The sequence below is a fragment of the Streptomyces sp. AM8-1-1 genome, assembly GCF_032229325.1.
GTDB classification, from domain to species: domain Bacteria; phylum Actinomycetota; class Actinomycetes; order Streptomycetales; family Streptomycetaceae; genus Streptomyces; species Streptomyces achmelvichensis.
This window is the reverse complement of sequence record NZ_CP135086.1, coordinates 4,732,040-4,788,986: the sequence shown is the minus strand read 5'-3', so window position 1 is coordinate 4,788,986 and position 56,947 is coordinate 4,732,040. Positions and strand designations below refer to the sequence as shown.

The 56,947-nt window shown below is 70.9% G+C and carries 50 protein-coding genes, 1 tRNA gene and 1 pseudogene (2 of these 52 cut by a window edge); 23 read left to right on the top strand and 29 right to left on the bottom strand.

Features of this window, described 5'->3' with window-relative positions; translation table 11 throughout:
• Nucleotides 1–728: the 3' portion of a dolichyl-phosphate-mannose--protein mannosyltransferase gene (locus RPQ07_RS21660; RefSeq protein WP_313945831.1), read on the top strand. The gene continues 994 nt to the left of window position 1, outside the view; the window shows 728 of its 1,722 coding nt (coding positions 995–1,722); its start codon lies off the left edge, out of view; it ends in the stop codon at nt 726–728.
• A 294-nt stretch (nt 729–1,022) separates the two neighbouring features.
• On the opposite strand, the gene RPQ07_RS21655 is transcribed toward RPQ07_RS21660, so the two are convergent.
• Complete coding sequence (locus RPQ07_RS21655; protein ID WP_313945830.1) at nt 1,023–1,535, bottom strand: hypothetical protein; 513 nt, start codon at nt 1,533–1,535, stop codon at nt 1,023–1,025.
• Between the two features lie 626 nt (nt 1,536–2,161).
• Between RPQ07_RS21655 and RPQ07_RS21650 the strand changes: the two genes are divergently transcribed.
• The 4 genes from RPQ07_RS21650 (at nt 2,162) to RPQ07_RS21635 (ending at nt 5,781) form a co-directional block, all read left to right on the top strand.
• A complete protein-coding gene (locus RPQ07_RS21650; RefSeq protein ID WP_313945829.1) occupies nt 2,162–3,802 on the top strand; it encodes a penicillin-binding transpeptidase domain-containing protein in 1,641 nt (546 codons plus the stop codon).
• 115 nt (nt 3,803–3,917) lie between these two features.
• On the top strand, nt 3,918–4,406 hold the full coding sequence (locus RPQ07_RS21645; protein ID WP_313945828.1) for a YbaK/EbsC family protein: 489 nt from the start codon (nt 3,918–3,920) through the stop codon (nt 4,404–4,406).
• A complete protein-coding gene (locus tag RPQ07_RS21640; protein ID WP_313945827.1) occupies nt 4,403–5,254 on the top strand; it encodes a DMT family transporter in 852 nt (283 codons plus the stop codon). The genes RPQ07_RS21645 and RPQ07_RS21640 overlap by 4 nt, the downstream gene beginning before the upstream one ends.
• Before the next feature lie 86 nt (nt 5,255–5,340).
• Nucleotides 5,341–5,781: a VOC family protein gene (locus RPQ07_RS21635; RefSeq protein WP_313945826.1), complete on the top strand. Its 441-nt coding sequence runs from the start codon at nt 5,341–5,343 to the stop codon at nt 5,779–5,781.
• 91 nt (nt 5,782–5,872) lie between these two features.
• Here the strand turns inward: RPQ07_RS21635 and RPQ07_RS21630 are convergent.
• The 5 genes and pseudogenes from RPQ07_RS21630 to RPQ07_RS21610 all read right to left on the bottom strand — a co-directional run bounded on the left by RPQ07_RS21630 (nt 5,873) and on the right by RPQ07_RS21610 (nt 10,696).
• Nucleotides 5,873–6,691, bottom strand: a pseudogene (locus RPQ07_RS21630) (SDR family NAD(P)-dependent oxidoreductase).
• Nucleotides 6,688–7,851, bottom strand: a complete 1,164-nt coding sequence (locus RPQ07_RS21625; RefSeq protein WP_313948972.1) for a serine hydrolase domain-containing protein — start codon at nt 7,849–7,851, stop codon at nt 6,688–6,690. The pseudogene RPQ07_RS21630 and the gene RPQ07_RS21625 overlap by 4 nt, the downstream one beginning before the upstream one ends.
• Nucleotides 7,852–8,050: 199 nt before the next feature.
• Complete coding sequence (locus tag RPQ07_RS21620) at nt 8,051–8,866, bottom strand: ABC transporter ATP-binding protein (RefSeq protein WP_313945825.1); 816 nt, start codon at nt 8,864–8,866, stop codon at nt 8,051–8,053.
• Complete coding sequence (cbiQ, locus tag RPQ07_RS21615) at nt 8,854–9,615, bottom strand: cobalt ECF transporter T component CbiQ (RefSeq protein WP_313945824.1); 762 nt, start codon at nt 9,613–9,615, stop codon at nt 8,854–8,856. Before cbiQ ends, RPQ07_RS21620 begins: the two co-directional genes overlap by 13 nt.
• 1 nt (nt 9,616) lies before the next feature.
• A complete protein-coding gene (locus RPQ07_RS21610; protein ID WP_313945823.1) occupies nt 9,617–10,696 on the bottom strand; it encodes an energy-coupling factor ABC transporter permease in 1,080 nt (359 codons plus the stop codon).
• Nucleotides 10,697–10,854: 158 nt separating this feature from the next.
• Between RPQ07_RS21610 and RPQ07_RS21605 the strand changes: the two genes are divergently transcribed.
• Nucleotides 10,855–11,202 (top strand): SsgA family sporulation/cell division regulator, encoded by a 348-nt coding sequence (locus RPQ07_RS21605; RefSeq protein ID WP_313945822.1) that lies wholly within the window; start codon nt 10,855–10,857, stop codon nt 11,200–11,202.
• Nucleotides 11,203–11,310: 108 nt separating this feature from the next.
• Here RPQ07_RS21605 and RPQ07_RS21600 read toward each other — a convergent pair whose 3' ends face one another.
• Complete coding sequence (locus tag RPQ07_RS21600; RefSeq protein WP_313945821.1) at nt 11,311–13,491, bottom strand: MMPL family transporter; 2,181 nt, start codon at nt 13,489–13,491, stop codon at nt 11,311–11,313.
• A 143-nt stretch (nt 13,492–13,634) separates the two neighbouring features.
• Complete coding sequence (locus tag RPQ07_RS21595; protein ID WP_313945820.1) at nt 13,635–14,210, bottom strand: TetR/AcrR family transcriptional regulator; 576 nt, start codon at nt 14,208–14,210, stop codon at nt 13,635–13,637.
• 184 nt (nt 14,211–14,394) lie between these two features.
• On the opposite strand from RPQ07_RS21595, the gene RPQ07_RS21590 reads away from it, so the two are divergent.
• Nucleotides 14,395–17,661, top strand: coding sequence for a S41 family peptidase (locus RPQ07_RS21590; RefSeq protein WP_313945819.1), 3,267 nt, complete (start codon nt 14,395–14,397; stop codon nt 17,659–17,661).
• Nucleotides 17,662–17,754: 93 nt separating this feature from the next.
• Here the strand turns inward: RPQ07_RS21590 and RPQ07_RS21585 are convergent, their stop codons facing one another.
• The 4 genes from RPQ07_RS21585 to RPQ07_RS21570 form a co-directional block, all read right to left on the bottom strand.
• Nucleotides 17,755–18,027 (bottom strand): hypothetical protein, encoded by a 273-nt coding sequence (locus RPQ07_RS21585; protein ID WP_313945818.1) that lies wholly within the window; start codon nt 18,025–18,027, stop codon nt 17,755–17,757.
• A gap of 98 nt (nt 18,028–18,125) precedes the next feature.
• The gene (locus RPQ07_RS21580) at nt 18,126–19,007 is read right to left on the bottom strand and encodes an SDR family oxidoreductase (protein ID WP_313945817.1); all 882 of its coding nucleotides are present in this window, start codon (nt 19,005–19,007) and stop codon (nt 18,126–18,128) included.
• Nucleotides 19,004–19,942: an alpha/beta hydrolase gene (locus RPQ07_RS21575; RefSeq protein WP_313945816.1), complete on the bottom strand. Its 939-nt coding sequence runs from the start codon at nt 19,940–19,942 to the stop codon at nt 19,004–19,006. The genes RPQ07_RS21580 and RPQ07_RS21575 overlap by 4 nt, the downstream gene beginning before the upstream one ends.
• Nucleotides 19,939–21,543, bottom strand: a complete 1,605-nt coding sequence (locus RPQ07_RS21570; protein ID WP_313945815.1) for an NAD(P)/FAD-dependent oxidoreductase — start codon at nt 21,541–21,543, stop codon at nt 19,939–19,941. The genes RPQ07_RS21575 and RPQ07_RS21570 overlap by 4 nt, the downstream gene beginning before the upstream one ends.
• A gap of 169 nt (nt 21,544–21,712) precedes the next feature.
• On the opposite strand from RPQ07_RS21570, the gene RPQ07_RS21565 reads away from it, so the two are divergent.
• Nucleotides 21,713–22,348, top strand: a complete 636-nt coding sequence (locus RPQ07_RS21565) for a MerR family transcriptional regulator (RefSeq protein ID WP_313948971.1) — start codon at nt 21,713–21,715, stop codon at nt 22,346–22,348.
• Between the two features lie 128 nt (nt 22,349–22,476).
• Here the strand turns inward: RPQ07_RS21565 and RPQ07_RS21560 are convergent, their stop codons facing one another.
• The gene (locus RPQ07_RS21560; protein ID WP_313945814.1) at nt 22,477–23,283 is read right to left on the bottom strand and encodes an exodeoxyribonuclease III; all 807 of its coding nucleotides are present in this window, start codon (nt 23,281–23,283) and stop codon (nt 22,477–22,479) included.
• Between the two features lie 50 nt (nt 23,284–23,333).
• Between RPQ07_RS21560 and RPQ07_RS21555 the strand changes: the two genes are divergently transcribed.
• Entirely contained in the window at nt 23,334–23,825 is a 492-nt protein-coding gene (locus RPQ07_RS21555) for a GNAT family N-acetyltransferase (RefSeq protein WP_313945813.1), read from the top strand.
• 109 nt (nt 23,826–23,934) lie between these two features.
• A complete protein-coding gene (locus RPQ07_RS21550; protein WP_313945812.1) occupies nt 23,935–24,906 on the top strand; it encodes a peptidase in 972 nt (323 codons plus the stop codon).
• Nucleotides 24,907–24,962: 56 nt separating this feature from the next.
• Here the strand turns inward: RPQ07_RS21550 and RPQ07_RS21545 are convergent, their stop codons facing one another.
• Complete coding sequence (locus RPQ07_RS21545) at nt 24,963–26,333, bottom strand: hypothetical protein (protein ID WP_313945811.1); 1,371 nt, start codon at nt 26,331–26,333, stop codon at nt 24,963–24,965.
• A 186-nt stretch (nt 26,334–26,519) separates the two neighbouring features.
• Nucleotides 26,520–28,733, bottom strand: a complete 2,214-nt coding sequence (locus RPQ07_RS21540; protein WP_313945810.1) for an MMPL family transporter — start codon at nt 28,731–28,733, stop codon at nt 26,520–26,522.
• A gap of 236 nt (nt 28,734–28,969) precedes the next feature.
• On the opposite strand from RPQ07_RS21540, the gene RPQ07_RS21535 reads away from it, so the two are divergent.
• The gene (locus RPQ07_RS21535; protein ID WP_313945809.1) at nt 28,970–29,539 is read left to right on the top strand and encodes a hypothetical protein; all 570 of its coding nucleotides are present in this window, start codon (nt 28,970–28,972) and stop codon (nt 29,537–29,539) included.
• Nucleotides 29,540–29,793: 254 nt separating this feature from the next.
• Nucleotides 29,794–30,126: a hypothetical protein gene (locus RPQ07_RS21530; protein ID WP_313945808.1), complete on the top strand. Its 333-nt coding sequence runs from the start codon at nt 29,794–29,796 to the stop codon at nt 30,124–30,126.
• A gap of 132 nt (nt 30,127–30,258) precedes the next feature.
• Here the strand turns inward: RPQ07_RS21530 and RPQ07_RS21525 are convergent.
• The 7 genes from RPQ07_RS21525 to galU all read right to left on the bottom strand — a co-directional run bounded on the left by RPQ07_RS21525 (nt 30,259) and on the right by galU (nt 35,576).
• Nucleotides 30,259–30,332, bottom strand: a tRNA-Ala gene (locus RPQ07_RS21525).
• 70 nt (nt 30,333–30,402) lie between these two features.
• Nucleotides 30,403–31,503, bottom strand: a complete 1,101-nt coding sequence (gene glpR, locus RPQ07_RS21520; RefSeq protein WP_313945807.1) for a gephyrin-like molybdotransferase receptor GlpR — start codon at nt 31,501–31,503, stop codon at nt 30,403–30,405.
• Between the two features lie 136 nt (nt 31,504–31,639).
• A complete protein-coding gene (locus RPQ07_RS21515) occupies nt 31,640–32,269 on the bottom strand; it encodes a GNAT family protein (RefSeq protein ID WP_313948970.1) in 630 nt (209 codons plus the stop codon).
• On the bottom strand, nt 32,266–32,793 hold the full coding sequence (locus RPQ07_RS21510; RefSeq protein WP_313948969.1) for a MogA/MoaB family molybdenum cofactor biosynthesis protein: 528 nt from the start codon (nt 32,791–32,793) through the stop codon (nt 32,266–32,268). Before RPQ07_RS21510 ends, RPQ07_RS21515 begins: the two co-directional genes overlap by 4 nt.
• Nucleotides 32,794–32,816: 23 nt before the next feature.
• Entirely contained in the window at nt 32,817–33,296 is a 480-nt protein-coding gene (moaC, locus tag RPQ07_RS21505) for a cyclic pyranopterin monophosphate synthase MoaC (RefSeq protein WP_313945806.1), read from the bottom strand.
• 71 nt (nt 33,297–33,367) lie between these two features.
• Nucleotides 33,368–34,669: a gephyrin-like molybdotransferase Glp gene (gene glp, locus RPQ07_RS21500; protein ID WP_313945805.1), complete on the bottom strand. Its 1,302-nt coding sequence runs from the start codon at nt 34,667–34,669 to the stop codon at nt 33,368–33,370.
• 4 nt (nt 34,670–34,673) lie between these two features.
• Nucleotides 34,674–35,576, bottom strand: coding sequence for a UTP--glucose-1-phosphate uridylyltransferase GalU (gene galU / locus RPQ07_RS21495; protein WP_313945804.1), 903 nt, complete (start codon nt 35,574–35,576; stop codon nt 34,674–34,676).
• Nucleotides 35,577–35,670: 94 nt separating this feature from the next.
• Here galU and RPQ07_RS21490 point away from each other — a divergent pair, with 94 nt between their 5' ends.
• On the top strand, nt 35,671–36,264 hold the full coding sequence (locus RPQ07_RS21490) for a 5-formyltetrahydrofolate cyclo-ligase (RefSeq protein WP_313945803.1): 594 nt from the start codon (nt 35,671–35,673) through the stop codon (nt 36,262–36,264).
• Here the strand turns inward: RPQ07_RS21490 and RPQ07_RS21485 are convergent.
• On the bottom strand, nt 36,245–39,079 hold the full coding sequence (locus tag RPQ07_RS21485) for a penicillin acylase family protein (RefSeq protein ID WP_313945802.1): 2,835 nt from the start codon (nt 39,077–39,079) through the stop codon (nt 36,245–36,247). The genes RPQ07_RS21490 and RPQ07_RS21485 overlap by 20 nt on opposite strands.
• Before the next feature lie 266 nt (nt 39,080–39,345).
• Between RPQ07_RS21485 and RPQ07_RS21480 the strand changes: the two genes are divergently transcribed.
• The 6 genes from RPQ07_RS21480 to mscL all read left to right on the top strand — a co-directional run bounded on the left by RPQ07_RS21480 (nt 39,346) and on the right by mscL (nt 45,410).
• On the top strand, nt 39,346–40,794 hold the full coding sequence (locus tag RPQ07_RS21480; protein WP_313948968.1) for a potassium/proton antiporter: 1,449 nt from the start codon (nt 39,346–39,348) through the stop codon (nt 40,792–40,794).
• Between the two features lie 614 nt (nt 40,795–41,408).
• Nucleotides 41,409–42,677, top strand: coding sequence for an MFS transporter (locus tag RPQ07_RS21475; RefSeq protein ID WP_313945801.1), 1,269 nt, complete (start codon nt 41,409–41,411; stop codon nt 42,675–42,677).
• 68 nt (nt 42,678–42,745) lie between these two features.
• Nucleotides 42,746–43,087: an FmdB family zinc ribbon protein gene (locus RPQ07_RS21470; RefSeq protein WP_313945800.1), complete on the top strand. Its 342-nt coding sequence runs from the start codon at nt 42,746–42,748 to the stop codon at nt 43,085–43,087.
• A 158-nt stretch (nt 43,088–43,245) separates the two neighbouring features.
• Nucleotides 43,246–44,085 (top strand): S-methyl-5'-thioadenosine phosphorylase, encoded by an 840-nt coding sequence (locus RPQ07_RS21465; protein ID WP_313945799.1) that lies wholly within the window; start codon nt 43,246–43,248, stop codon nt 44,083–44,085.
• Nucleotides 44,086–44,351: 266 nt separating this feature from the next.
• Nucleotides 44,352–44,774 carry an RcpC/CpaB family pilus assembly protein gene (locus tag RPQ07_RS21460; RefSeq protein WP_313945798.1) on the top strand — a complete coding sequence of 141 codons (423 nt, stop codon included), beginning with the start codon at nt 44,352–44,354 and terminating at the stop codon, nt 44,772–44,774.
• A 162-nt stretch (nt 44,775–44,936) separates the two neighbouring features.
• Nucleotides 44,937–45,410 (top strand): large conductance mechanosensitive channel protein MscL, encoded by a 474-nt coding sequence (gene mscL / locus RPQ07_RS21455; RefSeq protein ID WP_313945797.1) that lies wholly within the window; start codon nt 44,937–44,939, stop codon nt 45,408–45,410.
• 70 nt (nt 45,411–45,480) lie between these two features.
• On the opposite strand, the gene RPQ07_RS21450 is transcribed toward mscL, so the two are convergent.
• Nucleotides 45,481–45,687 (bottom strand): hypothetical protein, encoded by a 207-nt coding sequence (locus tag RPQ07_RS21450; protein WP_313945796.1) that lies wholly within the window; start codon nt 45,685–45,687, stop codon nt 45,481–45,483.
• A gap of 380 nt (nt 45,688–46,067) precedes the next feature.
• Here RPQ07_RS21450 and RPQ07_RS21445 point away from each other — a divergent pair, with 380 nt between their 5' ends.
• From RPQ07_RS21445 to RPQ07_RS21435, 3 genes are all read left to right on the top strand, one after another.
• Nucleotides 46,068–47,273: a low temperature requirement protein A gene (locus tag RPQ07_RS21445; RefSeq protein WP_313945795.1), complete on the top strand. Its 1,206-nt coding sequence runs from the start codon at nt 46,068–46,070 to the stop codon at nt 47,271–47,273.
• Nucleotides 47,270–48,325: a P1 family peptidase gene (locus RPQ07_RS21440; protein WP_313945794.1), complete on the top strand. Its 1,056-nt coding sequence runs from the start codon at nt 47,270–47,272 to the stop codon at nt 48,323–48,325. Before RPQ07_RS21445 ends, RPQ07_RS21440 begins: the two co-directional genes overlap by 4 nt.
• Before the next feature lie 134 nt (nt 48,326–48,459).
• Nucleotides 48,460–49,245, top strand: coding sequence for a DUF6227 family protein (locus RPQ07_RS21435; protein WP_313945793.1), 786 nt, complete (start codon nt 48,460–48,462; stop codon nt 49,243–49,245).
• A 34-nt stretch (nt 49,246–49,279) separates the two neighbouring features.
• Here the strand turns inward: RPQ07_RS21435 and RPQ07_RS21430 are convergent, their stop codons facing one another.
• The 4 genes from RPQ07_RS21430 to RPQ07_RS21415 all read right to left on the bottom strand — a co-directional run bounded on the left by RPQ07_RS21430 (nt 49,280) and on the right by RPQ07_RS21415 (nt 54,879).
• Complete coding sequence (locus tag RPQ07_RS21430; protein WP_313945792.1) at nt 49,280–51,406, bottom strand: fructose-specific PTS transporter subunit EIIC; 2,127 nt, start codon at nt 51,404–51,406, stop codon at nt 49,280–49,282.
• Complete coding sequence (gene pfkB, locus RPQ07_RS21425; protein WP_313945791.1) at nt 51,403–52,356, bottom strand: 1-phosphofructokinase; 954 nt, start codon at nt 52,354–52,356, stop codon at nt 51,403–51,405. The genes RPQ07_RS21430 and pfkB overlap by 4 nt, the downstream gene beginning before the upstream one ends.
• Entirely contained in the window at nt 52,353–53,114 is a 762-nt protein-coding gene (locus RPQ07_RS21420) for a DeoR/GlpR family DNA-binding transcription regulator (RefSeq protein ID WP_313945790.1), read from the bottom strand. Before RPQ07_RS21420 ends, pfkB begins: the two co-directional genes overlap by 4 nt.
• A gap of 256 nt (nt 53,115–53,370) precedes the next feature.
• Nucleotides 53,371–54,879, bottom strand: coding sequence for an MFS transporter (locus RPQ07_RS21415; RefSeq protein ID WP_313945789.1), 1,509 nt, complete (start codon nt 54,877–54,879; stop codon nt 53,371–53,373).
• A gap of 63 nt (nt 54,880–54,942) precedes the next feature.
• Between RPQ07_RS21415 and RPQ07_RS21410 the strand changes: the two genes are divergently transcribed.
• On the top strand, nt 54,943–55,899 hold the full coding sequence (locus tag RPQ07_RS21410) for a YafY family protein (RefSeq protein ID WP_313945788.1): 957 nt from the start codon (nt 54,943–54,945) through the stop codon (nt 55,897–55,899).
• A gap of 815 nt (nt 55,900–56,714) precedes the next feature.
• On the opposite strand, the gene RPQ07_RS21405 is transcribed toward RPQ07_RS21410, so the two are convergent.
• Nucleotides 56,715–56,947, bottom strand: the final stretch of a protein-coding gene (locus tag RPQ07_RS21405; protein ID WP_313945787.1) for an RNA polymerase sigma factor RpoD/SigA. The gene runs 763 nt beyond the window's last position; 233 of the gene's 996 nt are visible here — the last part of the coding sequence; the start codon falls outside the window, past its right edge; its stop codon occupies nt 56,715–56,717.

Sequence of the window (56,947 nt, the reverse complement as noted above, 5' to 3'; positions counted from 1 at the left end):
TCGTCTCGACGGTGCCGGTGGCGATCGCCACGTACATCGCCTCGTGGACCGGCTGGATCGTCACCGACAAGGGCTACTTCCGCGACTGGGCGGGGACGGCGGGCAAGGGCGGCAGCTTCACCTGGCTGCCGGACTGGCTGCGCAGTCTGTGGCACTACGAGACCGAGGTCTACCAGTTCCACGTCAACCTGACCTCGGGCCACACGTACCAGTCCAACCCCTGGAGCTGGATCGTGCTGGGCCGCCCGGTCTCGTACTACTACGAGTCCCCGTCCGCGGGCGTCGGCGGCTGCCCCTCGGACGCGGCCGACAAGTGCGCGTCCGAGGTCCTGGCCCTCGGCACCCCGCTGCTGTGGTGGGCGGCCTGCTTCGCGATCGCCTACATCCTGTGGCGCTGGCTGTTCCGCCGCGACTGGCGCGCGGGCGCGATCGCGTGCGGCATCGCGGCCGGGTGGGTGCCGTGGTTCTTCTACCAGGAGCGCACGATCTTCCTGTTCTACGCGGTGGTGTTCGTGCCGTTCCTGTGTCTGGCGGTCGCCATGATGCTCGGCGCGATCCTGGGCCCACCGGGCTCGGACGAACGCCGCCGTGCGATCGGCGCGATCGGCGCGGGTGTGCTGGTGCTGCTGATCATCTGGAACTTCATCTACTTCCACCCGCTGTACACGGGGACGCCGATCCCGGTGGAGGACTGGCGCAACAGGATGTGGCTGGACACCTGGGTCTAAGGGCTGTCCCGTAATCCCCGGTGGACCAGCGCGCGGCGTCAGATGCGGTGCATCGCAAGGCGATGGGGGCACCCCCGCCGGAGGCTGGGGGAGGTCGTCCTCATACTGGGCGTATTCGGGCGATCCGGCAACGCAGCGTGGGGGTCCCCCCTGCTCGAAGAGCTTGGGGGGGAGTGCCGTAGATGTCGTCGTGCGCCCGCCGGGGATTACGGGACAGCCCTTAGCGGGAGCCATGTCGCCGTTCCTCGCCGTCATACGACGGCGAGGAATGCCTTCGGACGGCCGTGGACGCTTCTACGACCGGGTCCGAGAAACGATCCAACGGCGTTGTGATTCCCGGGCCTTGGCCGGTGGGGTGCGTTTCACGAGAAGGTAGAGATTCTCGAAGTACACCTGCCAACGCTCAGGATCGACACCCGAAGGAGTCCTCGCCGCCCTCTCCGCTTTGATGAGCGGCTCCAGCTTCTCCCAGGTCAGCACTACCGAGACACCGAGATAGCCGGAAACAGGCTTGACATCCACGACCTTGTGCGTGACCAATGCACCGAGGTTGTCGTAGAACCAGGCGAGTTCACGCACCTGAGTGCGCCGTTCCTCCGGCAGTCCGGCCAGCCCCTGCGAGAGGTCGTACGTGCACATTTCCTTGTAGACGAAATCCCGGGCATCAGCAAGGCGATCACTTCGGTGCTGGCTGAAGAAGTCGACAAGCACCGGGAGGGTGTTGGCATGCCGGGCCAGCGTTTCCCGCCGGTAAGAGAAGAGAACAGAAACCACAAGCGCCGCGATCGACAGGACAAGCGCTGCCACGTTCACTCTTTTGCCTCCAGCCGCAGACCACTTCACGCTACGGCGTAAGTCGACGTCACCGCCAGGCCGCACCTCTTTGGCCGATGGCGCGGCACCCCTTTCACGCCGGTGCGGGCAGCCGAGGGACGTTCGCATTGATCGCCATGTCTTCTTCCAGCCCTTCGGATCAGCCCGCAGCGTCAGGCCGCATGAATGGTCAATGGGGGATTGCCATCGGAGCGGCGTTGGGCGCCAGTGGAGCGGTGGCCGGGGCGCTCGCCACCTGGGCCGACGCGAGACTGCAGGCTCGCGCGCAGCTCAATGTCGCGCGGCTGCAGCGAATCGCTCAACACGACGCTGAGACGATCGCGAAGAAGCGGCCGGCTTACTCCGCACTGGTCCCGTCGGTCGACGCAGCCCGGCGTCAGATGCGCATCGCGCGGCGGAACCGGGCGACTGCCGCGCCTGCAACACCTCGAAACCCCGTAGCAGCGGGGCGAATCCGTCGTAAGCCCCGCGGTTCCGGGCCGATCGTCGCGGTCTCGTAACAGCATCGAAGACGATCACCCCCGTCCCGTAGAGTGCACGCGATACATGCCCTTGAACACGTTCAAGGAAGTGTGCTCCTGGGGAGGGGACTGCAAGTCATGCGCAGTGGGGCGAAAGTCGCCGTGATCGGCTGTGTGTTCGCGGTGGTCGCCGGCGGTGTCGGCTATGGCGGCTACAACCTGTACAGCGGGTTGACCGACGGCAACGATGTCAGCACCAGGTCAGCCTCCGGGGAGCGGAAGTCCGGGCCGCCGAGTGCCGAGGAGATCGACGGGACCGCGAAGGACTTCCTCGCGGCGTGGGCCGGCGGTGACGCGCCGAAGGCCGCGCAGTTGACCAACAACGCCGTCGAGGCCGAGCCACTGCTCGCGGGCTACCGGCAGCAGGCCCATGTCTCCAAGGCCGTGATCACCCCCGGCAAGGCGGTCGGCGCGAGGGTGCCGTTCACGGTGAACGCGACGGTGTCGTACGAGGGGCAGAGCAAGCCCTGGACGTACAGCTCCGCGCTCACCGTGGTGCGCGGGCTGAGCACCGGCAAGGCGCTCGTCGACTGGGCGCCGGCCGTCGTGCACCCGAAGCTGACGAAGAACACCTCGCTCAGGACCGACCAGGCGTCCGCCCCGCCGATCAAGGCCGTGGACCGCAAGGGCCGGGAGCTGACGAAGGAGAAATACCCCTCACTGGGCGCCGTCCTGGACGCGTTGCGCAAGAAGTACGGCGAGGCCGCGGGCGGTACCGCGGGCATCGAACTCGTCGTCACCTCCACCGACCAGGCCGTCGCCGACCGGACGCTGCTGACGCTGAGCGAGGGCAAGGAGGGCAAGCTCACGACGACGCTGGACGCGGACGTCCAGGCCGCCGCCGAGCGGGCGGTGAAGAAGTACGGCCAGGCGTCGGCCGTCGCCGTCAAGCCCAGTACCGGTGAGATCCGGGCCGTCGCCAACAGCCCGGCCGACGGGTACAACACGGCGATGATGGGCGCCCAGGCCCCCGGTTCCACGATGAAGATCGTGACCGCGGCGATGATGATGGACCAGGGCGTCGTCAAGGGCCCGTCCGCGAAGGTGGAGTGCCCGGCGAACGTGCAGTGGATGGGCAGGACGTTCACCAACCTGGACGGCTTCTCCATCCCGAGCGGCACGTTCGAGGAGAGCTTCCGCCGCTCCTGCAACACCGCCTTCATCAAGGCCGTCAAGCCGCTCGACGACCGTGACGTGTCCGGTACGGCGCTCGGTGCCACCGCGAGCAAGTACTTCGGCATCGGCCTCGACTGGCAGACCGGCGCCGTCAGCGTCGACGGGAGTGTGCCCGAGTCGGCGGGCGCGGAGACCGCCGCCTCGTACATCGGCCAGGGCAGGATCACGATGAACGCCCTCAACATGGCGTCCGTCGCCGCGACCGTGAAGAACGGCGGTTTCCTCCAGCCGGTCATCGTGCCGCAGGGCCTCGACGACCGCCCGCTGGCCACCGCCCAGCGGTTGCCCGGCTCCATCGCGGGTGCGCTGCGCCAGATGATGGGCGCGACCGCGCGGTACGGCACCGGCCAGGCCGCGATGTCCGTGGTGCAGGGCGACAAGGGCGCCAAGACCGGCTCGGCGGAGGTCGACGGGCAGGGCACGTCGAACAGCTGGTTCACCGGATACGCCGGGGATCTGGCCGCCGCGGCCGTCGTCCAGTCCGGCGGTCACGGCGGCGACGCGGCGGGTCCGGTGGTCGCGCAGGTGCTCAACGCCCGCTAGCCGTAGGGGCCGTGAGGCCGGGCGCCGGAAGGCTCGTTCGGACGCCGGCCCGCCGTCGCTTCCACCATCCGGAATCTGTTCGCGTGGCCCGTACAACGACCGTTAGCGTGCGGTCATGAGCACTCACGAAACGGAAGCCCATCCCCGGTTCGCGGCCGCCCTGCGCGAGCTGGGGCTCGATGTGCCGGTCCGCCGGTTCCCCGACGCCACGCGGACGGCCGCCGAGGCCGCCGCCGCCATCGGCTGCGACGTCAGCGAGATCGTCAAGTCACTGATCTTCCAGGCGGACGGCGAGCCGGTGCTGGTGCTGATGGACGGCTCCTCGCGGGTCGACGTCGAGCGGGTGCGCGAGGAGCTCGGCGCGGCGAAGGTCGGACGGGCGAACGCCGACCTGGTCCGCGAGACCACCGGCTACGCGATCGGGGGCGTACCGCCCTTCGGGCATGTCACCAGGACCCGGGTGCTGGCCGACCGCGGTCTGCTCGCCCATGAGGTGGTGTGGGCGGCGGCCGGGACCCCGCACACCGTCTTTCCGCTCGACCCGAAGTCGCTGATCGCGCACGCGGGCGGCACCCTGGTGGACGTCCGCGAGCGCACGGCGTGACGGTACTGGTCGCCGTAGCGGTTCTCATCGCGGCGGTCACGCACGCCAGTTGGAACGCGATCGCACACACCGTCCACGATCAGCTCGTCGGCTTCACGCTCATCGGCGGCGGAGCCGCGGTCATCGGCGCCGTCCTGGCCTGTTTCACCCCGGTGCCCGCCGCCGGGGCGTGGCCGTACCTGGTCGTCTCCGCGCTGCTGCACATCGGCTACCAGGCCCTGCTGATGCGGTCGTTCTCGCTGGGCGACTTCGGCCAGATGTATCCGATCGCCCGGGGCACCGCCCCGCTGGTGGTGACCGTCCTGGCCACGGTGTTCGTCGGCGAGCGGCTCAACGGCTGGCAGCTGGCCGGTGTGGTGCTGGCCTCCGCGGGTCTGGTCGGAGTGGCGCTGTGGGGCTTTCGCGGGAAGGGCGCCCGGCCGCACTGGCCCGCCCTGCTGGCCGCGCTGGCGACCGGCCTGTCGATCGCCGCGTACACGGTCGTGGACGGCGTCGGCGTGCGCGCCTCGGGATCGGCGGTCGGCTACATCGCCTGGCTGATGATCCTGGAGGGCCTGCTGATCCCGGCGTACGCCGTGCATGTGTACCGGGGCTCGCTGGTGGCCCGGATGAAGCCGTACGCGGTACGCGGCCTGCTCGGCGCGGCGCTGTCGATGGCGGCGTACGGGCTGGTGCTGTGGGCGCAGACACGGGCGCCGCTGGCGCCGGTCGCGGCGCTGCGGGAGTCGTCGATCATCGTGGGCGCGGCGATAGGCGCGGTCTTCTTCAAGGAGCGGTTCGGCGCCCCGCGTATCGCGGCGGCGGGTCTGATGGTCGTCGGCATCGGTCTGATGCTGCGGGCGGGCTGAGCGGCCGTCGTCGTAGCAGGGCGTTGTCGTGGGCCCGCCGTTGTCGTCGGTGGGCGTTGTCACAGGCGGGCGTTACGGTCGGCCTCATGACAGCCAGAATCGATCTCACCCTCGACTGCACGGACGCGCAACGGCTGGCGGAGTTCTGGAAGCTGGCGCTCGGGTACATCGACGAGCCTCCGCCGCCGCCGTTCGCCACCCGCGAGGAGTGGCTCGCGCAGTTCGACCTGCCGGAGGACGACGAGGACGACGCGGCATGGCTCTGCGATCCGCAGGGTGCGGGACCGCGGCTCTCGATCCTCAAGGTGCCCGAGCCGAAGACCGCGAAGAACCGGCTGCACATCGACATCCGGGTGCCGGGGCACGGCAGCGACGAGGAGCGGTGGAGCAGGATCCGGGCGGAGGCGGACCGGCTGGTCGCGGCGGGCGCCACCGTCCAGCATGTCTACGACGGCCATCACATCACCATGGCCGACCCGGAGGGCAACGAGTTCTGCGTCGCCGCCGGCCCGGCAGATCGGACCTGACGGGCCCGGGGCTCGCCGGACGGGCCCGACGCGCCCCGGCAGTGCAGGCGGGACCGCCCGTCAGTCCTGCCCGCCGTCAGCCCTGCCGACGTCAGTCCTGCTGCGCCCATGTCACCCGGTGCGGCGCGATCACCTCGTCGAACCCCGTGTTCACCGCGAGCAGGCCGCCGTCCACCCGCAGGGTGATGCCGGTGATCCAGGCCGCGTCCCGCGAGGCCAGGAAGGCGACGGCCGCCGCGATGTCCTCCGGCTCACCGACGCGGCCGAGGGGGTAGACCCGGCCGAGTGCCTCGAGGCTCTCCTCGCGGCCCGCCCACGACGGCGTACGGACGGTCCCCGGGTTGACCTGGTTCACGCGCACGCCGCGAGGTGCCGCGTCGCCCGCCAGCGTGCGGGTGAGCGAGGCGAGGCCCGCCTTGGCCGCGCTGTAGGCGTGGTTGCCGAAGTCCTGTTCGGCGTTGACGGAGCCGATGTTGACGATCGCGCCGGCGCCGGAGGCCTCCAGATGCGGCAGGGCCGCGCGGGCGCAGCGGAAGGCCCCGGTGAGCGAGATGTCGAGGTCGCGTGCCCAGGTGTCGTCGGGCTAGTCCTCCAGCCTCGGGGTGTCGGGGGCGCAGGAGTAGGCGTTGTTGACCAGGACGTGCAGGGCGCCGAACCGTTCGACGGCGTGCGCCACGGCCGCCTCGACCTGGGCGCGGTCTGCGACGTCGCAGCCGAGGGAGCCGGCTCCGGGGATATCCTCGGCGGTCCGCGCCGCGGCCTCCGCGTCCAGGTCGGTGACCAGGACGCGGGCGCCTTCGGAGGCGAGCCGTCGTGCGATCGCCTCGCCGATCCCCCGCGCCGCGCCGGTGATCAGTACGCCCTGTCCCTCGAACCGCCCGGGTCCGCCGCTGCCGCTTCCGCTGCTCATAGCGCCGAACGTACCGCCCGGATCAGCGCCTGGGCACGGGGGTCCGCGGTGACGCCCTTGCGCATCCCGTTGGTCACATAGCCGAGCGCGATGCCCGACTCGGGGTCGGCGAAGCCGAGGGAGCCGCCGCGGCCGGGGTGGCCGAACGATCCCGGGCCGAGCATCGGGGCGGCCGGGCCGTGGAGCATGAAACCGAGGCCGTAGCGGGTGTTGACGATCAGGACGCGGTCGGGGCCGGCCGACTCCTCGGTGCGGGCGAGGGTGAGGGTGGCCGGGGCGAACAGCCGCGGGCCGCCGTCGACCGTGCCGATCGTGGCGGCGTAGAAGCGGGCGAGGGCGCGGGCGGTGGAGATGCCGCCGGAGGCCGGGAGTTCGGCGGCGCGGTAGACCGGGTCGTTCTCGTCGGGCAGGGGGTCGATGGCCCCGAACGCACGGCGGGTGAGGGAGTCGGGATTGTGGTAGGCCTCCACGACGGCCGGCTTGGGCCGCAGTTTGAGCCCGCCGCCGTCGGCCGTCTCCGGCTCGGGCACCGGCCCGATGCGGCCCACACGGTGGGCTTCGTCCTGCGGCAGTCCGATCCAGAAGTCGAGGCCGAGCGGGCGGGCGATCTCCTCGGCGACCCAGCGGCCGATGGTCCGGCCGGTGACCCGGCGGACGAGTTCCCCGATCAGCCAGCTGTAGGTCTGCGCGTGGTAGCCGTGAGCGGTTCCGGGGTCCCAGGCGGGGTGCTGCGCGGCCAGAGCGGCGGGCCCGCTGACACCGTCGCAGGCTTCCGCCGTGGTCAGCGGCCGGTCGAGCACGGGCACTCCGGCGCGGTGGGAGAGCAACTGCCGTACGACGACGCGGTCCTTGCCGGCCGCCTTGAACTCGGGCCAGTACGTGCCGACGGGGGCGTCCAGGTCGATCTGGCCGCGCTGGTGGAGCAGGAGGACGACGGCCGCCGCGACACCCTTGGTGGCGGAGCGGACGATCTGTGCGGTGTCCACGGCCCACGGTTCGGTGCCGTCCACGTCACGTGTGCCGGCCCAGAGGTCGACGACCTTCTTCCCGTCCCGGTAGACGGCGACGGCCGCGCCCCGGTCACCGCGCTGTTCGAAGTTGCGTAGGAAGGCGTCCTGGACCGGCTCGAAGCCTGCCGCCACCGTGCCCCGGACATCCACTGCTGCTGATCTCCCGCTCCCGCTCATCCCTCCATGGTGCATCGGACGCCACCGCTCGTGACTCGCGGGTCAGCTCGGAACGATCGAGAGGTCGATCCTGCCGCGGGTGGCGTGGGAGTACGGGCACCCCTGGTGGGCTGCGGAGACCGGTTCGTCGGCGAGCTCCTGGTCGAGCGGGGCATCGGGACGCCTACCTCGTTCACGCGCCCATGGTCACGGACTTCGGATCGAAGCCGAAGGGCAGTTCGAGGCGGTGTTTGCGCATCAGGGCGTCGTCGCCCAGGAGATCCTGCGTACGCCCGTCGGCGGCGATGACTCCCTCGCTGAGGATCACCGCCCGCGGACAGAGTTCCAGGGCGTACGGCAGATCGTGCGTGACCATCAGGACGGTGACGTCCAACGACCGGAGGATGTCGGCGAGTTCTCGCCTCGAGGCCGGGTCGAGGTTGGACGACGGTTCGTCCAGCACGAGGATCTCCGGCTCCATCGCGAGCACGGTGGCGACCGCGACCCGGCGGCGCTGGCCGAAGGAGAGATGGTGCGGGGGCCGGCCGGCGAACTCCGCCATGCCCACCTGCGTCAGCGCCGCCACGACGCGCGCTTCGAGCTCCGGGCCGCGCAGGCCCGAGGCCGCGGGTCCGAAGGCCACGTCCTCGCGGACCGTGGGCATGAACAGCTGATCGTCCGGGTCCTGGAAGACGATGCCGACGCGGCGGCGGATCTCCGCGAGATGCCGCTTGGCGACCGGGAGTCCGGCGACGGACACGGTCCCCGCGCCGCCGGCCAGGATGCCGTTGAGATGGAGGACGAGGGTGGTCTTGCCCGCGCCGTTGGGGCCGAGCAGGGCGACCCGCTCACCGCGCCCGACCGTCAGGTCGACGCCGAAGAGCGCCTGATGCCCGTCCGGATAGGCGTAGGCGAGCCCCTTCACTTCGAGGGACGGGGGCGTCGCGTCGGCCGGGGCGTTCGTCACCGGGTCGTGCGGGTCGTTCGGGTCGTTTGTCACAGCGTCCATCCCAGCAGACAGACCGCGAGCGCGGTCACGGGGAGGGCCGCCGCGTACGACCACTGCGTCCGGGACGCGGTGACCTCGTCGATCACGGGCATCGTCCCGGTGTATCCGCGGCTCACCATCGCCAGGTGCACCCTCTCGCCGCGCTCGTAGGAGCGGATGAACAGCGCGCCCGCGGATTTGGCGAGCACGCCCCAGTGCCGCATCCCTTTCGCCTCGAAGCCGCGCGAACGGCGGGCGATCGACATACGGCGCATCTCGTCCGCGATGACATCGCCGTAGCGGATCATGAAGGAGGCGATCTGGACCAGCAGGGGCGGCAGCCTGAGCCGCTGGAGCCCGAGCAGCAGCGAGCGCAGCTCGGTCGTCGAGGCGAGGATCACGGACGCGGCGACGCCGAGCGTGCCCTTGGCGAGGATGTTCCACGCGCCCCACAGGCCCGGGACGCTCAGCGAGAGGCCGAGGAAGGAGACCTGCTCGCCGGGCACGACGAAGGGCATCAGGAGCGCGAAGGCGACGAACGGGATCTCGATGAGCAGCCGGCGCAGCAGATACCCGGCGGGCACCCGGGCCACGGCCGCGACCGTGGCCAGCAGCACCGCGTACAGCCCGAAGGCCCACACCGCCTCGCGCGGTGTGGAGACCACGACCAGCACGAAGCAGAAGACGGCGACGAGCTTGCAGTGCGCCGGGAGCTCGTGCACGGGCGAGTGCCCGTGCCGGTAGAGCTTGTGGCTGTGGCCGGCGCCCATGTCAGACGGAGTCGGGGACGCGGGTGGCCTCGGACTCGGAGGCCCGGCGGCGGCGCACGACGACGTAGAAGATGCCGCTGCCCACCACGACGGTCGAGCCGACGCCGATGACGCCCGCGAGACCGCCGGAGATCCGGGCGTTCGAGACGTCGGCGACCCCGTAGTCGGCGAGCGGGGAGTCGGCGGCCGCGTGCTCCTCGACCTTCTTGTCGATGCCCTTGTCGGCGGCGACCTTCTCCAGGCCGTCGGGGCTGGCGGAGGCGTAGAAGGACACGAAGCCGGCGAGGACGACGGCGGTGGCGAGGCCGGCCAGCCAGACCGTGCGCGGCGACCGCGCGGCGACCGGCTCGGGGGCGACGGGCTGGGCGTCGACCAGCTCGCCGCCGACGCGGAGCTTCAGCGGGGTGGTCAGACCGCGGGCGCCGTGGACGAGGTCGGGCCGGACGGCGATCACGGCGCCGACGGTGAGCATGGTGATCACGGCCTCGCCGATGCCGATGAGGACATGGACGCCGACCATCGCGGTGAGGACCTTGCCGATCGGGACGTCGGTGGTCCCGCCGATCGCGTAGAGCAGGGTGAAGGCAGCGGCGGCGGCCGGTACGGAGACCAGCGCGGCGACGAAGGAGGCGACGGTGATCGAGCGGCGCTTGCGGGGCAGGACCGCCAGCAGTCCGCGGAACAGCCCGTAGGCGACGAGGACCGTGACGACGCCCATGACGGTGATGTTCACGCCGAGCGCGGTGAGGCCGCCGTCCGCGAAGAGCACTCCCTGCATCAGTAGAACGACGGCGATGCAGAGCACGCCGGTGTAAGGACCGACGAGGATCGCGGCGAGCGCGCCGCCCAGCAGATGTCCGCTGGTGCCGGCCGCGACGGGAAAGTTGAGCATCTGTACGGCAAAGATGAAGGCGGCGACGAGGCCCGCCAGCGGCGCGGTGCGCTCGGCGCCGATCAGTGCGACGGGGGATCCGCCCAGCTCACGGCGGGCGCCGCGGAGACTGACGGCGACCGCGCCGGCGGCGGCGACACCGGCGGCCACCGATACCGGGGCGTTGATGAATCCGTCGGGGACATGCATAGCGGGCTCCGCTCCGGACAGGTGAATAACTGTTCAATGATAGTGCCCTGTTGCGAACGACTTGCAAGAGCGGGTGGGTCACAACTGGTGATCGAGTCCCTCACCCGAGAAATATGGGACATTGGAGGGCATAGAGGATAAATCGTGAGGAGCGGCAGATGTCCACGGTCATCGAAGAACACGCATGGGCACGCATCGTCACGGACGCTCCTCAGCACAGGCCGGTCCGCGTCGCCCTCTGGTACGAACCGACGGATGCGCCGCAGTCCGTCCGCTTCACGTTCCCCGACGGACGTGAGTGGACCTTCCCCCGCGAGCTGCTGGAGAAGGGACTGCGCGTCCCCGTGCGCCGCGGCGATGTCGAGGTCTGGCCGTGCGGCCGGGTCCAGACGGTCGTGGAGTTCCACACCTCGGACGGCGTAGCGGTGGTGCAGTTCGACTCCAAGGCGCTGATGCGCTTCCTGCGGCACACGTACGCGGTGGCCGCACCCGCCCCCCAGGGGTGACGAGCACGACCACCGTGTCCCCGCGACGGCCCCCGTCCCCACGGGTCCGTCGCGCAACCGGGGGCGCGCACAGCCGCTCGCAGCGGCGCCCCCGGGCTCGTGCCGGAGTCAGACGCGCACCAGGTTGCGCTCCTCGTCCGGGTCTTCGGGGCTGACGCCGTCGTCCTTCGAAGTCAGCTGCTTGTGCAGCTTCTCGCCCTCGACGTCGACGTTCGGCAGCAGCCGGTCCAGCCAGCGCGGCAGCCACCAGGCCTTGTGGCCGAGCAGGGCGAGGACCGCCGGCACGACGGCCATCCGGACCACGAAGGCGTCGAAGAACACCGCGATCGCGAGGCCGAAGCCGATCATCTTGATCATCTGCTCGCTGGACCCGATGAATCCGGAGAAGACGGCGATCATGATCACCGCGGCGGCACTGACGACGCGGGCACCGTGCTGGAAGCCGGTGACGATCGCCGCACCCGGCCGCTCCCCGTGGACGTACGCCTCCCGCATGCGGGTGACGAGGAAGACCTCGTAGTCCATCGCCAGGCCGAAGACGACACCCACCATGAAGATCGGCATCATCGACATGATCGGCCCGGTCTGCTCGACCCCGAACAGCGATCCCAGCCAGCCCCACTGGAAGACGGCGACGACCGCGCCCAGTGCGGCGACGACGGAGAGCAGGAAGCCGAGGGCCGCCTTCAGCGGTACGAGCAGCGACCTGAAGACCACCATCAGCAGCAGGAACGCGAGTCCGACGACCAGGGCGAGGTAGGGCAGCAGGGCGTCGTTCATGCGCTGCGAGAAGTCGATGTTCATCGCGGTGGCACCACTGACGAGCACGTCGTCGCCGCTGGAGTCACGGATGGAGTGGACCAGGTCCTCGGTGGCGACCGAGGACGGACGGTCCTTCGGGATGACCGTGATCATCGCGGTGTCGCCGGCCTTGTTGAGCGTCGCGGGGGTGACCGCCGCGGCGCCTTCCAGGCCCTTGATCGCCTCGACCGTGCGGTCCGCGGCGCTCTTGTCGCCGTCGACGACCACCAGCAGCGGCCCGTTGAAACCGGGGCCGAAGCCGTCGGACAGCATGTCGTAGGCCTTGCGCTGCGTGGTGCTGACCGGCTGCGAGCCGTCGTCGGGCAGTCCCATCTCCAGCGACGCCGCCGGGATGGCGATGGCGCCGAGGCCCACCACACCGGCGAGCAGCACCATGACCGGCCGGCGCAGCACGAAGCGGGACCAGCGGGTGCCCATGTTCGGCTTGTCGGTGACCGGCTTGCCCTTGCGGACCTTGCGGCCGAGCACCCGCTTGCCGGCGAAGCCGAGCAGGGCGGGGATGAGGGTGAGCGCGATGAGAACGGCGATCACGACGGTGCCCGCCGCGGCGAAGCCCATCTTGCTGAGCATCGGAATGTTGACGACGGCGAGGCCGACGAGGGCGATGACCACGGTCAGGCCCGCGAAGACGACGGCGGAGCCTGCGGTGCCGACGGCCCGGCCGGCCGCGTCCTCCTGCTCACGCCCCTCGGCGAGTTCGGCCCGGTAGCGCGAGACGATGAAGAGGGCGTAGTCGATGCCGACCGCGAGGCCGATCATCATCGCCAGCGTGGAGGTGGTGGACCCGAGGTCGAGGACGTTCGCCAGTGCCGTGATCGTGGAGATGCCGATGCCGACACCGATGATCGCGGTGAGCAGCGGCAGCCCGGCCGCGACGAGCGAGCCGAAGGTGATGACCAGGACGACCGCGGCGATCGCGACACCGATGATCTCGCCCGCTCCGGTCTCCGGGACGGTCTGCAGCGCGTCGCCGCCGATCTCGACGGTCAGTCCGGTGCCCTGCGCCTGGTGGCCCGTCTTCTCCAGCGCCTCCCGGGTCTCGTCGGTCAGCTCCATGCCGTTGACCTTGTAGGTGACCGCGACGTAGGCCGTCGAACCGTCCTTGGAGACCGCGTTCGCGGTGTACGGGTCGGTGACGGAGGCGATCTGGTCGGAGCCGGCCTTGAGGTCGGCGACCGCCTTGTTCACCTCGGCCTTGTTGTCCGCCTGGGTCATCTTCTCGCCGCTCGGGGCCTTGAAGACGACACGTGCGGTCGCACCGTCGGGGCTGGCCCCGGGGAACCGTTCTTCCAGCAGGTCGAAGGCCTTCTGCGCCTCGGTGCCGGGTATCGAGAAGGACGACGAGGTGGCGGTGGACGCGGAGGCCGCACCGACCCCGGCGAGCGCGAGCAGAGCGACCCACAGCAGCAGGACGAGTTTGCGGCGCCGGAAGGCGGACCGCCCGAGTTTGTAGAGGAACGTGGCCACGAGGGCGTACTCCCGTGTGTGAGGTGAACAGGGCATGGGGAGCCGGCCCGACGACGAGAGCGGCGCGCGTCAGGTGGTGCGGGTCGTGCTGCGGGGAGAGGTGACGTGGGGAACGTCGGTCGCCGTGGGGCGGCGACGGGGCATCAGACTCCGAGGGCCGGCAGGACCACGGCATCGATGTATCGGTTGAGAAAGTCCCGGTCGGGGAGCCGGTCCTCGATCATCTGCCGGGCGACGAACGCGCCGACCAGCATGTGCGGCACGAAGTCCAGCGCGGGGCTGTCCGCACTGACCTCCCCGCGCTCCACCGCCCGCCGCAGCAGTGTGTCCAGCCCGGTGATCTCGGGCTCGATCAGCAGCTCCCGCAGGGCCTCATGGAGGTCGGGATTGCCGTGGATGGCCTGGGCGAGACCCCGCATCAGCGCGGAGTCCCTCTCCATCTGGCAGTCGTCGGTCTGGTCCAGCATCGCGTGGAAGTCACCACGCAGGCTGCCGGTATCGATGTCGCCGACGTTCACCGGCTTGCTGTGCCGCAGGGCGGTGGCCACCAGCTCGGGCTTCCCGCGCCACTGACGGTAGAGGGTCGCTTTGCTCGATCGGGTCCGGGTGGCCACGGCGTCCATGGTCAGGGCGTCGTATCCGACTTCGCGCAACAGGTCCAGTACGGCCTCGTACAGCTCTGCCTCGCGCTCGGGGGTGAGCCGACTGCGTGTGGTCATGATCGGCCTCCCTCCATCCGAACGAAACGGTTTCGTACACCTCGAAGGTACCCCACCCCTCAGCGAAACGACAACGTTTCGCTTGTGTCGTGGATCACGGACCGGTTCCGGCCACACCGGATCCGGCCGGATTCACCCTGCCCCACGAGTTGCCGCGCCCCCTGCACACGGAAAGCATTGGAAGGTGAGCGACGACGTGGCGTACCTCCGTTTCCCGCATCTGCACGACGACTTGCTGTGCTTCGCCGCCGAGGACGATCTGTGGATCGCCCCTCTGGTGCCGCAGGGGCACCGGCCGGGACGGGCCTGGCGGCTCACCGTCGACCGGACCCGGGTCGGCCATCCCCGCTTCTCCCCCGACGGCCGGCACATCGCCTACACGACCTGGCGCAGCCTCGATCCCGAGATCCATCTCGCGCCCGTCGAGGGCGGACCGGCCCGCAGACTCAGCTACTGGGGCTCCACCGACACCCGGGTGTGCGGCTGGACCCCGGACGGCCAGATCCTCGCCGTCTCCTCGCACGCCCAGCCCTTCTCGTACTTCTCCTGGGCCTACAACGTCCCGACCGACGGAGCTCCCGGCGCGAAGCTGCCGTGGGGGCCCGTCGCGCACATCGCCGTGACCGACGTGGAGGCGGAGCGGCGCACCCTGCTGCTCACCGGCAAGCCGCCGCACGAGCCGGCGGCGTGGAAGCGCTACCGCGGTGGCGCCACCGGCCGGCTGTGGCTGCACGGCCGGCGACTCCTCGCCGACCTGGACGGGCATCTGGACTGCCCGATGTTCGTCTCCGGGCGGATCGCGTTCCTCTCCGACCACGAGGGCATCGGCAATCTCTACTCCTGCCTTCCCGACGGGAGCGATCTGCGGCGCCACACGGACCACGACGCGTTCTACGCCCGGCACGCCTCCAGCGACGGCCACCGGGTCGTGTACCAGTGCGCCGGGGACCTGTGGATCGTCGACGACCTCAGCCCGGAGGGGATGCCCCGCAAGCTGGACGTGCGGCTCGGCGGACCGCGCGCAGGACGCCGCCCCTACCAGGTACCGGCCTCCAGCCACGTCGACTCGATCTCGGTCGACACGACGGGCCGCGCCAGCGCCGTCACCGTCCGCGGCAGTCTGTACTGGCTCACCCACCGGGACGGGCCGGCCCGGACGATCGCCGACACCCCGGGCGTACGCGTGCGGCTGCCCGAGATGCTCGGCACCGGCGGCCAGGTCGCCTACGTCACCGACGCGGAGGGCGACGACGCCGTCGAGATCGCCTACCTCCCGCGGGCGAGCGGCGAGCGCGAGCCGCGGCGGCTGGCGTCCGGCCGGCTCGGCCGGGTGCTGGAGATGGTGTCGGACCCGGACGGGGAGCGGCTCGCCGTCGCCGCGCACGACGGCCGGCTGCTGCTGCTCGACGCGGCGGAGGACTCCGCCGGCGAGACCACCGAGCTGATCCGGTCCCTCAACGGGCCGGTGCGCGATCTGGCCTTCTCCCCCGACGGGACGTGGCTGACCTGGTCGCACCCGGGCATCGGCCGTTCCCTGCGCCAGATCAAGATGGCCCGGATCGCGGACCGCACGATCGTCGATGTCACCAACGGCCGTTTCGAGGACGAGAATCCGGTCTTCACCAGCGACGGCCGCTATCTCGCGTTCCTGTCCTGGCGCGGCTTCGACCCGGTGTACGACGTGCACACCGGCGACCTGTCCTTCCCGCTGGGCTGCCGGCCCTACCTCGTACCGCTGTCCTCGGCCACGCCCTCGCCCTTCGCGCTGTCCCCGGACGGACGGCCGGCGGCCGGCGGCCTCGACCCCATCGACGAGTCCCTGCTGCCGACCGAGGAGGGAGCCGGTTCCAGCACGGTCATGGTGGAGATCGAGGGTCTGGAGAGCCGGGTGACGCCGTTCCCGGTCTCGGCCTCCAAGTACTCGGCGCTGTACCCGGTCAGCGGCGGCGGGCTCGTCTGGCTGCGCTGGCCGATCTCCGGAGCCCTGGGCGAGACCTTCGTGAATCCCGCCGACACCTCCGGGCGCCCCACGCTGGAGCACTTCGACATCGCCAAGGCCCGCAAGGCCGAACTGGTCGGCCACCTCGACTGGTTCGCGGTCAGCGGTGACGGCAGCAGACTGGTGGTCGTCGACGACGGCGATCTGCGGGCGGTGCCCGCCACCGAGTCGGGCGACAGCGACTCGACGGTCTACCTCGATCTGCGCCGGATCCTGCACGACGTGGACCCGGCGTCCGAATGGCGCCAGGCGTACGCCGAGGCCGGCCGGCTCATCCGCGCCTACTTCTGGGAACCGGGGATGTGCGGGATCGACTGGGACGCGGTGCTCGACCAGTACCGCCCGCTGGTCGAACGGGTCGCCTCACCCGACGAGTTCGCCGACCTGCTGCGTGAGGTGCTGGGCGAGCTGGGCACTTCGCACGCGTACGTCACCCCCGCGCGCCGCAACGAAGGTCCGCCGCACTACCAGCGGGCGATGGGCCTGCTGGGCACGGACCTGGTCTGCCGCGACGGGCAGTGGATGGTCAAGCGGATCCTGCCCGGCGACTCGTCCGACTCCAAGGCCCGTTCCCCGCTCGCCGGTACGGGCGTCCACCCGGGCGAGATCCTCACGCATGTGGACGGCCGGCCGGTGGACCCGGTCACCGGGCCTTTCCCCATGCTGGCGGCCGCGGGCGGGACGACGGTGGAGCTGACGTTCTGCCCGGCCGAGAACGAGGAGCGCTCGCGCCGGGTGGCGATCGTGCCGCTGATCGACGAACGCCCGCTGCGGTACCAGTACTGGGTGGCCAAACGCCGCGAAGTCGTACGGGAGTTGAGCGGCGACAAGTGCGGTTACCTCCACATCCCCGACATGGGTGGCTCCGGCTGGGCGCAGTTCAACCGCGATCTGCGGCTGGAGGTCTCCCGGCCGGCGCTGATCGTCGACGTCCGCGGCAACGCGGGTGGACACATCAGCGAGCTGGTGGTGGAGACACTGACCCGGAAGATCATCGGCTGGGACCTGACGCGGGACGCGCAGCCGGTCTCGTACGCCTCCAACGCGCCGCGCGGCCCGGTGGTCGCGCTGGCCGACGAGGCGACGTCCTCGGACGGCGACATGATCACGGCGGCGTTCAAACTGCTCAACCTCGGCCCCGTGGTGGGCAGTCGCACCTGGGGCGGGGTGGTCGGCATGACCGGCCGCCATCGGCTGGGAGACGGCACGGTGATCACGGTGCCGATGAACGCGGCCTGGTTCGACGCCTACGGCTGGTCGGTCGAGAACCACGGCGTGGAACCGGACCTGGACGCGCTGCGCTCGCCGCTCGACTGGGCGGAAGGCCGCCATGTCCAGCTGGACGACGCGGTACAGCTCGCCCTGGAGATGCTGACCCGGCAGCCGGCGGCGGAGCCTCCCGGCTATGACACCGCGCCGGACCTCCGCCGCCCCAAGCTCCCGCCGCGCTGAGGCAGTTGGACGCCGGGGCGCCGGTGAGGGCCGGCGCCGCAGGCAAGAGGCGCATCCGCTCGCGCGGATGCGCCTCTTCAGTCACACGCAGCGTCAGGCGTTGCGGTCCTGACCGAACTGCTCACGCATGGGCTCTTCGCGGGGCGTCCGCTCACGCATCGGCTCCTCACGGGAGGTCCGCTCGCGCGGCTCCTCGTGGCCCTGCGGCCGACGACGCTCCTGCGGCTGCTGCTGACCCTGCGGGCGCCGGCGCTCCTGACCCTGCTGACCGCGCTGGGACGTCTCGCCCTTCGCGCCGGCCGGGGCCTGCTTGGCCTGGTTCTTGAGCTCCTGCGCCTTGTCCTTGAACTGGTCCTGAATGCCCATGCTTGTTCACTCCTAGAGGGGTGTGAGGGAGAGCGGGGACTGGTGTGCCCCCTGGGCCTCGACCAGCGTGGCACGCACGGACACGCTGCGCATTTCGATCAACTACGCTGCGTACGCGCCGCCTCGTCGGCCGCCCCTCCGGCACCCACAAGGCCCTTGGCAACACTGGCCAGACGCGGTTCGAAGCGCTTCATCTCGCGCTGTCCCACGACCCCGATCACGGGCGGGAGATACCCGCGCAGCGACTGCATCCCGCGCAGCCACCACTGTCCGTAGACATGCGCCGAGCGCCGTTCGATCCCGGCCACGATGCGGTCGACCGCGGGGCCGAGCGGATATGTGCGGTTGGAGGGCCACGGCAGCCGCTGCCGCAGTTCGCGCATCACGTCGTCCTGGTCCGCACCGCGTACGAGGTCGGTGTCCGTCCAGGACAGATAGGCGACGCCGACCCGCACCCCGCGGTAGCCGACCTCGGCCCGCAGGCTGTGCGCGAAGGCCTCCACGCCGGACTTCGACGCGCAGTACGCCGTCATCATCGGCGCGGGTGTGATGGCGGCCAGCGAAGCAATCTGGAGGAGATAGCCCCGGCTCTCCACGAGGACGGGCAGAAATGCCCGCGCGGTGACGGCACTTCCGATCAGATTGACCTCGATGACCCGGCGCCAGGCGACGGGGTCGGAGTCCATGAACGGCCCGCCCGCGGCGACCCCGGCATTGGCGACCACGATGTCGACCTTGCCGAAGCGCTCCTTGACCTCCTGCGCGACCCGCGCCATCGCCTCGTGGTCGGTGACATCCGCGTACCAGTGGTCGCTCTCGCTGTGGAGACGTGCCGAGACCTTCTTCAACTCGTCGGGCTCCAGGCCCACCAGGGCGACCTTCGCACCGCGCGCCGACAGCTTGCGGGCCAGCAGCTCGCCCACGCCGCGGGCGGCGCCGGTGACGACGGCGACCTGTCCCTCCAGGCTCGTCCTGCTCATGCGGCCTCCTCCTTCACGCTCTTGATGTCCCCGTGGGTCACGCTCTCGGCGTCCCCGGAGGAGTCGGTGACCCCATGGGCACCGGCCAGCTCGCGGATCTTCGCGGTGACGGCCGCCGGGGCCTCCACCGGTGTCATGTGGCCCGTGCCGTCGAGCTCCACCAGCTCACGGCAGTCGGGCAGGTTGGCGGCGATCCGCCGGGCGTGCACCATCGGCGTGAGCCGGTCGGCGGTGCCCGCCAGCACCACGGTGGGGACGTTCAACTGCCGTACGCCGTCGTCGAGATCGAGACCGGCCAGCACCTGCGACCAAGCCACCCGGGCCGCCCGCGCACAGGCGTGGACGATCCTGGCGCACTCCTTCACCTGCCCGGGCGTGGCATCGGGCCCCATGGTCCCGTACTTGAGGAGCCGCCGGGACAGGGGCGTGACCGGCCCGAGCGGGGCGCGTGCCCCGAGCACCATGCCGGTGAGCCGGGTCCGCAGCGGACCGCGGCGCATCGGCAGCACCAGCGACTCCTCGACCAGCCGGGAACTGCCCGTGCTGCACAGCAGGACCGCGGCGGCGTGCTCCGCGAAGGCGGCCCGTCCCGCCGCCGCCATCAGGGTCATCCCGCCCATCGAGTGCCCGACGAGGACAGCTTTCTCACCGGGAGCCAGCGCGGCCGCGAGCACCGCCTCCAGATCGTCGGCGAGCACGTCCGTGCTCACGGCGGCGGCAGCGGTGCGGCCGTGGCCGCGCTGGTCGTAGACGACGACCCGGAAGTCACCTGCCAGGTCCTGGATCTGCGCGGACCAGAACTCGGTCGAACAGGTCCAGCCGTGGGCGAGGACGACGGCGGGCGCGCCGTCGGGGCCGTACACCTCGGCGTGGATGCGCGATCCGTCGGCCGAGACGGCGGTCAGTATGCGGTTCTCGGTCGGTGTACGGCTCATCGCACGGCCTCCGGCTGCTCGGTCGCGATGTCATCGGCGGACCCGGCGGACCCGGCGGACCCGGACGCGCCGGTCGCCGCGGCTTCACCGGCGGGTGCCGGCGCACCGGCCGGCACGGGCGCCCGCAGGATCTCGTACTCCGCGAGGTCCACCTCCCGCGTCGCCCGGCGGAACTCACCTGTCGTCCCGGGCCAGATGGTGGTGTTGCGCCCGCTCGCGTCGAGGTACCAGCTGGTGCAGCCGCCGGTGTTCCACACGGTGCGCTTCATCCGGTCCTGCACCCGGCGGTTCCAGGCGCCGACCGCGGACACCCTCGGGGTGAGCGCCTTGCGCCCGCCGAGGATGTTCAACTGCCGCAGATAGTCGGCCATGTAGGAGAGCTGGGACTCGATCATCAGAATCATCGAGGAGTTCCCGAGGCCCGTGTTGGGGCCGATGATCGTCATCCAGTTGGGGAAGCCGGCGGCGGTGGCGCCGCGCAGCGACTGCATGCCGTCCTTCCACGCCTCCGCGAGGGTGATGCCGTCCGCCCCGACGACCCGGTCGGCGATCGGCAGGTCGGTGACATGGAATCCGGTACCGAAGATGATCACGTCGGCCTCGGTCTCGGTACCGTCGGCCGCCACCAGCGTGGAGCCGCGCACCTCCGCGAGCCCGGACGCCACGACGTCCACATTGGGGCGGGCCAGGGCCGGGTAGTACGTGCTCGACAGCAGGATCCGCTTGCAGCCGATGCGGTACGACGGGGTCAGCCTCGCCCGCAGCTCCGGGTCCTTGATGGACTTGGCGATGTTCGCCTTGGCCAGGGACTCGACGAGCCCGAGTTCGTTCGGCCGCTTGGTGAACGCCTGGACCTGCAACTCCCGGATGCCCCACAGCAGTCCGCGCCGCGCTGCCCCGGTGAACGGCAGCTGCCGGTGCAGCCAGCGCTCGGCCCCGGTGATCTTCCGGTCCACACGCGGCATCACCCACGGCGGGGTCCGCTGGAAGAGCGTCAGCTTCCCGGCCTCCGGCTGGATGGCGGGGACGATCTGGATGGCGGACGCTCCGGTCCCGATCATCGCCACGCGCTTGCCGCGCAGGTCGTAGTCGTGGTCCCAGCGGGCGGAGTGGAAGACCTGGCCGGGGAAGCCGGCGAGCCCCGGGATGTCGGGGACCTTCGGGTCGGACAGCGGCCCGGTCGCGGAGACGACGACGTCCGCCGTGAACGTGCCCTGGGACGTCTCGATCGTCCAGTGCAGCTTCTCGTTGTCCCAGGTCATCATCCGCACTTCGTGGCCGAGGCGGAGGTGGGGACGCAGATGGAAGGTGTCCGCGACGTGTTCGAGGTAGGCGCGGATGTGCTCCTGACCGGAGAAGGTGCGCGGCCAGTCGGGGTTGGGCGCGAAGGAGAACGAGTACAGATGCGAGGGCACGTCACAGGCGCAGCCCGGATAGCTGTTGTCCCGCCAGGTCCCGCCGACGGAGTCCGCCCGCTCCAGGACGACGAAGTCGGTGATCCCCTCGCGGCGCAGCCGGACCGCGGCCCCCAGGCCGCCGAACCCGGACCCGATCACCGCCACCCGCACATGTTCGTGCGCTGCCTGCTTCCCCTGGCCCATGCCGCCGCCTCTCGCTGAACGTCACAACCCGATCCGAAAACCATGCCAGCAATCACTGGCACAGTTGGGAGAGTAGAGCAGCGGCATACCGAGCGGTAGGGGTACGGCGCGACAAGTTACCGGCGGTACAACATAGGCTTCCCCCGTGGCTGAAGTACGCGAGTACCGCATGGAGGAGCTGGCCTCGAAGGCCGGCATCACGGTGCGCACCCTGCGCTTCTACCGCGAGCGCGGGCTGATCCAGCCGCCTCGCCGGGAGGGCCGTATCGCCTGGTACGACGAACACCACCTGGCCAGACTGCGCACGATCGCCGCGCTCCTGGAGCGCGGGCACACCCTGAACGGGATAGCCGACCTCGCCACCGCCTTCGAGAGCGGACGGGACGTCGGGGAGGTGCTCGGCCTCGGCGAACCCACCGAGGAGACACCGGTGCGGCTGAGTCCCGAGGAACTCGCCGACTACTTCGAGGGCGAGGTCACCCCGGAGAACCTCGCGGCGGCCCTGGACCTCGGCTATCTCGCCACGGACGGCGACGAGATCGTCCACATCAGCCGCCGCCTGCTCGACGTGTCGGCGGCGCTCGTACGGGAGGGCGTTCCGCTGGCGGCGGTGCTGGACGCGGGCCGCCGCGTGCGGACGCACGCCGAGGCGCTGGCGGACCTGTTCGTCGAGGTCCTCAGCGCGCACACGGCCGCGTCGGACGTGGAGAAACTGCGGCCGCTGGCCAAGAGCGTGGTGGAAGCGGAACTGTCGATGGCGCTGGACCGGCGACTGCGGGAGAACACGGGTCCGGCGGCGGACTGAGGCGAGGCGACGACGACCGGCCGCGCCGAGCACTAGAGCCGAGCCGGGCCGAGCCGGGCCGGGCCGCCTGATCGCTCGGCCCCGATCCACCCGCCCGGCCGACCGCACGCCGAGGGCCCCGCCCCTCGCTACCCGAGCGCCGACTCGTACGCCACACTCACCGGCGCGTGGTCGCTCCACCGCTCCCCGTGCGACGACGCCCGCTCCACCCACGCCTTCACCGCACGCCCCGCCAGCCCCGGCGTCGCCACCTGGTAGTCGATGCGCCAGCCGGAGTCGTTGTCGAACGCCCGCCCGCGGTAGGACCACCAGGTGTACGGCCCCTCCTGGTCGGGGTGCAGCGCCCGCATCACGTCCACGTACTCCACCTCGTCGAAGACGCGGGACATCCAGGCCCGCTCCTCGGGCAGGAAGCCGGAGTTCTTGCGGTTGCCGCGCCAGTTCTTGAGGTCGGCCTCGCGGTGCGCGATGTTCCAGTCGCCGCACACGACGACCTCGCGCCCGTCGGCCGCGGCCCGTTCCTTCAGTCCGGCCAGATACGGCAGGAATTCGTCCATGAAGCGGGTCTTCTCGTCCTGCTTCGCCGTCCCCACCTCGCCGGACGGCAGATAGAGGCTGGCGACCGTGACACCGGGCAGATCGGCCTCGACGTAGCGCCCGCTGCCGTCGAACTCCTGCGACCCGAATCCGGTCCGCACCCGGTCCGGCTCCCGGCGCGTGTAGAGGGAGACTCCGGCGCGGCCCTTCGCGGCGGCGGGGGCGTGCACCGTGTACCAGCCGTCCGGCTGCCGCACCTCTTCCGGGAGCTGCTCCGGCTCGGCCCGCACCTCCTGGAGACAGATCACGTCGGCGGCGGTGCCGGCCAGCCACTCCACGAAGCCTTTCCTGGCGGCGGCGCGGAGCCCATTCACATTCACGGAGGTCACGGTGAGCATCCGGGCACCTTACCCACGACCGCGAAAGTGCTGCACGTACGCTCGATGCCATGCATGTGCGCCCGGTTGCCTTCGACCACCCCGATGCCGCCAAACTCAACGACCAGGTCCAGCTCGAGTACGCCGAGCGGTACGGGGACGAGGGTGATGTGACACCCCTCGACGCATCCATGTTCACCCCGCCGCGCGGCCTGTATCTGATGGCGTACGACGACCGGGACAGCCCGGTCGCCACCGGCGGCTGGCGGTCCCAGGACGCCGCGGGAGGTGAGGGGTACGAGGACGGCGACGCCGAGCTCAAGCGGATGTTCGTGATCCGCGAGGCGCGCGGCCTGGGCCTCGCCCGCAGGATCCTCGCGGCCCTGGAGGCGGACGCGCTGGCCGCCGGCCGGACCAGGATGGTGCTGGAGACGGGCACCGCCCAGCCCGAGGCGATCGCGCTCTACCTCTCCAGCGGGTACACCCCGGCGCCGCAGAAATTCGGCCACTACCGCGAGTACGACAGCAGCCGCTGCTTCGCCAAGGTCTTGTCGCGCTCCTGACAACCCACGCTTCCCGTGGCACTCTGCCTCACGCACGCCGATCCGCACCGGCTCATCCCCCACCCTGCCCGCGCGGCCTCACGCGCGGGCGCGGCAGAAGGAGACATGCGTGAGACGCCATCGCACCGCCGCCGGGATCCTGTTGACCGTCGGCACCCTGCTCGCAGGCGCCCTCTCGGCCGCCACCGCGCACGCCGCCCCCGCCCCCACACCCACCGCCTTCACCCAGCAGCACACGAAGGGCTTCTGGACCGCGGACCGGATGCGCGGCGCCACACCGCTAGACCTGCTGCCGCGTGAGCGACGCGGCACGCTCACGGCCCCGGCGCGGGCGGGTACACCGACCGTGATCCCGCCGACCCTGCCGTCCGGCACGGCATCCGGCACCTCCGTCCTGGCCTTCCCGCAGCCCGGCGGCCCCTGGACGGGCGGCGGCGCCGTGGTCAAGACGTCCGGCCGCGTCTTCTTCACCCTCCAGGGCCGGACGGCATCGTGCTCCGGCAACTCGGTCACCAGCCAGAACGGCAGCACGGTGATCACCGCGGGCCACTGCGTGAAGTACCAGGGCACCTGGCACACCAACTGGGTCTTCGTCCCCGGCTACGACAACGGCCAGGCGCCGTACGGCCAGTGGTCCGCCACCCAGACGTTCTCGACACCGCAGTGGGTGGCGCGCGAGGACATCAACTACGACGTGGGCGCCGCGGTCGTCGCCCCGCTGAACGGAAAGACACTCGCGGCGACGGTCGGCGCGCAGGGCCTGAACTTCAACGGCGGCTACAACAAGGCGATGTACGCCTTCGGATTCCCGGCGGCGGCCCCCTACGACGGCAGCAAGCTGATCCACTGCAGTGGCAACTCCTCCCGCGACTTCCTCTTCTCGCAGGACCACAGCCTCGGCTGCAACATGACCGGCGGCTCCAGCGGCGGCCCCTGGTTCACGTCCTTCGACGAGGCCACCGGCACCGGCCTGCAGGCGTCGGTGAACAGCTTCGGCTATGTCTTCCTGCCGAACCGGATGTTCGGCCCGTACTTCGGCAACGACGCCAAGGCCGTCTACGACAAGGCGCAGGTGGCCTGACGCGCACGAGCCCCTGCCGGAACTCCCGGCAGGGGCTCATTACGTGGTGCGCCGCGTCAGGCGAGGGCGGCCTCGCCCGACGCCAGCGGCCACTCCCGGTTGAGGGTGCCGAGCGGGATGCGGTGCTGGAAGACGGGTGTGCCGAAGACGGACAGCTGGAGCTGGAGCCAGCCGCTCAGATCGACGCCGCCGTACAGCTTCCACGATCCGACGGCGGACCCGGGCGTCGCGGACGCGGCGGCCTCACCGCGCAGATAGGGCGCGAGATCGGCGCTCACGCCGACCGCGCCGTACAGACCGATCGAGGCCTCGGCGCCGAGCGCGGCCTTGACCTTGCCCGCCGCGGTGACCTTCGCCCGCACCGGGGTGCCGGTCATGTCGGAGGTGCTGACCGGCTGCCAGCCCTCCGCCTTGGTGTAACCCCCGCCGACGCGGAAGCCGCCTTCGAGGTCCTGCGCGACCTCCACGCTGACGCTGCCGTCGGCGGCGACCTGGACGTAGACGGTGAGGTCGAGGTTGACCACGACCGGCACCGGACCGACCTGGATCACCGGGTCGGCGTGCAGCTTGGCGAAGGGGATCCGGACCGGCTTGTTGCCGGCCGTCAGCTTGCCCTTCAGCTCCCAGCCCGAGCTCCACCGCCCACTCAGCCCGAGGAACGCGGAGTCCGGCGAGAGCGCCGAGGACCCGTCATAGGAGAATTCGACCTCGGGCGCCAGCTGCACATGGCCGGCGACCGAGGCCGCACCGGCGACCGGCGCGCCTTCGGTGACCGGGAGCGGGACCGAGGCCCCGACGTCGATACGCAGGCTGCCGAGCGGCACCTTCGCGCCCTGCGGGCCGACGTGGACGTTGCCCTTCTTCGCCCACGAGACCTTGACGCCCTCGACGAGCGGCTCGACCTCGACGGCGGCGGGGTCGACCGGAACCGTGCCCCGCGCGGTGTCGTCCCCGAGCAGGGCGCCCAGCGTGGCCGGCTCCGTGGCGACCTCGGTCCCCCTGGAGGTCTTCCCGGCCACGTCGGTGACTTTGGCCAGCAGCCCGTCGGGGGCTCCCGGGGCGGGCCCGCTGGCGATGATGTCCCCGACCGCGGGGGCCTTCTCCGCGGGCTTCTGCGGCGATGTCCCGGTGCCCTCCGTGGAGATGACGGCCCGCCGCTTGGTGCGGTCGTACGAGGCGACCTTCAGCGGGGACTTGCGGGCCTGCCCGTCCCTGCCGGAGCGGGCAGCGGTGGTGGGCCTGCCCTCCGGCGCCCCGGCGACGGCGAGCTGCCGCGACGGGCCGGCCTCGGGCGTGGGAGCGGTGGTGCTCGGTAGGTCGGCGGCGGCCGGTGCGGTCGCCGTGGCGGCTCCCGAACAGCCGGTGGTCAGCAGGGATATGGAGGCCAGAGTCGCCAACAGGGCATGTCTGACGGACAGCTTGGGCACGTGGGAATCCTCGGAGCGTGTGGTGGGGGGTACGCGCAACAGGAAGGGACTCGCGAATACCGACGAGTAACAACCGGCCGTACGATCCCACACGCCGCGCAGCCGCCGAGGACGTTCCCGCGAACCCCGTGAATGACCTGTGTCACACCGTCACCACGGGGGCTCACACGCCTTTGTGATGCCGCGTCAGTGAGACGCCTTGCTCTCGTTCTCGTGCTCCCCCTCGGTGTCCACGTGCGGCAGGATCCGGTCCAGCCAGCGCGGCGTCCACCAGGCCGCGCTGCCCAGGAGCGTCATCACCGCGGGCACCAGCAGCAGCCGCACCACGGTCGCGTCGATGAGCACGCTCACCGCCAGGCCGAGGCCCATCATCTTGATCACGATGTTGTCGCTGACGATGAAGGCGGCGAAGACGCTCACCATGATCAGCGCCGCACAGGTGATCACCCGGGCCGTGATCTCCAGCGCGTGCGCGACGCTGGCCTTCGGGTCGCCCGTGCGCACCCAGGCCTCGTGGACGCGCGAGAGCAGGAAGATCTCGTAGTCCATGCTCAGACCGAAGACGATCGCGAACATCATCATCGGCACATAGCTCTCGATGGGCACCGTGCCCGACACCCCGAGCGCCGGGCCGCCCCAGCCCCACTGGAAGACCGCCACGACCACGCCGTACGAGGCGGCGATGGACAGGACGTTCAGCACGGCAGCCTTGACCGCGACCAGCACTCCGCGGAAGACGATCAGGATGATGAGGAACGCGAGGGCGACCACCACGGCGATGATCACCGGCAGCCGGCTGGAGACGATGTCGAGGAAGTCGACCTGGGCGGCCGTCGTGCCGGCGACATAGCCCTTGGCGGGAGTGCCCGCGACCGCCTGGGGCAGGGCGTCGTCCACGAGGTGATTGGTCAGCTCGGTGGTTCGCTCGTCCTGCGGCGCCTGCGTCGAGTAGGCCGTGCCGACGAGGACGTCGCCGTCCTGCGTCGGCTTCAGCGGAGTGATCAGCGCGGCGTTCGGGACATCCGTGAGCGCCTTCTGCGCCTGGCTCGCGAGCGCCGGCCGGTCGGCCGCGGCAACCGAGGTCTGGTCGATCACGATGGTCAGCGGCCCGTTGGAGCCCGGCCCGAAGGCGTCCGACATCAGGTCGAACGCCCGCCGGTCCGTGAACGACTTCGGATCCGCGCCGTCCCCGATGTGCCCGAGCTGGATGGAGAAGACCGGGATGGCGAGGACGGCGATGGTGATCACTCCGCCGATGAGGAACCACCAGGGCCGCCGCTCCACACGCATCGCATACCGGTGCCAGGTGCCGTGCGCCTCCTGGCCGGGTTCCGTGTCCGTCTCCGCGATGGGCTTGCGCACGTGGTACTTGTCGATCGCCCGCCCGATGAGTCCCAGCAGCGCGGGCACCAGGGTGAGCGCGCCCAGGACGGCCGAGACGACGGTGACGGCGGCGGCCACCCCGAGCAGCGCGATGAAGCTGATCCCGGAGACCGACAGACCCGTCAGGGCGATGATGACCGTGCAGCCGGAGACGAGCACCGCTCGTCCACTGGTCGCGACCGCCCTGCCGGCCGAGTCGACCGGATCGGCGCCGTCCATGAGGTTCTGCCGGTGCCGCGTGATCAGGAAGAGCGCGTAGTCGATCCCGACACCGATACCGATCATGGTGGCGAGCGTCGGCGAGACCGTGGCGAAGGTGAACGCGGCGGCGAGCAGTCCCAGCCCCGCGAGCCCGAAGATCACGCTGACCAGGGCCGTGACCAGCGGCAGTACGGCGGCGAGCACGCTGCCGAACCCGATCAGCAGCACCACGATCGCGACCCCGAAGCCGATGAGCTCACTGGTGTGGTCGTTGGCCTCCGGCCGTGCCAGCTCGCCGAGCTGCCCGCCGTACTCCACCTCCACCCCGGCGGCCCGCAGCGGCTCCACGGCCTCGTCGACACCGTCGAGGTACGACTCCTGCAGCGTCGAGGGCTGCACGGCGAAGCGGACGGTGATGTAGGCGGTCTCCCCGTCGGTGGACAGCGGGCCGACGTTCGGCCCGGGCGGCGGGGGCGGGGGCGTGCTGCCCGGCGGCGGCAACGGGTTCTGGGCGGAGAGCACGTCCGGCAGCTTCTGCAGATTGCCGATCACCGTGGACATCTGCGAGCTGTAGGCGGTGAGCGGCTTCGCGGTGTCGTGCAGCACGATCTGACTGCCGTACCCGCCGGCCGCGGGGTCGTGCGCCTTCAGTACGTCCAGCCCCTCCGTCGACTGGACACCCGGCAGCGCGAAGTTGTCGGAGTAGTCCCCGCCGTAGGCGTGGTTGAGCACCTGAAGCCCCGCCAGGCCGACCAGCCAGATCACGATCACCCAGATACAGCGCCGAGCGCACCATTCACCGAGCCGACGCAGCATGGCTTCTCCCGACCGAGCGAGACCAAAGGGACATCAGGCATTAAATAGCCGATTCCGCCGAGAGTGTGGGCGCAACGGCGTGGCCCCGCCGGATCGTGACCACCGGACGCGGGCGGTTCGGCGGGCCGCGCGACCGGGCGATTCACGAGCAATGGACAGACTTGTGCATTTTGTGCCGAGAACGTGGAACCCGATGAGTGAAGCGGTCCCCTGGCTGCTCATGAGCGGAGAGTGCCATGGATACGGTGTGGTTGATCGTCATCATCGTGGTTGCTGTGATCGTCGTCGCGCTGCTCGCCATGACCGCGCAGCAGACCACGCGGCGCCGACGCCTCCAGGAGCGTTTCGGCCCCGAGTACGACCGCGCGGTGCAGCACGGCGAGAGCCGTCGAGAGGCCGAGCGCGACCTCGCCGCACGGGAACAGCGGCATGAGGATCTGCAGATCAGAGCGCTGCCGCCGGCGACCCGGGACCGGTACGCGCGGGACTGGAACGCGGTGCAGGAACGGTTCGTGGACAGCCCCGACCAGGCGGTGGGCGAGGCGGACCGGCTGGTGATCCTGCTGATGGGCGAACGCGGATACCCGACCGAGGGCTACGAGCAGCAGACGCGCGACCTGTCGGTCGATCACGCCCGGACGCTGGAGCACTACCGGACCGCCCATGAGATCAACAGCCGGGTCGGCGTCGGGAACACCTCCACCGAAGAGCTACGGAGCGCCATGGTCCACTACCGCGCGTTGTTCGACGAGCTGTTGAGGGACGAGACCGACAGCTCACCCGACACCGGCCGACGACAGCCGTGAGCAAGGGAGAGTGACATGCAGCGAGAAGGCGGACTCGGGCGAGAGAACCCCGGTCGTTTCGCACCGGGCGAGGAGAAGCTGTCCACCGAGGACATCGCCAGGACGGACACGGAAGCGGCGGAGCCGCCCCGGCTCGCGGCGCCCTCCGCACCGGTGAGTCCCCCGGCGAAGCCGGCGATGCCGGACCGGCCCAAGGAGATGACGACACCCCGCCCGCGGAACCCGGCAAGCGCGCCGCCCCGGCCACGGATGACATGGGGCCGTCGGCGACCGAGAAGACCTCGCGGAAGACGGACACCCCGAGCCACGACGAAGAGGCCGTGCCGCTTCTGGACTCCGGCACGGAAGGCGACATGCGCTCCCGCTGGAGCGACATCCAGCAGGGCTTCGTCGACGACCCGCAAGCGGCCGTACGATCCGCGGACGCTCTGGTCGCCGAGGTCATGCAACTGCTCGCCACGACCTTCGCCGAGCACAAGGACGGCCTGGAGAAGCAGTGGCATCAGGGCAACGAGGTCGCCACCGAGGACCTGCGGATCGCGCTGCGCCAGTACCGGTCCTTCTTCGACCGGCTGCTGACGACCTGATCCGGCTCATGTGCGGACTGGGGGTCCATCGCGCCCTGGGCGGACATCAGTTGGGGCCGGTGGGACGGTTCGCGGCCGGACAACAAGAGAGAGCCTCTGTCGGATCACTCCGACAGAGGCTCTCAGCTGCGGTGGACCTGTGGGGATTTGAACCCCAGACCCCCTCGATGCGAACGAGGTGCGCTACCAGACTGCGCCACAGGCCCTTGCAACGAGTGAAACTCTAGCATCCCCATCGGGGTGCTTGGAAATCCGTTCCTTCGCTGGTCACGAGGGTCACTCGTTGGCGGCGCGGGGCCGGTCCTGGTCCGCGTACTGGTCGAACAGCGGGGTGCGGCCGCGGTCGCGCGAGGAGCGGCGGGGCTGCGGTGCGCGGCGACTCGGGGCCGGTTCCGCCTCCTCGGCCTGGTCGGCCGCGGGCTCCGCCGTCGAGGAGCGGGCGGAGCTCCAGGTCTCCGGGTCGCTCATGTCCACACCGCTCGTCGCCCGCGGGGCGACGGGTGCCGTGACATACGTCGGCAGGGGCACCGGGACCGGGTCCCAGCTGTCACCCGTCGCCGGGCCGCGGTCGCGCTGCTGGTCCACCCACTCCGCGTGGTCGGTCTGCTCGACCAACGCCCGGCGGCCCGCCTCCTGCGGCGAGAGCCTGGCGGCGTCGGGCTCCGGGCGGGCTTCGGGCTCCTCGTCCGGCTCGGCGGAGGAGGCGGCCGCGGCCTGGTGCCGGCGGGGCCGGTTCTCCCGAAGCCGCTGCGCGGCGATCTCCGCACGGCGCCGGTCCATGACCACCACGAAGCGCCGTCGCTCCTGCGCGCGCAGATGCATGATGTACGCGCTGAGAAGGACGGCGGGAACACCGGGCGCCCACAGGAAGCCGAGTCCGCCGACCGCCGCCACCACCGCGCCCACCGTGAAGGCCAGGAACAGCATCACGGTGGTGCGTCTGCGACGGGCGAGCACCTTGCTCCGCCGTGCGCGCTCGGCGGCCGGGCCGCTCTGGCGCGGACGGCGGGAACGGGGGGCGGGGACCGGGATCCGGGCTTCGGTGCGGGGCGCGGCGAAGGCCCGGACGTCCACGGAACTCATCGGGTCCGTGGCGACATCCGGGTCCGCGTCGGGTTCGTTGCGCCCTTCGCCCGGCCGCCTTGCCTCGTCGGCGTCGCCGTGTGACGGCTCCGCCGATTCGGCGGTGCGTTCCCGCAGCTCCCTGGCGTACCGGCGCTCCATCGCCCCGCGTCCGGACAGCAGCCGGATGGCGGTGGAGAAGCGTTCCGTCGGACGGGCTTCGTTCAGCTCGTCCTGCCTGCGGAGCCACATCGGCACCAAGTAGGCGGCCCAGGCCCCGACGATGACTGCGTAGATGAGGCCGCTGCTGCTCACGCATCACACCGTAGAGGGATTCGCGCAAGGGCATCCGCCAATTGGCCCGGTGTGTCGCACGATCCGGCTGATATCACTGACTTTTTTTGCGATTGTTCAGATCAACGCATGGTCGGTGCCGATCAATTTCGAACGTTTATTTTATTTCTCGTGGTGTTCCCGGTCGCGCCCGGTGCCAGCGGCGGAGCAGTCCGTCGGGGACCTCCTCGGCCGTGAGCGCGAAGACCAGGTGGTCCCGCCACGCACCGTCGATGTGCAGATACCGGGGGCGCAGACCCTCTTCCCGGAAACCGAGTTTCTCCACGACGCGGCGGCTCGGCACGTTCTCCGGCCGAATGCAGACTTCCATCCGGTGCAGTCCGACCGAGCGGAAGCAGTGATCCACGGCGAGCGCCACCGCGGTCGGCATCACCCCGCGGCCGGCCACCTCGCGGTCGACCCAGTACCCGACATGGCCCGAGCACATCGAACCCCAGGTGATGCCGGCGACCGTCAACTGGCCGACCAGCCTGCCCTGGTACTCGATGACGAACGGCAGCATCCGGCCCGCGTTGGCCTCCGCCCGCAGATGCCGGACCATCTGCCGGTACGTGGGGCGCTGCGTGAGCGGTGCGCCGGGCCCGGGCGGCGGGATCGTCGCCTCCCAGGGCCGCAGCCAGTCACGGTTGCGCCGGTTGACCTCGCGCCAGCTCCGCTGGTCGCGCAGCTTTATCGGGCGGAGGACGATGTCGCCGTCCGCCAGGATGACCGGCCAGGGCGCGTTCAGGTCGGGCTCCCCGGACTCGGATGGTCCCCGCCGCGGAGCTGGTCGACGGCGTGCGGCAGCAGCGGTTCCAGCACCGCCATCCCGTCACGCACCCCGCCGGTCGAGCCGGGCAGATTGACGATCAGAGTGCGGCCGGCGACACCGGCGAGGCCGCGGGACAGCACGGCCGTCGGCACCTTCTCGCGCCCGTACGCGCGGATCGCCTCCGGGATGCCGGGGACCTCGTGATCGATGACGGACCGGGTGACGTCGGGGGTGCGGTCGGTCGGCGAGATGCCGGTGCCGCCGGTGGTGAGGATGACGTCGTAGCCGGCCGCGACACCCTCGCGCAGGGCCCGCTCGACCGGCTCGCCGTCCGGGACCACGCGCGGGCCGTCGACCCGGAAGCCGAGCGCGGTCAGCCCCTCGACGAGCACGGGGCCGCCCCTGTCCTCGTAGATCCCGGCGGAGGCGCGGTTGGACGCGGTGATCACCAGGGCCCGGCGGACCGCGTCGGGGCCGGGGCCGTGACTGTGGCTGCGCACCTCTCCGGCGCGTGCCGCCCGGATCACTGCCGGCTCCAGTCGCCGGACTTGCCGCCGGTCTTCTCCTCCACCCGGACGTCCGTGATCACGGCTGCCTTGTCCACGGCCTTGACCATGTCGACGACCGTGAGAGCGGCGACCGAGACGGCGGTCAGCGCCTCCATCTCGACGCCCGTGCGGTCGGTGGTCCTGACCGTCGCGAGGATCTCGACGGCGTCGTCGGCGACGGCCAGGTCGAGCGTGACGCCGGAGAGGGCGAGCGGGTGGCAGAGCGGAATCAGGTCGGGGGTGCGCTTGGCGCCCATGATCCCGGCGATACGGGCCGTCGCCAGCGCGTCCCCCTTGGGGACGCCCTCACCCCGGAGCAGTTCCACGACGCGTGGGGAGACCAGGACCCGGCCGCTGGCCCGGGCGGTGCGTGCGGTGACGTCCTTCTCGGAGACGTCGACCATACGGGCCGCCCCCGCCTCGTCGATGTGCGTCAGCCTGCCTTGGGTACTCATGTCGGTGCGCTGCTCCCGTCCGGGCCCTCGGGGCCTGTGTGGGCAGACACGGTACCGCCACGGTAAGCAGGTCAGCCGAGGAGGACCACCTCGACATCCGCGCCGGGCTGGACCGAGGTGTCCTGCTCCGGGACCACGATCAGGCAGTCGGCGTGGGCGAGGGCGGCGATCAGATGGGAACCGGAACCGCCCACGGGAGTGACGGCGCCCGAGCCGGAGTCGTACGCACCCCGCAGGAACTGGCGCTTGCCGGACGGTGAGGTGAGTGCCTTGTCGGCCTTCAGGGTCGCGCGCGCCGTCGGCCGCCGGACGTCCGCCAGGCCCATCAGACGCCGGATCGCCGGGCGGACGAACAGCTCGAACGAGACGTACGAGGAGACCGGGTTACCCGGCAGCGCGAGCAGCGGGGTGTGCTCCGGACCGATCGTGCCGAAGCCCTGCGGCTTTCCGGGCTGCATGGCGAGCTTGCGGAAGTCGATGCCACTGCCCGGGACGTCCTCGTCGCCGACCGAGGACAGGGCTTCCTTGACCACGTCGTACGCGCCGACGCTGACGCCGCCCGTCGTGACCAGCAGGTCCGCGCGGATCAGCTGGTCCTCGATGGTCGCGCGCAGAGTGTCGGCGTCGTCCGTGACCGCGCCCACCCGGTAGGAGATGGCGCCCGCGTCCCGCGCGGCCGCGGCGAGCGCGAAGCTGTTGGAGTCGTAGATCTGGCCCTCGCCCAACTCCTCGCCGGGCTGGACCAGTTCGCTGCCGGTGGAGAGCACGACGACGCGCGCACGGGGCCGGACCCGCACGGTGCCGCGGCCGATCGCGGCGAGCAGGCCGATCTGCGGCGGGCCGAGCACCGTGCCCGCCGCGAGGGCGAGGTCACCGGCCTTGACGTCGCTGCCGCGGGAGCGGACATGGGCGCCGGCCTCGGCGGACCGGTGGACCCGGACCTCACCGCTCGCGCCCTCGGGGGACTCGCCCGCCGGGCGCATCGTGGTGGCCGCTCCCCCGCCGGTGCCGCCGTCGGTCCACTCGACCGGGACGACGGCCTCCGCACCCGGAGGCAGCGGGGCGCCCGTCATGATCCGCGCGGCCTGGCCGGGGCCGACCGTCGGCAGCCCGCCGCTGCCGGCCGCCACATCGCCGATCACGGTGAGGACGGCGGGGAACTCCTCGGTGGCGCCCCGCACATCGGCCGTCCGGACGGCGTACCCGTCCATGGAGCTGTTGTCGAACGGCGGCAGGGCGACCGGGACCGTGACGTCCTCGACGAGGACACAGCCCTGGGCGTCCGGCAGTTGCAGCTCGATCGGGTCGAGCGGGCGGATCGCTGCGAGGATGTCCTCGAGGTGGTCGTCCACCGACCAGGTCGTGCTGCTCACCGTGTTACATCTCCTCAATCACAAAACTGCGGAGCCAGGTCCGGAACTCGGGTCCCAGGTCATCACGTTCGCACGCCAGTCTGACAATGGCCCGCAGATAGTCGCCTCGATCGCCGGTGTCGTAACGGCGGCCCTGGAAAACGACGCCGTGCACCGGGCCGCCGATCGTCTCGTCCTCGGCGAGCTTCTCCAGGGCGTCGGTCAGCTGGATCTCGTTGGAGCGGCCGGGCGCGGTCTCCCGCAGTATGTCGAAGACGGCCGGGTCCAGGACGTACCGGCCGATGATGGCGAGGTTCGACGGGGCCTCGGACGCCTCCGGCTTCTCGACCAGCTGGGTCACCTTGACCACGTCGCTCTCGCCGGTGGCCACGACGGCCGCACAGCCGTACATGTGGATCTGGGCGGGGTCGACCTCCATGAGGGCGATGACGCTGCCGCCCTCCCGCTCCTGGATCTCGACCATGCGGGCGAGCAGCGGGTCGCGCGGGTCGATGAGGTCGTCGCCGAGGAGGACGGCGAAGGGCTGGTCGCCGACGTGCGGTGCCGCGCACAGGACGGCGTGACCGAGGCCGCGCGGATCGCCCTGGCGCACATAGTGCATGGTGGCCAGGTCGCTGGACTCCTGGACCTTCTTCAGCCGGCTCTCGTCGCCCTTGCGGGTGAGCGCCTGCTCCAGCTCGTAGTTCCGGTCGAAGTGGTCCTCCAGCGGCCGCTTGTTCCGGCCCGTGATCATCAGCACGTCGGAGAGACCGGCGGAGACCGCCTCCTCGACGACGTACTGGATCGCGGGCTTGTCGACGACAGGCAGCATCTCCTTGGGAGTGGCCTTCGTGGCGGGCAGGAACCGCGTGCCGAGACCGGCGGCCGGGATGACAGCCTTGCTGATCCTGGGCTTCGGAGGAGTCATGCGCTGCACAATAACCGGTGAGTATGGGCTGAAGATGAGCCTCCGGTTAACTTCCTTCTCATAAAGACGTATACGAGAGGTTTGTGAAGTCACCATGTGCAGTGACTTGTCCGGAAAGAGTGCGGTTCGCCGTGAACTCCTGGACGCACGCGGCCTCCTGTCCCCCGAGGACGTCCGCGCCGCCGCCGCGGTCCTCGCGCGACAGGCGCTCGCCCTGCCCGAACTGGCCGAGGCGGCCACGGTCGCCGCGTATGTCTCGGTCGGCCGCGAACCGGGCACCCGCGCGCTGCTCGACGCGCTGCGCGCCCGCGGCGTACGCGTGCTGCTGCCCGTCCTGCTGCCGGACAACGACCTGGACTGGGCCGTGTACGAGGGCGCCGAGCAACTGGTGCGCGCGGGGCGCGGGCTGCTGGAGCCGGACGGGGCGCGGCTCGGGCCGGATGCTGTGCTGGAGGCCGATGCCGTGCTCCTTCCCGGGCTCGCCGTGGACGGACAGGGGATGCGGCTCGGCCGCGGGGGCGGCTCCTACGACCGGGTGCTCGCCCGGCTCGCGGCGGCCGGCGCCGATCCCGCGCTGGTGGTGCTGCTGTACGCGGACGAGGTGGTCGCGCACGTTCCGCGGGAACCGCACGACCACCCCGTCCATGCCGTCGTCACACCCGATGCCGTCAGGCGTTTCGGGGAATGAGCTTCAGGGTGTCCACCGTCTTCGCGGACACCGCCTGCTCGCTGAAGGACCAGTCGAGCAGTTCGCCGTCGGCCCACTTGTCCGTCTGATCGGTGTAGTGCGCGCTGTAGGCGTGCCCGGAGGCACCGGTCAGGTTGATCCAGCCCGACTTGTCCCAGTCCCCGACGGTGACGACCATCCGCATCGACGGCACCCAGACGACGTCGTAGCCGCCCGCCGCGTTCCAGCCGGTGGCGTTGACCGCGGCCTCGCCGCCGCCCAGGTTCCACGGGCCACGGTTGAGCACGAACTGGAGGAAGCCGGGGCCCTCGGTGCCGAGCGTCTGGTTCTTCAGCGTCAGCTGGTGCAGACGGCCCCAGCTCCAGCGGGAGGCGTCCTTGCCCAGCTCGGCGGTCAGCTCCCAGCGGGCGTCGTCCATCGCCCGGGCGAGCAGCTCGTCACGGGTGTCGGTCGGCTTCTCCGTACGGTTGCCCGGCGAGTGCCACCACGGGTTCTTCTCGTCCTTGAGTATCCGGCGCACCACCTCGAACCAGCGGTCCCCGCCGTCGGGCTGAGCCGTGTCCGTATCGCGCTGGCCGCACTCGCGCACCCGCTCGGTGAGCTCGTCCTCGGGCGCCGTGCTGTCGGCGGGCAGGACGTTCAGGCACTGCCCCTCGACGCGCAGCTCCTTGGGCAGCTTGTTGCCGAAGGCGAGCTTGAGGACGTTGCGCCAGACCGCGTTGAAGTAGGCGGCGGCACCGGAGTCCGGCTCCTGGGTGTAGCGCCAGCCCTCCAGCAGCTTCTGCGCCTCACGGACGTACGGGTCCGAGATGTCGATCTTCAGCAGATACGGCGTCAGCAGCTCGGCGATCTCGCTGCTGTTGTCCATCTGCATGGTGCGCATGTCTTCGGTGGAGATCTTGCCGCCACCCTGGATCTTCGTCTCGATGAGGTCGTTGATCCGCTGGCTCCGGGCGCCGTAGCCGTAGTCCTCGGTCAGCAGGTAGGGGTACTTCTCGGCGTCGATCACCGCCTGGTTCGCGGTGACGATGTAGCCGCGGTCCGGGTTCTCCTCGAACGGCAGCTCGTCGTAGGGGATGTACCCCTTCCACTTGTACGCCGGGTCCCAGCCGGGAGCGGGCACCGAGCCGTCGCCCTTGGCGCGGACCGGGATCTTGCCGGGCGCCTGGTAGCCGATGGTGCCGGCGGAGTCCGCGTAGACGAGGTTCTGCGAGGGGACCTCGAAGTTCTTGGCCGCCGCACGGAAGGTCTTGAAGTCCTTGGCGCGGTTCAGCTCGAACACCGCGTCCATCGACTTGCCCGGCTGGAGCGCGGTCCACTGGAGTGCCACGCCGTAGCCGGTGGCGCGGTCGGGAGCGTTGGTGACCGGCGCCTGCTGGCCGACCTTCTCCAGTTCGGTGCTGCGGTCGGAGACCAGCGGGCCGTGACCGGTGGAGCGGACGGTGATCGTCTTGCTCTTGCCCCCGGCGACCTTGATGACCTCCTTGCGGGTGGTCAGCTTCTTCTGCTGGTTGCCGACCTGGTAACTGTCGCCGCTGATCTTCTCGAGGTAGAGGTCGGTGACGTCCGCGCCGAGGTTGGTGAAGCCCCAGGCAATGTTCTGGTTGTGACCGATGATCACGCCCGGCGTCCCGGAGAAGGTGTATCCCGCGGTGTCGTACTGGCAGGAGGCCGAGACCTTCCGGCAGTGCAGGCCCATCTGGTACCAGAGCGAGGGCAGCTGGGGCGCCAGGTGCGGATCGTTGGCCAGCATCGGCTTGCCGGTCGTCGTGTACTTGGACGAGACGACCCAGGAGTTGGAACCGATGCCGTTGCCGTTCGGGCCGAGCAGCTCCGGGATGGTCTCGAGGGTCTTCGAGAGCGCCGAGAGCTGGGAGTTCAGGCCCTGCGCGGCGTCGGCCGCACTGCCACCGCCGCCGTTGTTCAGACCGCTGCCGGTGCCCTGGCCGGAGCCGTTGTCGCCCGAACCGCTGCCGGTGCCGTCACCCGTGCCGTTGTCGCCGTCGCCGCCGGAGGACCCGTCCGACTCGCCGGAGGGCTCGGCCTCGGGGTCGAACTTGCCCGTGACCGGGTCGATGCCGCCCTTGTCCACGATCGGCTTGTTCCGGTCGTACGGATAGTCCGGATACAGGTCCTTGATCTGCTTCTGGTCGAGCCGGCTCGTCAGCAGCGAGCGGTCGATCTCCTCCTGCATGTTGCCGCGCAGGTCCCACGCCATCGCCTTGAGCCAGGCCACCGAGTCGACAGGCGTCCAGGGCTCGGGCTTGTAGTCGTTGGTGAAGGACAGGGCGGCGTACTCGACGGAGAGTTCCTTGCCGTCCTTGCCCTTCAGATAGGAGTTGACGCCGTCGGCGTAAGCCTGGAGGAACTTCTTCGTCTGCGGCGACAGGATCTTGTCGTACTCCTGCTGCGCGACCTCGCGCCAGCCGAGCGTGCGCAGGAAGGCGTCCGTGTCGACCTGGCCGGAGCCGAACATCTCCGAGAGCCGGCCGGCCGTCATGTGGCGGCGGACGTCCATCTCCCAGAAGCGGTCCTGTGCCTGGACGAAGCCCTGGGCGCGGAAGAGGTCCTCGTCGGTGTCCGCATAGATCTGCGGGATGCCGAAGTCGTCGCGTTTGACGTCGACCTGGCCGCTGAGTCCGTCGATTTCTATCGACCCGGTCGTCTGCGGGAACGAGGCGCGCACCGTACTGATGCTCCAGTACGTGCCGAACCCGATACCCGCCAGAAGCGCCAGCACCAGGACGATCACGAGCAGGCGGGCGCGTCGCCCCTTCTTCTTCTTGGGGGAAGAGGCGGTTGTGTTGGCGGGCATCGCTGTCCTTCGAGGCGCAGGCTGATCCTGGGAGTGCTGGAGCAACCATAGGCGCAGCGTCGAGGCGGTCCGGACGCGGTATCCGTAAGCAGGCCAACGGACCGATCCATCGAACAGGTGATCCAGGGCGTCAAGAAAACGTTAAAGATTAGGTAAGGTAACGAAGTGTCGCCTGCTGGAGGAGCGCTCCGGCACGTAGGCGCGAGGGGAAGGATCGGCCACTGACTGTCCACCAGCTCAACGAACTCCTGCTCATCTGCTCGCTGATCCTGCTCTTCGCCGTGGCTGCGGTCCGCGTCTCCTCGCGCAGCGGGCTTCCCAGCCTGCTGCTGTATCTCGGGATCGGCGTCGCCATCGGGCAGGACGGCATCTTCGACGTCACCTTCAACGACGCCGAACTGACGCAGGTGATCGGCTATGCCGCGCTCGTGGTGATCCTGGCCGAGGGCGGTCTGGGCACCAAGTGGCAGGAGGTCAAACCCGCGTTGCCCGCGGCGGTCGCGCTGTCGACCGTCGGCGTCGCGGTGAGCGTGGGCGTCACCGCCGCCGGTGCCCACTATCTCGTCGGCCTGGAATGGCGGCAGGCGCTCATCATCGGCGCGGTGGTCTCCTCGACCGATGCTGCGGCCGTCTTCTCCGTCCTGCGCAAGGTCCCGCTGCCATCCCGGGTGACGGGTGTGCTGGAGGCCGAATCCGGCTTCAACGACGCCCCCGTGGTGATCCTGGTGGTCGCGTTCTCCGCGGCCGGTCCGGTGGACGAGTGGTACGTCCTCGTCGGCAAGATCGCGCTGGAGCTGGCGATCGGCGCGGGCATCGGACTGGCGGCGGGCTGGCTGGGAGCCTTCGGACTGCGGCATGTGGCGCTGCCCGCGTCGGGTCTGTACCCGATCGCGGTGATGGCGATCGCGGTGGTGGCGTACGCGGCCGGCGCCATGGCCCACGGCAGTGGATTCCTCGCCGTCTACCTGGCCTCGATGGTCCTCGGCAACGCGAAACTGCCGCACGCGCCGGCCAACCGCGGATTCGCCGAGGGTCTCGGCTGGATCGCCCAGATCGGCATGTTCGTCCTGCTGGGCCTGCTGGTCACCCCGCACGAACTGATCGACGACTTCTGGCCAGCCGTCGTGGTCGGCCTGGTGCTGACCATGGTGGCGCGTCCGGTGTCGGTCATGATCAGCCTGCTGCCGTTCCGCATCCCGCGCCAGGAACAGGTGCTGATGTCCTGGGCGGGCCTGCGCGGCGCCGTGCCCATCATCATCGCCACCATCCCGATGGTGGCGGCCGTGGAGGGCAGCGACCGGATCTTCAACATCGTCTTCGTGCTGGTCGTCGTCTACACCCTGATCCAGGGGCCGACGCTGCCGTGGCTCGCGAAGTGGCTGAAACTCGGCTCCACGGACGCCGCCGACCTGGGCGTCGAGTCGGCGCCCCTGGAGCGGCTGCGCGGACATCTGCTCTCGGTGTCCATCCCGGAAGAGTCGAAGATGCACGGCGTGGAGGTCGCGGAGCTGCGGCTGCCGGCGGGCTCCGCGGTGACCCTGGTCGTGCGGGAGGGCAAGAGTTTCGTACCGCTGCCCTCGACCGTGCTGAGGCGGCGCGACGAGCTGCTGGTCGTGGCGACGGATCCGGTCCGGGACGCGGCCGAGCGACGCCTGCGGGCGGTGGGGCAGGGCGGCAAGCTCGCGGGGTGGCTGGGGACGGGGGGACTCAGCTGACGGGGGCGGGGGCTTGTGCGGCGTCGGGTTCTTGTGCGGCGTGGGTCCGGGGGGCGGGTGCTTGGGGGCGCGGGCTTTTGTACGGCGTCGGGTCCCTGGGGCGGGGCCAGGCGCTTGGGGCGCGGGTGCTTGTGCGGCGTCGGGTCCGGGGGCCCTCCGGGCTCGACTCCTCGGGGTCGGCGGCGTACAGCGTTCTGTATTGAGCACCCGGGTGTTGCCGCCGATCCCCTGCGGGGACGACCCTGCACGCCCCCTGCCGGCGGTCGGGCACGTGCCGCGTTGCGGTGCGGGCCCACGCGAAGCCGAGCCCGTTCGGGCAGCGGATGGGTTACGCCGGGCCGGGCTCCGCGCCACTTCGCGTACGTCCGATTAATCCCAGGTGTACATCCGGGAGTGTGGCGCATTTCCCAGGCACGGCACCCCGCATCACCTGTACCATGAAGGCACACTTGATCGACCAACTCTGCCTGACGCAGAGCTGGCGCGACCGTATGGCGGCCGGCGTGCCCCTTCCATGGGCCCTGGCATCTACCGCAGTTCCGCGCAAGAGGACAGCTCTCGGCGGCTCCCGTACATCCAGGGGAGCGCTACCAGGCGGCAGAAAGGCACGGACCGTGGCATCCACGGTCACCACCGGCAAGCGCCCGGGCTACGGGCAGCTGCTGCGCACTCCCGGCGTCTGGACCTTCCTGCTCCCCGGCTTCGCCGCACGACAGCCCTTCGCGATGCTGACCATCGGCATCGTCCTGCTGGTCCAGCACACGACCGGTTCGTACGGCACCGCCGGAGCCGTCGCCGCCGTCACCGGTGTCTCCATGGCACTGTTCGCACCGCAGAGCGGGAAGCTCGCCGACCGTTTCGGCCAGCGCGCCGTCCTGCTGCCGGGCGTCCTGGTGCACGCCGCGTCCGTCGCGGCCCTCACTTCTCTCGCGCTGGCGGACGCCCCCCTGTGGGCGCTGTTCGCCGCCGCCGTTCCGGCCGGTGCCTCGGTGCCGCAGATCGGCCCGATGGTGCGTGCGCGCTGGGCCGCCAAGCTCGAACGTTCGCCGCTGATGCCAACGGCCGCGGCCTTCGAGTCCGTCACCGACGAGTTCACCTTCGTCGTCGGACCGGTCCTCGCGACCGCGCTCTGCACCGGCGTACACCCGGCGGCCGGCCTGATCGCCGAAGCCGCCCTGACCCTGGCCGGCGGTCTGCTCTTCGCGGCCCAGAGCCGTACGCAGCCTGCCGTCCGTCCCCACACCGCGGACTCCGCACCGCGCGTCTCCGCACTGTCCGTGCCGGGCGTACGGGTCCTCGCGGTGGCCTTCCTCGGTATCGGGTCCGTCTTCGGCGGCATGCAGGTCTCGCTGACGGCCTTCTCCGAGGAGATCGGCAACCCCGGCGCGAACGGACTGCTGTACGGCGTCTTCGCGGCCGGCAACATGCTCGCCGGCATCGCCTGCGGCGCGATCGCCTGGAAGAGCAGCCCGCGCCGCCGCATGATCATCGGCTACACCGGGCTCACCCTGGCGGCCTCCCTCCTCTGGTCGGTCCACTCGGTGGCCCTGCTCGGCGGACTCGGGCTGATCGTCGGCCTCTGCATCGCTCCGGCGCTGATCAGCGGCTACACGCTGGTGGAACCGCTGGTCCCGGCCACGGCCCGCACCGAGGCCTTCACCTGGCTCACCGGCGCGGTGGCCCTCGGCCAGGCGGCGGCCGTCACGGTGGCCGGACGACTGGCCGACGCGCACGGCGCGAGCGCCGGATTCGTCGTCCCGCTGGCGGGCACCGCACTCGCCCTCGTCACCCTGCTGGCCCTGCGTTCGCGGCTCTCACCGAAGAACCCGGGACGCATCATGGCGCGTGGCGTCGGTCACCGCGTGCCGGTGGCGGTGGACTGATCCAGCGGAATACGTCACTATGGACCGTCGTTAGCACTCATTGAGTGAGAGTGCCAGGAGGAAGACCAGTGCCGACCTACCAGTACCAGTGCACCGAATGTGGCGAGGGCCTCGAGGCGGTGCAGAAGTTCACCGATGACGCCCTGACCGTGTGCCCCAACTGCGAGGGACGCCTCAAGAAGGTGTTCTCAGCCGTCGGCATTGTCTTCAAGGGTTCGGGCTTCTACCGCAACGACAGCCGCGGCTCGTCGTCCAGCAGCTCGCCGTCGTCGACGACGTCCTCGTCGACGGGCACGAAGACCTCGGAGTCGAAGACGTCCGACTCGAAGACGTCATCTTCTTCGTCGTCTTCGTCCGGCTCTTCCAGCAGCTCGAGCTCGTCGTCGAGCTCCGGCAGCTCGGCCGCCTGACCCACTGCTTTCGTTCCGAGGACCCCGCCTTCCGTACGGCGGGGTCCTCGGCGTATTCGTGCTCGGATGCGTTTCGTCGCGGCGCGCCTGCCGGGCTCGTCGGGGTATGACCCACGGCCCTGCCCTCGGCCCTCTGCCGCGTCGATAGTGTGATCGGTATGGCGAACGCGAACGCAGAGATCGGCGTGATCGGCGGCTCCGGCTTCTACTCCTTCCTGGAGGACGTGACCGAGGTCGAGGTCGACACCCCGTACGGCAGTCCGAGCGACTCCCTCTTCCTCGGTGAGGTGGCCGGCCGGAAGGTCGCCTTCCTGCCCCGGCACGGACGCGGGCACCACCTCCCGCCGCACCGCATCAACTACCGCGCGAATCTGTGGGCCCTGCGCTCGGTCGGCGCACGGCAGGTGCTCGGCCCGTGCGCGGTGGGTGGGCTGCGCCCGGACTACGGGCCCGGCACGCTGCTCGTTCCGGACCAGCTGGTGGACCGGACGAAGGCTCGCGAGCAGACGTACTTCGACGGGCTCCCGCTGCCCGACGGAAGCATCCCCAACGTCGTGCACACGACCTTTGCCGACCCCTACTGCCCCGCGGGGCGCGCGGTCGCCCTCAAGGCGGCGCGCGGGCGGGAGTGGGAGCCGGTGGACGGCGGAACGCTCGTGGTCATCGAGGGACCGCGCTTCTCCACGCGTGCGGAGTCGAAGTGGTTCGCGTCGGCGGGCTGGTCGGTGGTCGGCATGACCGGACACCCGGAGGCCGTCCTCGCCCGTGAACTGGGTCTCTGCTACACGTCGTTGACCCTGGTCACGGACCTGGACGCGCGCGCCGAGACCGGGGAGGGCGTCTCCCACACCGAGGTGCTGCGGGTCTTCGGCGAGAACGTGGGGCGGCTGCGCGAGGTGCTCTTCGACGCGGTGGGCGCGCTGCCGGCGAACGAGGACCGGGACTGCCTGTGCACGCACGCGCACGACGGCTGGGACCTGGGGATCGAACTGCCCTGAGAGGGACGGTGGTTGATCGGGTGGCTGGGGTGGGTCGCCCGCCGGGGTGAGGGAGTTGTCCACATGCGGTGGACCGTCCACAGGCTCCGGCGGGAGGCGCGTGAGAGGTGGATCGTGAGGACCGTTCGGTCCTTCGACTCCCCTTCTCACGACAGGTGGTACGTGCCATGTCGCTCCTGCCTCCCTCTTCCGCGCCCGCTCCCACGGGCGTTCCGCCCTTCGCTCCGCTGCGCGTGCGCGGCGGAGCACATCGGCTGCGGAGGGCGATGCGTCGCCGCCGAAGGGCGCTCGCGGCCGGTCTCGCCCTGACGGCGGCGGCCCTTGCGGCATCGGGCGCCCGGGGAGCGGACGCTCCCGGTGGCGGGGCCCGTGCGGCCTCTCCGCCGCGAGCTGCGAAGCCCGCCGCCGAGATGGTGTCCGCCCCCGTCCGGATCGCGGATGCGGCGACCGTGCGGCTCCTGCGGCCGGGTGACCGGGTGGATGTGATCGCCGCGCCCAACTCCCCCGCGGGGCAGGGGACAGCGGTTGCCCGAGTCGTCGCCACCAGCGCCCGGGTGGCCGAAGTACCGGACTCGGCGGACTCCACCGCCGACAGCGGCGCCCTGGTCGTGCTGTCCGTTCCACGAGCCACCGCGGCCCAGCTCGCCGGCGCGGGCACGACCTCCCGTCTGGCGGTGACGGTGTGCTGACCCCGACGCGAGCGACGAGACCCCGGTGGTCGGTCACCAGTCGCACTGGCGTGCCGTCAGGTCACCTCCCCTCCCCCCGGCGATTGGACAGTACGACCGGGCGCTGTCGTAGGTTGCGAGGGTTTGTTTCGGTGACCTGCACATGCGAAGAAGGGTTCATTGGTGAGCGAGAAGAAGGTCAGCGTCCTGGAGGGCTTCAAGGCCTTCCTGATGCGCGGCAATGTCATCGACCTGGCCGTCGCGGTCGTCATCGGTGCGGCATTCACCCAGATCGTGAACGCCGTGGTGAAGGGCGTCATCAATCCGCTGGTCGGCGCCTTCGGCACCAAGAACCTCGACTCCTACAGCTCCTGCCTCAAGGGAACCTGCCGGGAGGTGAACGGCGAGATCGACGGCATCAAGATCATGTGGGGTTCCGTCCTCGGCGCGACGCTCACCTTCCTGATCACGGCCGCCGTCGTCTATTTCCTGATGGTGCTCCCGATGTCCAAGTACCTGGCCAGGAAGGCGGAGCGGGACGCGGCGAAGGAAGGCGCGAAGGAGATCGTCGAGCTGAGCGAGCTGGAGGTGCTCAAGGAGATCCGCGACGCCGTCGTGGCTCAGTCGCAGCGCGGTTCGGGGCACGACCGCCCCTAGGTGTATTGACCTGGAGCGCGCCGGTTCGGAGGGGGTGGGCTCGGGCGGGGCGGCTCGGACGTGGCGGGGCTCAGATGTGGTGGGGCGGCTTCTCGTCGAGGAAGCGCGCCAGATCATCGGCGCTCCCACCGCTCGCGGAGGGCCGCTCGCCCCACCCGCGGTCCGTATCGTCCGAGGACTGCTGGTCCAGCGGATCGTCGAAGTCGATCCTCGGCTTCGGGGGCTGCTGCCGGGGCTGCTTCGCGTCTCGCGGTCCGGGGGCGGGGGCGGCACTCATGCCTCCAGGGTACGGCGACGGCCAGGCCCCTCCTCGCGGCCGAGACCCGGCCCGCGACCACGACCCACGCCCGACCCGTGGTCGCGACCCGAACAGCACGATCCGTGGTCGCGACCCGAACAGCACGATCCGGCCCGGCCCGGTCCGATCGCCGGGCCCTTATCCAGCCCCAGCCCCCGATCCAGCCCCTGCTCGCGGCCCGAGCCGCGTCCGGACCGCATGGGATCGGCCCGCATCCCTGGCCGCACCCGGGTCCGCTCCTCGCCTGACGCCCCGCGCACCGGTGCCGCACCCCGGACGTGCGGGACGGGATGGTCGCCGCGCGTCTGGGTGCCGCGCCTCTGGGTGCCGGGGCGCGCCCGCTCTGCTGTGCTGGGTACATGACGTCCTCAGCCACCGGACCCGGCTTCGGGCCACTGCGCCGCATGACTCCCCGCAGTCGCGACGAGGAGCACCGCTCGGCCACACCGCTCGAGCTCTTCTTCGATCTGTGTTTCGTCGTCGCCGTGGCCCAGGCGGGCCTTCAGCTCGTCCACGCCCTCGCCGAGGGGCACCCCGGCACCGGCGTCATCGGCTATGCCTACGTCTTCTTCGGCGTGTGGTGGGCCTGGATGAACTTCACTTGGTTCGCCTCGGCGTACGACTGCGACGACGTGCCCTACCGGATCGCCACGTTCTTCCAGATCGCCGGCGTCCTCGTCTACGCGGCCGGGGTGCCCCGGGCCTTCAACGACAACGACTGGACCGTTGCCGTCGTCGGGTACCTGATCATGCGCGCGGCCCTGACGACGCAGTGGCTGCGAGCAGCCGCCGCCGAGAGCGGCCCGGCCAGAAGGACGACGCTGACGTACGCGGCCAGCCTGGTGGTGTGCCAGGCCGGCTGGGTGGTTCTGCTGTTCGTGCCGGACGACTGGAAGCGCTGGCTGTTCCTCGTCGTGGTCGTGGCCGAACTGCTGATCCCGATGATCGCCGAACGCAACCATCAGACGCCGTGGCACGCTCACCACATCAGCGAGCGGTACGGCCTCTTCACCCTGATCGTGCTGGGCGAGACGATGGCCGCCAGCACCGTCGCCGTGCAGTCCGCGCTGGACGAGAACGAGGCTCTCGGGAAGCTGCTGCCCATCGCGGGCGGCGGTCTGCTGATCGTGTTCTCCGCCTGGTGGATCTACTTCGCCGTGCCGGCCCACGAACGGCTGGTCTCCAACCGGCAGGCCATCCCCTGGGGCTACGGGCACCTCCTGATCTTCGGGTCGGCCGCCGCGATCGGTGCCGGCATCGAGGTGGCGGTCGAGCACGCGATCGGAAAGGCCCACATCAGCTCCTTCGCCGCGGCGGCGGCCGTCACCGTCCCGGCGGCGCTGTTCATGTTCATGGTCTGGCTGCTGCACGCGCGCTACTTCAAGCGCGGCAAGGCGCAGCAGCTGGACCTGCCGGCGGGCGCGGCGGTGATCCTCGCCTGTACGTTCGCGGGTGATGCGGCCGTCCTGCTGGCAGGGCTGGCCTCGGCGGCCACGGTGGCCGTGGGCCTGTTCCTGAGCACCCAGCACCCGGACGCCTATCCCCGTGATACGCAAGGGACATGACCCAGTCAGCGGACAGGACCCGCCACGACGCACTGACCGATGTGGCCGGGCTGCGTGTCGGCCACGCGCGCGTGGCGGGCGACGGCGCGCTCAGCGGCACCACCGTCGTCCTCGCTCCCGAAGGCGGGGCGATCGCTGCCGTCGACGTGCGGGGAGGCGGCCCCGGTACACATGAGACGGACGCGCTCGACCCGCGCAATCTGGTTCAACGGATCGACGCCGTGGTCCTGACCGGCGGCAGCGCCTTCGGGCTGGACTCGACGGCCGGTGTGATGGCCTGGCTGGAGGAGCAGGGGCGGGGCGTTCCGGTCGGCGGACCCGGCCGGGTCGTTCCGGTGGTGCCGGCCGCCTGTGTCTTCGACCTGGGCCGCGGCGGTGACTGGAAGGCGCGGCCCGATGCGTCGACCGGGCGGGCGGCCGTCGAGGATGCCGCTCGCACGGAGACCGGCGCGCGGGTCGCGACGGGCGGCGTCGGGGCAGGCACGGGCGCTGTGATCGGCGGCCTCAAGGGCGGTGTCGGCACGGCGAGCACGGTGCTCGACTCCGGCGTCACGGTCGCGGCCCTCGTGGTCGCGAACGCGGCGGGCTCTGCGGTCGATCCGGCCACCGGCGTGCTCTACGGGCAGTACATCCAGGGGCCGGTGCGGTATCCGACCGCGGAGGTGCACGCGGCCGCGACCCGGCGGCTGGAGGAGGCACGGGCGGCGGGCGGCCCACCACCGCTCAACACCACCCTTGTCGTCGTCGGCACCGACGCCGCCCTCACCCGCGCCCAGGCGCAGAAGCTCGCGGGCACCGCGCACGACGGCATCGCGCGCGCCGTACGGCCGGTGCATCTCCTCAGCGACGGCGACACCGTGTTCACCCTCGCCACCGGTGCGATGCCGCTGGATGCGGCGAATCCCCTCGCGCTCAACGACGTTCTCGCGGCCGGCGCGGACGTGGTGACGCGGGCCATCGTGCAGGCGGTCCTCGCGGCACAGGGCATCGAGGGACCGGGCGGGGTCTTCCCCGCGTACCGGGAGCTGTACGACATCGGCAGACCTACGTGACATGACGGTCCGTCGAGTGCGGGGAACTTCACAATGAGCCCCTTCGTTTTCCCGAACGCAGGACACGTTGTCAGACCCAGGGGCTACGTTTAGCAACCACCAAGTGACTTGCGGCGACGGCCTGGAGACCCACCTTGAACGATCCGTACGAGACAACCGAGGCGCACCTCGAGCGACTCCTCGGTCGGGCGCTCAACTCCTTCGATCTGCCCGACGCGACGGTCGGGCGGCTCGACTCGGCGCTGGCTCACGCGAGTTCGCTGCACTCCTCGCACCACAGCGCGGTCCTGGACCGCGTGACGTACCGGCATGCGTATCTGCTCAGCGACGGGAGTTCGCTCGTCCTGTGGGAGCTCGTCCACAGCACCGGGCGGAGCGGCGCCGAGCAGCACGAGCTCTACACCGAGGAGTCGGAGGCGCGGCTCGCCGCGTCCCGGCTGCCCTCCGGCTTCCCGGGGTTCGCCACGGCGGACGGCGATTCCGCTTCCGGGGCCGCCGGGCTGATCTTCAGCGACCTGGGCGCGGACCTCGACGCCGACTTCGAGCTCCTCGCCGCCCTCATGACCGCACCCCCGGCCGCGCTCCCCCGGATGTACGTCCCGGACAACTCCGCGGACCACGCCCGCCGGGTCCTGCGCCGCGCCGAGAACGGCGACCGGCCGGGCGAGGAGACCGCAGGGCTGCTGCGCGCGGCGTTCGCCCACCACATCACGCAGGTCTTCGGCCGTCAGTACCGGGTGGACGGCAAGGACGCGGGCTTCACCCTGTACGAGCACGCGTTCCTGCTGCTCGACGGCACCGAGACGAGCCTGTGGGAGGTCGAGCACACGGCCACCCCGGACGGCCGCCACATGTGCGAGGTGTACGGATCGGAGCACACCGCGCGCGAAGCCATGGAGCTCCGCGCACGGGTGCGCTGACCGGGCCTGCCGCCCAGGAATTCGGCGCCGGCCGTCAGGCGGCGGCGAGGACCTTGGTCTCCTCCTCGGCCTGCGCGGGTGCCTGTCCCGGCTGTGCCTTGCGGAGTCCCTTGAGCAGGACGACCGTCGCGGTGCTGACCAGCGTGCCGGCGACGATCGCGACGAGGTAGAGGAACGGGTTGCCGATCAGCGGCACCACGAAGATGCCGCCGTGCGGGGCGCGCAGCGTGCAGTCGAAGGCCATCGACAGCCCGCCGCTGACCGCGCCGCCCGCCATCGCCGCCGGGATCACCCGGAGCGGGTCGGCCGCGGCGAACGGGATCGCGCCCTCCGTGATGAACGAAGCACCCAGCACCCAGGCCGCCTTGCCGTTCTCCCGCTCCGTCCTGGTGAACAGCCGCTTGCGTACGACGGTGGCGAGGGCCATCGCCAGCGGCGGCACCATGCCGGCGGCCATCACCGCGGCCATGACCTTCAGCGAGCCCTCGTTGGGGTTGGCCAGCCCGCCGACCGCGAAGGCGTAGGCGACCTTGTTCAGCGGACCGCCGAGGTCGAAGCACATCATCAGCCCGAGGATGACGCCCAGGATCACGGCGTTGGCGCCGGAGAGGCCGGACAGCCAGTCGGTGAGCGCCTTTTGCAGCCCGGCGATCGGCTTGCCGACGACCAGGAACATCAGGAAGCCGACGACCGCGGACGAGACGAGCGGGATCACGACGACGGGCATGATGCCGCGCAGTGGTGCGGGGATCGGGACGCGTTGGATGGCCATCACCGTCGCACCCGCGAGGAGTCCGGCGATCAGGCCGCCGAGGAAGCCGGCGTTGATGGTGAGGGCGATCGCGCCGCCGACGAATCCGGGGACCAGACCGGGACGGTCGGCCATGCCGTAGGCGATGTAGCCGGCCAGTACGGGCACCAGGAAGCTGAAGGCGAGCCCGCCGACCTGGAAGAGGAGCGCGGCCCAGCTCGTGTGGTCGGTCCATGCGAAGTGCTCGGCGACGGACTTGGCGTCGGAGATCTCGTAGCCGCCGATGGCGAAGCCGAGGGCGATGAGGAGCCCGCCGGCGGCGACGAAGGGCACCATGTAACTGACGCCGCTCATCAGCCACTTGCGGAGCCGGGTGCCGTTGCCGTCGCCGGAGTCTCCCGCGGAGTCGGCGGGTGCGGCCGAGCCCGCGCTGACCTCACCGCGTTCGGCCTTGCCCCGTACCTCGTCGACGAGTGCCGCCGCCCTGCTGATTCCGGCCTTCACGCCGACGTCGACGGTGGGCTTCCCGGCAAAGCGGGCCTTGTCCCGTACGGGGACGTCGTGGGCGAAGATCACACCGTCCGCGGCCCGCACGGTCTCGGGGTCGAGCCGGGTGAATCCGGCCGAGCCCTGCGTCTCGACGTCGATGTGGACACCGGCCGCCTCGGCCGCCTTCTGGAGCGATTCGGCGGCCATGTAGGTGTGGGCGATGCCGGTGGGGCAGGAGGTGACGGCGACGATCCGGAAGGGCGCGTCGTCGTCGCGGGCGGGTGGGGCCTGGGTGGGTGAGTCCTGGGCAGGCGCGGCCTGGGTGGGTGCGTCCTGGGCAGGTGCGGCCTGGGTGGGTGCGTCCTCCGCGGGTACCGCCACCGCGGGTGCGGGCGTGACCGCCGCCTCGGCCGGTCCGGCTGCCGTCTCCGGTTCACCGGGAGATTCCGGCCCGGCGGCCGGCTCGGCCCCCGTCGCCGGGGCCTCGCCGCGGATCAGGGAGGCCGCGGCGGGCGCGTCCGTCGTCGTCCTGAGCGCCGAGGTGAACGACTCGTCCATCAGCCGGCGGGCCAGCGACGACAGGATCGTCAGATGCGCGTCGTCCGCGCCCGCCGGGGCCGCTATCAGGAAGATCAGGTCCGCCGGACCGTCCGGGGCACCGAAGTCGACACCCGCGGCACTGCGGCCGAACGCCAGCGTCGGCTCCGTGACATGCGCGCTGCGGCAGTGCGGGATGCCGATACCGCCGTCCAGACCGGTCGGCATCTGCGCCTCGCGTGCGGCCACGTCCCCGAGGAACCCCTCGAGGTCCGTGACCCGGCCGAGTGCCACCATCCGTTCGGCCAGCGAGCGGGCCGCGGCCTCCTTCGTCGTCGCGGCCAGGTCGAGGTCGACCAGGTCCGCGGTGATCATCTCGCTCATCGCGGGCTCCCTTGCTCGGTGAGTACTCGGTCCAGAGGGATGTCCGCCGTCACCGTGACGGCGGACGGGTCGAGATCGGCCGGGGTCGGCATCACGCTGCCCGGCAGTTGCACGGCGGCGGCACCGTGCGCGACCGCGGCGGCCAGTGCGACCGGCCCCTCGCCGCCCGCCGCGAGGAATCCGGCGAGAGACGCGTCGCCCGCGCCGACGTTGCTACGGACGGTGGACACGGGCGCGTGGCCGAACCAGGTGCCCGCGGCGCAGGACAGCAGCTGGCCGTCGCCGCCCAGGCTGGCCAGTACCGCCCGCGCCCCCAGCTCCCGTAGCTCCTCGGCCGCCTTGACCGCATCGCCGACGGTGGCGAGGGGGCGGCCGACGGCCTGCGCGAGTTCGTCGGCGTTGGGCTTGACGACGTCAGGGTGTGAACGCAGCGCCGCGAGCAGGGAGGGGCCCGAGGTGTCGAGGGCCACCCGGGCTCCGGCCGCGTGCGCGCGGGCGACCAACTCGGCGTACCACTCGGGTGCGAGGCCCCTCGGCAGACTGCCGCAGCAGGCGATCCATGACGCCGACGCACAGTGCGCCGTGGTGATGGACAGGAGTGACTCGGCTTCCGCGGTGGACAGTTCGGGGCCAGGCGCGTTGATCTTGGTGAGGGTGCCGTCCGGTTCGGCGAGCGCGATGTTGGAACGCGTCCCGCCGGTGACCGGGACCGCGGCGACCTCGATGCCCTGTCCGGCGAGCAGTTCCGCGACGAGCGCGCCGGGCGCCCCACCGAGCGGCATGACGGCGACCGTGCGGTGACCCGCGGCCGCGACGGCCCGCGACACGTTGACGCCCTTGCCGCCCGGGTCCATCCGCTCGGCGGTGGCGCGCAGTACCTCGCCGCGGTCCAGCGCCGGGACCTCGTACGTACGGTCCAGTGACGGGTTCGGGGTGACGGTGAGAATCATGCGCGTACGACTTCCGTGCCCGCGGCCTCGATCGCCGCGGCGTCCTTCGGGGCGAGCCCGCTGTCGGTGATGAGCAGGTCGACGTCGGCGAGGTCCCCGAAGCGGGCGAAGTGCTCCTCGCCGTGCTTGGCCGAGTCCGCGAGCAGCACCACACGCCGGGCGGCGGAGACCATCGCGCGCTTCACGGAGGCTTCCGCGAGATCCGGGGTGGTGAGGCCGTGTTCCGCGGAGAAGCCGTTGGCGCCGAGGAAGGCGACATCGGCGCGGACCTCTCCGTACGCCCGGAGCGCCCAGGCGTCGACCGCCGCGCGCGTACGGTGCCGGACCCTGCCGCCCACCAGGTGGAGGTCGATCCCGGGATGGTCCGCGAGCCGGGCGGCCACCGGCAGGGCGTGGGTGACGACGGTGAGGGAGCACTCCAGCGGGAAAACTCCCGCGAGCCGTCCCACGGAGGAGCCGGCGTCGAGGATCACGCTGCCGTCGGTGGGGAGTTCGGCGAGGGCCGCCTGTGCGATGCGGTCTTTCTCGTCGGCCGCCGTCGACTCGCGCTCGGACAGATCGGGCTCGAAGTCGAGCCGCCCGGCCGGGATGGCGCCGCCGTGCACACGGCGCACGAGCCCCGCGCGGTCGAGGGCCTTGAGGTCGCGCCGGATGGTCTCGGCGGTGACCTGGAACTCCTCGGCGAGAGACAGCACGTCGACTCGGCCGCCGTCGCGGGCGAGACGCAGGATCTCCTGCTGGCGCTCCGGTGCGTACATGTGGTTTTACATCCGTTCCATGCCCGACCCTGTGGTTTTGAGGGGAGAGTACGCCTGGATTTCGGCAAAGTAAACAGATACGGGCGGCGGACGGACACGTTCGGGCGGTGCGGTGCGGTGTGCGGTGCGCGGTGTGCGCCTGAGGTCCGGTCGGCCGATGGGTGGCGCGGGCAGCGGAGGGGCGCGGACAGCGGAAGGGCCCGGCCCGGGATCTCGTCCCCGGCCGGGCCCTTCCGTGTGCGGTTGTGTCCGCGGCTCAGTGCGTCAGTACGGGCTCCCGCTCCGGCGCCGCCTCGCCGCCCGCTTCCGCGCCCTCCAGATGCTGCTTCGGCCGCGAGGGCAGTGCGAACATCACCAGGAAGATCAGACCCAGTACGCCGACCGCCCACCACAGCGAGTTCTGGAACGCCTCGCCGAACGCCTTGCCCACCGCGCTCGGCGCGATCCTGTCGTCGATCGAGCCGAAGAAGACCACCGAGACCAGTCCGAGCCCCAGCGCGTTGCCCATCTGCATCGTCGTATTGATCAGCCCGGACGCCGAACCGGCGTGCTCGTGCGGCACGTCGGAGAGCACCGCGTCCGTCAGCGGGGCCACGATCAGGCCCATGCCGAGGCCCATCACGACGAGCGGCAGCATCATCTGCCAGGAGTGGATCGCCGTGCCGTACCGCCCGGCCTCCCAGATGTAGAGCAGCATTCCCGCGGCCATCGTGACCGCGCCCGCCTGGAGCACCTTGCGTCCAAAGCGCGGCACCAGCTTCTGCACGGAGATTCCGGCCGCCGCCGACACCGCGATCGAGAACGGAACACCGGTCAGACCCGCCCGCAGCGGGCTCCAGCCCAGGCCGATCTGCATGTAGAGCGTCCAGACCAGGAAGAAGACTCCGCAGACGATGCCGAACGTGAGCTGCACGGCGATGCCGGCCGCGAAACTCTTCACCCTGAACAGCGACAGCTCGACCAGCGGCGAACCGTCCCTGCGCGTCTTGTGCTTCTCGTACGCCACGAACGCGCCGAACACCAACAGGCTGCCGGCCATGCACAGATGACCCCACAGCGGCCAGCCCAGCTCACGGCCGCGGGTCAGCGGGTAGATCAGCATCAGCAGGCCGAGCGTCACGAGCACGACACCGATCAGGTCGAGCCGCAGCGCCTTCGGGGCACGGGACTCGGTGATGTACTTGCGGCCGAGGATCAGACCGGCGATGCCGACAGGCAGGTTGATCAGGAAGATCGGCCGCCATTCGAGGCCGAACAGGTTCCACTGGGTCAAAAGTGCGCCGAGCAGCGGGCCGGAGACCGCGCCGAGACCGATGACCGCGCCGAACATCCCGAAGACCTTGCCGCGTTCGTGCGCCGGGAAGGTGGCGTGGATGATCGCCAGGACCTGCGGCACCATCAGGGCCGCGGTCGCGCCCTGGAGGAGGCGCGAGGCCACCAGCATCTCCTCGTTCGCCGCGAACCCGCACAGCGCGGAGGCGAGCGTGAAGCCGGTGATGCCGATGAGGAAGAGCCGCTTGCGGCCGTAGATGTCGCCGAGCCGGCCGCCCGTGATCAGACCGGCGGCGAAGGCGAGCGCGTATCCGGCGGTGATCCACTGGATCGCGCCGAACGACGCTCCGAGGTCGCGCTCGATGCTGGGGATCGCGATGTTGACGATCGTGACGTCGACCAGATCCATGAAGGCCGCGGTCATGACGATGGCGAGCGCGATCCAGCGCCTTCGGTCCGAAGCCGTAGCGGGTACGGCGGGCTGTGAACTCATAAGAAGAAAGTTAGAGGTGATATAGGTCAGCTCATGTCCTAGATGCGAGGCATCCTGAGAGACATGACGGACACTCCGGCACGACTGCTGAATCTGCTCTCCCTCCTCCAGACTCCGCGCGAGTGGCCGGGCAGCGAGCTCGCCGAGCGCCTCGCCGTGAGCCCGCGGACGATCCGGCGGGACATCGACCGGCTCCGGGATCTGGGATATCCGGTCGAGGCGACGATGGGCGCGGTCGGGGGCTACCGGCTGGTGGCGGGCGCCGCGATGCCGCCGTTGCTCCTCGACGACGAGGAGGCGGTCGCCATCGCGGTGGGGCTGCGGGCCGGTGCGGGCCATGCGATCGAAGGTATCGAGGAGGCGTCCGTACGGGCGCTGGCCAAACTGGAACAGGTGCTGCCGTCGCGGCTGCGGCACCGCGTCACGACGCTCCAGGCCGCGACGGTTCCGCTGACGCGGGGTGACGGCGCGACGATCGACCCGCAGACGCTGACAGTGATCGCGGGGGCGGCGAGCGGGCGGGAGCGGCTGCGGTTCGGTTACCGGGCGGGCGACGGCACGGAGACGAAGCGCTTGGTGGAGCCGTACCGGCTGGTGTCGACGGGGCGCCGGTGGTACCTGGTGGCGTACGACGGGGGGCGGGAGGACTGGCGGACGTTCCGGGTCGACCGGATCTCGGAGCCGTTCGCGACGGGGGCGAGGTTCGAGCCGAGGGAACTGCCGACGGGGAGCGCGGAGGCGCTGCTGGGAGCGACGATGTCGCGGCAGCCGGAGCTGGAGGTGGACGTGAGCTTCGATGCGCCGGCGGAGTTCGTGGTGGCGAGGCTGCCGGAGTCGTTCGGCTCGCCGGTACCGACGCCGGGGGGCGGGTGCCGGCTGCGGACGCGCTCGGTGGACTCGGTGGAGTGGCTGGCGCTTCGACTGGCGCTGGTGGACTGCGAGTTCAGGGTGCATGGGCCGGGGGTGCTGGTGGAGTACGTGACGGATCTGGGGAGGCGGTTGGTGAGGGCGTCGGGGTGAGGGGCGGGGGCCTCGGGCCGTTGTGCGGCGTCGGGCGCTTGGGCCTCGGGCCTTTGTCCGGCGTCGGGCCCTGGGCCGGGCTGGGCGCTTGCCCCTCGGGCCCCTGTCCGGCGTCGGGTCCGGGGGCCCTCCGGGCTCGACTCCTCGGGGTCGGCGGCGTACAGGTCTGCTGTGTTGGTCACCCGGGTGTTGCCGCCGATCCCCTGCGGGGACGACCCTGCACGCCCCCTGCCGGGGTCGAGGACGAACCTCGTTGCAGTGCGGGCACAGGCGAACCCGAGCCGGTTCGGGGTGCCCGATGGGATGCGGCGCGGAGCTGCCGCTACGAGGGGGTGGGGGCGCCAGCCCCACACAAACACCTCTCCACCCGCGCCTGACCGGGGCGACCAGCCAGCGCGGCGCGAAGCTGCCGCAGCGGGGGTGAGGGGCGCAGGCACAGCCACCAAGAGCTTTCCCAGCCGCACCGGACAGGTGCGCGGGCCCGACCGGCAGGGAGCCGCAACCCGCCAGAGGGTGGGAGCCGGCCGCACTCTCCTCACGCGCACCGGACCGCAGCTCGCGGGGTGTGAGGCGACAGCCCCTTCGTTTCGCATGAGCAAGTGCGCCAAGCCTCAGCGGCGCGAAGCTGCCGCAGCAGAGGTGTGGGGCACAGCCCCACAGGGACCTCTCCCCTCCGCACCGGCAGGTGCGGCTATCCAAGGCAGCGCGATGCTGCCGCAGGCACGGGTCCGTGGGTCCCCGAGACAGACGAGGACCCCGACACCGGGGGGGGAGGGTGCCGGGGTCCGTATAGGGGGCGGGGTGTCCGCCGAGGGTCAGGCCGCCGCGTCGAAGCCCGTGTCGCGCGCCATCCGCTTCAGTTCGAGCAGCGCGTGCTTCTCGATCTGGCGGATCCTTTCGCGCGTCAGGCCGTGCTCCTTGCCGACCTCCGTCAGCGTCCGCTCGCGGCCGTCCTCGATGCCGTACCGCATGCGGATGATCGACGCCGTACGGTTGTCGAGCTTGCCGATCAGGTCTTCCAGCTCCTCGCTGCGCAGCAGCGTGAGCA

Bases quoted from the DNA above. Each gene is read 5' to 3' on its own strand.
- RPQ07_RS21650 (WP_313945829.1), top strand. From the start codon at position 2,162: ATGCGCAGTGGGGCGAAAGTCGCCGTGATCGGCTGTGTGTTCGCGGTG.
- RPQ07_RS21645 (WP_313945828.1), top strand. From the start codon at position 3,918: ATGAGCACTCACGAAACGGAAGCCCATCCCCGGTTCGCGGCCGCCCTG.
- RPQ07_RS21635 (WP_313945826.1), top strand. From the start codon at position 5,341: ATGACAGCCAGAATCGATCTCACCCTCGACTGCACGGACGCGCAACGG.
- RPQ07_RS21620 (WP_313945825.1), bottom strand. From the start codon at position 8,866: ATGGACGCTGTGACAAACGACCCGAACGACCCGCACGACCCGGTGACG.
- cbiQ (WP_313945824.1), bottom strand. From the start codon at position 9,615: ATGGGCGCCGGCCACAGCCACAAGCTCTACCGGCACGGGCACTCGCCC.
- RPQ07_RS21610 (WP_313945823.1), bottom strand. From the start codon at position 10,696: ATGCATGTCCCCGACGGATTCATCAACGCCCCGGTATCGGTGGCCGCC.
- RPQ07_RS21605 (WP_313945822.1), top strand. From the start codon at position 10,855: ATGTCCACGGTCATCGAAGAACACGCATGGGCACGCATCGTCACGGAC.
- RPQ07_RS21595 (WP_313945820.1), bottom strand. From the start codon at position 14,210: ATGACCACACGCAGTCGGCTCACCCCCGAGCGCGAGGCAGAGCTGTAC.
- RPQ07_RS21585 (WP_313945818.1), bottom strand. From the start codon at position 18,027: ATGGGCATTCAGGACCAGTTCAAGGACAAGGCGCAGGAGCTCAAGAAC.
- RPQ07_RS21580 (WP_313945817.1), bottom strand. From the start codon at position 19,007: ATGAGCAGGACGAGCCTGGAGGGACAGGTCGCCGTCGTCACCGGCGCC.
- RPQ07_RS21575 (WP_313945816.1), bottom strand. From the start codon at position 19,942: ATGAGCCGTACACCGACCGAGAACCGCATACTGACCGCCGTCTCGGCC.
- RPQ07_RS21570 (WP_313945815.1), bottom strand. From the start codon at position 21,543: ATGGGCCAGGGGAAGCAGGCAGCGCACGAACATGTGCGGGTGGCGGTG.
- RPQ07_RS21565 (WP_313948971.1), top strand. From the start codon at position 21,713: ATGGAGGAGCTGGCCTCGAAGGCCGGCATCACGGTGCGCACCCTGCGC.
- RPQ07_RS21560 (WP_313945814.1), bottom strand. From the start codon at position 23,283: ATGCTCACCGTGACCTCCGTGAATGTGAATGGGCTCCGCGCCGCCGCC.
- RPQ07_RS21555 (WP_313945813.1), top strand. From the start codon at position 23,334: ATGCATGTGCGCCCGGTTGCCTTCGACCACCCCGATGCCGCCAAACTC.
- RPQ07_RS21540 (WP_313945810.1), bottom strand. From the start codon at position 28,733: ATGCTGCGTCGGCTCGGTGAATGGTGCGCTCGGCGCTGTATCTGGGTG.
- RPQ07_RS21535 (WP_313945809.1), top strand. From the start codon at position 28,970: ATGGATACGGTGTGGTTGATCGTCATCATCGTGGTTGCTGTGATCGTC.
- RPQ07_RS21530 (WP_313945808.1), top strand. From the start codon at position 29,794: ATGGGGCCGTCGGCGACCGAGAAGACCTCGCGGAAGACGGACACCCCG.
- moaC (WP_313945806.1), bottom strand. From the start codon at position 33,296: ATGAGTACCCAAGGCAGGCTGACGCACATCGACGAGGCGGGGGCGGCC.
- galU (WP_313945804.1), bottom strand. From the start codon at position 35,576: ATGACTCCTCCGAAGCCCAGGATCAGCAAGGCTGTCATCCCGGCCGCC.
- RPQ07_RS21490 (WP_313945803.1), top strand. From the start codon at position 35,671: ATGTGCAGTGACTTGTCCGGAAAGAGTGCGGTTCGCCGTGAACTCCTG.
- RPQ07_RS21485 (WP_313945802.1), bottom strand. From the start codon at position 39,079: ATGCCCGCCAACACAACCGCCTCTTCCCCCAAGAAGAAGAAGGGGCGA.
- RPQ07_RS21465 (WP_313945799.1), top strand. From the start codon at position 43,246: ATGGCGAACGCGAACGCAGAGATCGGCGTGATCGGCGGCTCCGGCTTC.
- RPQ07_RS21460 (WP_313945798.1), top strand. From the start codon at position 44,352: ATGCGTCGCCGCCGAAGGGCGCTCGCGGCCGGTCTCGCCCTGACGGCG.
- RPQ07_RS21450 (WP_313945796.1), bottom strand. From the start codon at position 45,687: ATGAGTGCCGCCCCCGCCCCCGGACCGCGAGACGCGAAGCAGCCCCGG.
- RPQ07_RS21445 (WP_313945795.1), top strand. From the start codon at position 46,068: ATGACGTCCTCAGCCACCGGACCCGGCTTCGGGCCACTGCGCCGCATG.
- RPQ07_RS21440 (WP_313945794.1), top strand. From the start codon at position 47,270: ATGACCCAGTCAGCGGACAGGACCCGCCACGACGCACTGACCGATGTG.
- RPQ07_RS21430 (WP_313945792.1), bottom strand. From the start codon at position 51,406: ATGAGCGAGATGATCACCGCGGACCTGGTCGACCTCGACCTGGCCGCG.
- pfkB (WP_313945791.1), bottom strand. From the start codon at position 52,356: ATGATTCTCACCGTCACCCCGAACCCGTCACTGGACCGTACGTACGAG.
- RPQ07_RS21420 (WP_313945790.1), bottom strand. From the start codon at position 53,114: ATGTACGCACCGGAGCGCCAGCAGGAGATCCTGCGTCTCGCCCGCGAC.
- RPQ07_RS21415 (WP_313945789.1), bottom strand. From the start codon at position 54,879: ATGAGTTCACAGCCCGCCGTACCCGCTACGGCTTCGGACCGAAGGCGC.
- RPQ07_RS21410 (WP_313945788.1), top strand. From the start codon at position 54,943: ATGACGGACACTCCGGCACGACTGCTGAATCTGCTCTCCCTCCTCCAG.